Consider the following 47271-nt stretch of genomic DNA (forward strand, 5'->3'; position numbering starts at 1 on the left):
GTGATGCGCCGCGCCGCCCTCTTCCTCGCCGTCCCTGTCCTCGCCCTCGCCGTCGCCGGGTGCGACTCGGTCCTCGACGTCGAGCCGCCGAGCCAGCTCACGAGCACGATCGCCATCGAGGACGCCAACGGCGCCCGCAACGCCCTCCGGGGCGCCTACAGCGCGCTCCAGTCCGGCTCGTACTACGGCGGCGACCTCGTCTTCTTCGGCGACCTCCTCGCCGACAACACGACCCACACGGGGACCTTCACGTCCTTCGCCGAGGCCGACGCCAACACGTTGCTCGCCACCAACGGGTCGGTCGAGGGCTTGTACGAGTCGCTCTACTTCGGGATCGGCATCACGAACCAGATCCTCCAGCGGGTCCCCGCCCTCGACGACCTCGGGGAGACGGAAAAGAACGAGATCCTCGGCGAGGCCCACTTCCTGCGGGCGCTCCACTACCACAACCTCGTCAAGCTCTGGGGCCCCGTTCCCATCGTCACCACGACGCTCTCGAGCGTTGAGGAGGCCTCCCAGGTCACGCGGAGTCCGGTCGACGCCGTCTACGCCCAGGTCCTCTCGGACCTCCAGGAAGCCGAGCGCCTGATCACGGACGCCGACCAGACGAAGCAGGCGTCGCTGGGCGCCGTGAAGGCCCTCCTCGCCCGCGTGCACCTCTACCGCGGCGAGTGGACCCTCGCCGAGCAGCAGGCCGACGAGGTGATCGCGATGGGCTACCGCCTCGCAGACGCCTACGGCGACCTGTTCACGCCGGACGCGGAGACCCCCGAGGCGATCTTCTCGCTCGACTTCAACACCCAAGACTTCAACAACTTCGGGTACTACTTCGAGGTCCGCCGCGAAGTCCGGCCGACGCCCGACCTCTACGACGCCTACGAGAACGAGGACGCGCGCCGGGCGTGGTCCATCGAGCAGAGCTCGACCGGGCGCCTCACGGGGACCAAGTACCCGACGACGACCGGTGAAGAGGACCTTCACGTGCTCCGCCTCGGCGAGGTCCTCCTGATCCGAGCCGAGGCGCTCGCTCGGCAGGGCCGTCTCGCGGACGCGGTCGACGCCTACAACGCGCTCCGCGTCCGCGCCGGCCTCGCCCCCCACGTGCTCGGCGTCGACGTCTCGACGCCGCAGGACGTGCTGGCGGCCATCTGGCACGAGCGCCGCCTCGAACTCGCCTTCGAGGGCGACCGCTGGCCCGACCTCGTCCGGACCGGCCGGGCCACGGACGTCCTCGGCATCCGGGAGTGCCAGGTGCCCTTCCCCATCCCCCAGCGGGAGCTGAACGTGGCTCCGAACCTGGAACAGAACCCGTCCTGCTAGCCCCGGCACGAGCCCTATGCTCCCCCGCTCCACGGCCGTTCTCCTCCTGCTCCTCGCCGCCGGCTGCACGGGCGCCGGGCGCGTCCACGGCGCCGCGCCCGTCTCCCAAGGCAAGCTGTTCATCATCGGCGGGGGCAGCCGCCCGCTCGCGATGGTCGAGCGGATGATCGAGGAGGCCGGACTCCGCGACGACGGGTACGTGGCCATCCTCCCCATGTCCAGCTCCGAGCCGGACAGCGCGGTGATCTGGTCGGGCGAGCAGTTCGCCGAGTTGGGCGTCGAGGTGACTGGGTTCAACTTTCAAGCGGGCGCCCCCCCTCCCCCCACATGGCTCGACTCCCTCCGCCAGGCGCGCTTGATCTACATCTCCGGCGGAGACCAGGCCCGGTTCATGGACGTCGTGTCCGGGACGGCCATCGAAGACGCCATCCGCGAGGCGTACCGATCGGGGAGCCTGATCGGGGGGACGAGCGCCGGGGCCGCCGTGATGAGCGCGCAGATGCTCACCGGCGATCAGCGCAAGCACCCCGAGTACACCTCGACCTACGAGGTGCTCGAGGCCGACAACATCGACCTCGCCCCCGGCCTCGGCCTCCTCACGGGCGCCATCATCGACCAGCACTTCGTCCGACGGAGCCGGTACAACCGCCTCCTCACCGCCGTCACCGAGTTCCCCGAGATCGTCGGGGTGGGCATCGACGAGTCCACGGCGATCCTCGTGGAAGGGGGACGGGCCGAGGTCGTCGGGGAAGCCCAAGTGGTGGTGGTGCAGAACCCCGGCCGCTCGGCCAACGAGCAGGATGGGAAGCTCGGCGCCCACGGCCTCCGCGTGGACGTGTACCTGCCGGGCGAGACGTTCGCGCTCGACGGGCGCTGAGCCCGCCGCCCGTTTGGGGACCGCCGACGGCGGACCTATCGAGCGCCGAGCGTGACCCTCTGATGCCAGACGGCGGCCCCGACGCGCACCCGGACGACGTACAGGCTGGCGGGGAGCCCGCGGAGGTCCAGCGTGACCCGAGCCTCACCGGCAGCGAGAACGCCGAGGTCCCGCCGAAGCACCTCGCGGCCGACGAGGTCGTAGAGGGCGAGCGCCGCGGCTCCCCCCGTCCCGACGTCGAAGCGCAGGGCCGCCCGGCCGGTCGTCGGGTTTGGATGGACGAGGAGGTCGCCCGTCGTCGCTCCCTCCGCACCCGGCTCTGAAGCCGTGGGAGCGGAGGCAAAGTCGAAGGACTCCCCATCGGCAACGACGTGAACGAACGCCCCGACCAGGGCCGGGTTGTTCCGCCGCGCGGGGTAATCGACGAGGTCGACGGAGCGAGCGTCGAGCACGAGCGTGGGCATGGCCCCCTCCATGGTCACCGTGCTCCCCTCCACGGCGAGCGTACTCCCGTCCCCGAGGAGCACGCCGTAGGACGCACGGCTCTGCGCGAGGCCCCACGCCAGCCCGGTGACCTGGTTCTCCCAGTGGCAACGGTCGACGTCGAAGGCGAGGGGCATCACGACCAGACCGCCGGTCAGATTGAGGCCGGGCGCGAGGTCGAGCGCGCCTCGATAGGAGGCGTCGCACCGGCTCTCCGTGTTGAGAATGCTCACTTGGCCAACGGCACGGGCATCGGTGCCAAGCATGAGGGCGGGGACGCCGGCTGCGAGTCGGCCGCGCAGGGCGGCGCCCACGGCAGTCCCCGCGTCGGCCAAGGCGGCGATCTCGCTCAGATCATTCGCGACCCACACCTGCGCCTCGCAGTCGCGGACCGCGTCCGCGAGGCCGGCGTCGCCCTGGCTCCCGGCATCGAGACCGACCGCCAGAACCGGCTGGCCCGAATCAGCCATCGCGGACGCCACAGCTGAAGCGGGGGCGGCATCGGGGCGCGAGACCACGCAGACGAGGGCATCCGGGGGCAGGCGGCTCTGAAGCTGCCCCACGCTCCCCCCAGCGGCGAGCCAGGCGTCTGCGTCACCGCTCCCGTCGAGGACGAGAGGGAAGGCTGGGGCCTCGAACGGGACGGCCGCGTACGACTCTCCCGTCCCGGGCCCTCCGACGACCGTGCCGTTGGAGACCTCCACCCGGTACCCCTCGGTGAGTTGGACGAGTCGAACGTCGGAGAGGGAAAGGGAGTGGGCAGGCTCCACGGTGGCCTCCGTCCGGTCCGTCGGATACAAGAGGGTGACGGCGCCTCCGCCCAGCACCTCGCCTACGCCGTCCGGGGTGACCGCGAGGGCCGTCCCATACGAGAGCCCAATCCCCGTCACCCACCGCCCCTCGTCGGCGTGGTAGCGCGCCAGCATGGCGAGCAAGCGCCCGAGCCGCCCGCGCTCGTCGAAGTGGGTGTCGGCCAGGGTGCCGGGGAGCACCGAGAGGAAGTCGTCGGTGAGAGAGAGGTCCGGCGTCGTGGGCACGAGGAGCGCCTCACGGGAGGAGACGCTGCCGCGCCGAGCGTCGAAGACGACCTCGCTGAGCACGGCCGCCCCGGCGCTCGTCCCCCCGAGGACGCCGCCACGGTCGAAGACGGTCTGGAGCGCCTCCTCGATGAGGGTCCCCTTCCAGCGACTGACGTAGCGCCACTGGTCGCCGCCCGGGAGAAACACGCCGTCGGCGGCGAGGACCGCGTCACGGTTGGCCGGGTCGTTGGCCTCGGCCTCGGACGCGATGGCGAGGTAGGTGACCGTCGCGCCCTCGTCGGCAAGGCGGCCCGTGATGGATGTCCCCGGGTCGCTCGTGTAGTCGAGGACGACAACCCGCTTGCTCGGCGCGTGATCGACGAACCAGGCGTAGGCCCCCGGCGCCTCGCTCCCTCCCCCCACCAGCAAGACCGAGCCCTGCGCTTGAGCCCCCCCTGCCAGCGCGAGAAACGCGAGTGCCAGTCCGTACACGGACCGGGTGCATCGTCTGACAACGGGGGTCATTCGAGCCGGCATCCTGGAGCGTCCGGAGGGGGGCGGCCCCGTTTTGAAAGGACCCCGGAAGGGCCCCTCGTCCGAGCCGAGCAGTTCGCCGAAAGGTACGCTGCCAACCCGGGCCGGGCCCCAGCCCCACGGACGAGGCCTCTTCCGGTGGCGCCACCGCCCCCCGCAGCATGCCGGGAGACGGCGGCGCCACATAGCGGTGCTCCTCCAGACGCTACTTGCCGCGAGGGCCGGGCCTCACCCTTCGGCCCACCTCACGACCTCGCTCGCCACCCGTCAGCGCGCGGTGCACGGCGACAATGGCCTTCTGCTCGTCCGTCAGGAGGGGGTCCGCTCTCTCGCGGAGGGCCTCACGCTCGGCGCGGGCGGCCTCGCGGCGCTCTCGCTGGGCCTCACGGAGGGCGTCGCGGTCGAATTGGCCGTTCTCGTCGAGGTACGGATGGAGGTCGGGCCGGCCTTCGCGGACGCGGTCCAACATCCGCGACTGGAACGTCGCCTTCTGTGCCTCGGTGAGGTCGAGCGCGGCTTCACGGGCCGCCGTCTCGGCGTCGCGCTGCTGCAGGCGCTCGCCGAGACGCTGGGCGGCCTCGGCCGGGAGCGCCGCGACGCTCTGGCGCACGGCCTCGTCACGGAGCGCCTTCGTCCGAGCGACGAACTGGTCCTCGGAAAGGTCGCCGGCACGGAATTGCGTCACGAGGGCCTCGATCCGCTCGCGGGCGTCGGACCGGATGGCACGGAGGGCGTCGCGCTGTTCCTCGGTGAGCTGGACGCGCTCGCCTCGGTCGCCGTACGGTCGGTCGGCGCGCTGGCGGCGACCTCGGGTCGGGCGCTCGCCGTCCGGCCGAGCGCGGCGCTCAGCACGGCGTTGGCCCCGCTCGCCGCGGCCCTCCCGACGCTCGGCCCCGCGCGCCTCGGCGGCCTGCTGGAGTTGGTCGATCTGGGCGTCCGTGAGGATGGACGAGACGTCGGCGGCGGCGGCCCAGAGGTCGGCGCGCTCGGCGTCGGCGTAGCGCTCGGCGAGGTCCTCGAGAGAGGACGTCTGCTCGGCGGTCAGGTCGAGGCCCTGGGTGAGTCGGTCGAGGCGGGCGTCGAGGCCGGCATGCTCGGGCGTCTGCGCGTCGGCCGCGAAGGCGACGCCGAGGCCGATGAGCACGGCGACGCCGAGGCAGTGGAGACGGTCGGGGAGTCGAGTCATGGGGAATGGGGAACGTCGTGGGCCGACACTACGGGCCGCCCGGCCCCTTTCATCTGCCCGACTCGCATCGCCGCACGACCACCGGAGCTCCGGCACAACTCCGCCACATCCGACGCCGGACGGCCGCAGACGGGCGGCCACTCCGCCCTCGGAGCGTCCCTACAGGAACGGCGCGAACTCACCGGCCAGCGACTCCGCGAACGCACGCGACAGGTGCCCGCCGTCCCGGTAGCGGACGAGGTCGCCATCGCGCGGACCGCACGTCCCCCCCGGACACACGACGCCGGAGAGATCGAGGACGTCGACGCCCGGGACCGACCGCGCGGCCGCGGCCTGGGCGTCTACCCGCTCGGCATCGTCGGCGTCGGAGCCGCGAGGTCGACAGTCCGGATCCAAGGCCGTGCCCGGTCTCCACGCTACCTGGGCGAGGCACGCTGGCACGTTGATCTGTGCGGCCGGCGGGTCAACGATGAGAACCGTGCGCCCGGCGAGCTCGACCAGATCCTGGAGCGTCGCGCGCGTGCCCCCGGCCCACACGTCCGGGGCGAGGTCGTAGGCGTTCGACATCGACACGAACACCGCCTCGGGGCGCATCGCCCCGATCGCCTCCATCGCCGACGCTCGCCACACGGCGCACGCGACGTCGTCTCGGCCCAGAACCTCGTTGTAGAGCACGGGCACGTCGGCGACGGGGCAGGCCGAGAGCGTGTAGACGACGAGGCGCCAGCCGGCCGCCTCGGTCGCCGCGCGGAGGGCCGGAAACCACTGGCCCGCGTGGCTGTCGCCGACGAGGACGGCGACCCGCTCCGCCTCGGGGTCGCCGTAGGCGCACTCGACGAGCGTGGCCTCGCCGTAGGGATCGCAGCCGTCGTCGTAGATCTGGGGGAGGTCGGCGCGGACCTCGGCGAACGCCGCCTGCCCCGGCCGCTCGGCCCACCCCGCGCTCGCCCACCACCACCCGAGCGTGAGCGCCGTGAGCGCGACCGTCGCGCCGACCGTCCACCCGAGGCTCCGCCGCGGACGTCCGACGAGCGCCGGCGCGTACCGAATCGGCGACTCGACAAACCGGTACGAGAGCCACGCGGGCACGATCGAGGCGACAGCGGCCAGTATCCGCCCGCCGAGCGTCATCGGCCCCAGGGCGGACTGCGCGAACACGAGCGCGGGCCAGTGCCAGAGGTACCACGAGTACGACAGCGTCCCGATCCACTGGAGCGGACGGGCCGACAGCGCGCGGACGCACGAGGCGTCATCGCGCGTCCCCGCGCGCAGGACGGCGACCGTCGCGAGCGCTGGCAAGAGCGCGGCCACGCCCGGGAACGGCGTCGACGCGTCGAGCAGCACGCCAGCCAGGGCGATGCCCGCGAGTCCGCCCCAGCCCAGAATCTCGGCTCGTGTTCTCGACCCGCCGGCCGGCACGAGCACCGCGAGCGCGCCGACGCCGAACTCCCACGCCCGCGTTGGCGAGAGGTAGAACGCCCACGCCCGCCCGACCGGCGCGTACGTCAGCGCCGTCGACAGGCCGAACGACAGCGCCGTGACCGCGCCCAGCACGAGCCCGAGGCGGCGGAGGCTGGGCGTCCGAGCGCCGCGCCACAGCCCGAGCCCGAGGAGCACGAGGACCGGCCACGCCAAGTAAAACTGCTCCTCGACGCCGAGCGACCACGTGTGGAGCAGCGGGTGCTCGGCCGCGCGCGGCCCGTGGTAGTCGGGCGCCCAGTCCGCGAACCCGACGTTGCTGAGGTAGAGCGCGGCGAGCGGCCAGAGGCGGGCCACGTCGCGCTGCTCCATCGGCGCGTAGAGGACGCCCGCCAGGGCGCCCGTGACGAGCAGGACGACGAGGAGCGCCGGCACGAGACGCCGCGCCCGCCGCGCGTAGAACCGCCACAGGTCGATCCGCCCCTCCCGCCCCGCCTCGTCCACCAGCAGCCACGTGATGAGGTACCCCGAGACGACGAAGAACACGTCGACCCCGACGAACCCACCGTCTAGGCCGGGCACCCCGGCGTGGAAGGCGACCACGAGGAGGACGGCGACGGCCCGGAGCCCCTCGATGTCCGGCCGGAACCGGGGGCGCGGGAGAAGCTGGGGCACGGGGGACGCGGGGGGACGGCCGCCCAAGGTCGCACCGCCCCGCCCGCCTCGGCGTCCCGTTCGGTAGGGTCGTCGGCTGCACTCTTGCACGCACCAGAACCCGCTCGCTGCTCTGGCGAACCGGCTCGTGCCCGTCCAACGCACCGCCCATTTTGTTGTCATCCTGAGCGAACGCGAAGGATCTCGCCGGACTCGGGCGCCCCGTGCCTCGACACACAGGAGGACATGAGTCGAGGGCTGACTCGAACGAGACGTGCCCCGGCGCCCCGGTCGGCTGGGGCGCCGAGGCGGGGCCGGCCAGCGCTCAGGCCGTCCGGACCCAGCGCCAGAGCTCGGCGAGCGACGGCTTCTTTCCGTACATCAGGATCCCGACCCGGTACACGCGCGCCGCCAGCGCGATCATCCCGACGAACGCCACCGCCAGGAGCACGAGCGCCAGGACGACCTGCCACACGGGCACGTCCGTCACCGCCATCCGCACGACCATCAGGATCGGCGACGACAGCGGGAAAAGCGAGAGGAACACGCCGAGCCCGCCGTCGGGGTCGTTCGCCACGAACGACAGGAACAGGAGCGGGATCATGATCGGGAGGATCACGACCGTCTGGAGGCTCTGCGCGTCGGACTCCTGGTCGACCGCGCTGCCGACGGCGGCGAACAGGCTCGAGTAGAGGAGGTAGCCGCCGAGGAAGAACAGGACGAACGCGATGAGGAGGCCGGGGTCGACGATCGATCCGATGGCCTCCGGCCCAAACGGCGCCTCGCCCCCGTCGCCGGCCGCCTCCGGCACGAACGCCACGAGGAGCGGGCCCGCGGCGAGGCTCAGCCCGAACGTGAGCGCGCCCCACGCCAGGAGTTGGCTCAGCCCGACGGCCCCGATTCCGAGCACCTTCCCCATCATCAGCTCGAACGGCCGGACGCTCGACGCGATGACCTCGACGATCCGGTTCGCCTTCTCCTCGATCACGCCGCGCATCACCATCATCCCGAACACGAGGATGGCGAGGTACATCAGCAGGCTGAGCACGTTGGCGACGAGGAACCGGCCGATGGCGGCGTCGGCCTCGTCGCCGTCCTCGGAGACGGTCACCAGGCGGAGCGGGACGTCGGACTCGTAGGCGGCGAGCGCGGCCGGGCTGGCGCCGGCGGCCCCGGCCCGCGCCCGCCGCACGACCTCACGGACGGCCCCGCGGACGCCGTCGCCCGCGTCGAGCCCGCCGCGTGAGAGGTAGCGGACCTCCGCCTCGCCGTCGCCCTCGACGAGGCCCTCCGGCAACACGAGCACGCCGTCGAGGTCGTCGGCCAAGAGCCCCGCGCGGAGGGTGTCGAGCGGGGCGTCGGAGACCTCGACCTCGACGCGACCACCCAGCGCCTCGGCGAGCGGCCCCGCCAGCCCGGCGTCGTCGATGACGGCCACGCGGTCGACGCCGTCGCCCGCCGAGAACGCGATCATCGGCAGCAGAAACACGCCGATGGCCAGAACCGGCACGGCCAGCGTCGCCACGGCGAACCACTTCGACCGGACGCGCCGGAGGTACTCGCTCTTGGCGATGAGGAGGGTCTTGTTCACGTCGTGCGTGGAGCGTGGTCCGTGGGGGCAGGCGGGGCAGGGGACGGTGTCCGACGCCTCACGCGCGGGGTCCTACGAGAGGGACGGGGTAGGCGTGGCGGAGGCGGCCGTCGCCGGAGGGGCCGCGCCGACGGCCTGCCGGAAGATGTCGGAGAGCGGCGGCTCGTGGACCTCAAACCGGTCGACCTCGACGGCGCCGGCGAGGGCGGCCTGGAGCACCTCCCGGGGGGCCGTGGCCTCGCCGAGGCGGACCGACACGAGCCCCTCGCTCCGGTTCAGCACGCGGACCGCGCCCGCCTCGGCGAGCGGGTCGAGCCACGCGCCGTCGCCGTCGAACGCCACCGAGACGGTGTCGCGGCCGTACCGGCGCTTGACCTCGCGGAGCGTGCCCGAAAGCACGACGCGGCCGTTTGCCATCAGGCAGAGGTCGTCGCAGAGGGCCTCGACCGACTCCATCCGGTGGCTCGCGAAGAGGACCGTCCGCCCCGCTTCCCGGAGCTCGCCGATGACCTCGACCAGGAGGTCGGCGTTGATCGGGTCGAGGCCGGAGAACGGCTCGTCGAGGATGACGAGCGTCGGGTCGTGGACGACGGTCGAGATGAACTGGACCTTCTGCTGCTGGCCCTTCGAGAGCTCCTCGGTCTTCTTCCCCGCCCACGCGCCCGCGTCGAACCGGTCGAGCCAGCGGCGGACGGCCGCCTTCGCGGCGGCCTCGGACATCCCCTTGAGCCGGGCGAGGTAGACCAGTTGCTCGCCGACCTCAAGCTTCCGGTACAGCCCGCGCTCCTCGGGGAGGTAGCCCATCCGCGCCTGCGTCGCGGGCCCGACGGACTCGCCGCCGAGCGTGATCGTCCCCTCGTCCGGCGTCGTGATGTAGGTGACCATCCGGATGGTCGAGGTCTTCCCGGCGCCGTTGGGGCCGAGCAGGCCGAACAGCCGCCCCGGCTCGGCCTCGAACGACACGCCGTCGACAGCGACCGTTTGCCCATAGCGTTTGGTCACCTTTTCGAGACGTAGAGCGGAAGTCATTAAGTCGGCGTCGCGGGGGGAACGGTGCGAGAGAGCGTCGGTTACGCACCTCGCCCGCGGAGGTTACTCCGGTCCCCCCGGCGCCGCCCCCCTTTCCCATGCCCCGCCCCCTCTCTCTCCCATTCTTGCCCCTCTCTCTCCCATTCTTGATCGCCCTCGTCGCCCTCGCCGGGTGCGACAGCGAGGACAGCCTGCTCGGCGAGTTCGTCGGCCGCGTCGAGGTCGACGCCGAGGCCCGGGCGGTCGACGGCGAGGCGGTCTACACGGTCGTCGAGACCGCGAGCGGACCGGAGTTCGTGCTCGGCCTGTTCGTGGGCGACCTCTACGAGAGCGACTACGACGCGTACGACTACGTCCTCTTCCGGCGTCCCGGCGACCGCCCCGGGGTCGGCGCCTACGCCATCGCCGACGAGCAGGACCGGTCCGTCGCCGCGACGATCGCGAAGGTCGACGAGGCCGACGACCCGCTCGAGTCGGTCGGCGCCGTCCTCCGCGGCGTCGACGGGACGCTCGCGCTGACCCGGATCGACAGCTACGGCTTCCTGGCCGGCTCGTTCGAGTTCGACGCCGATGGGCTGACGGTGACGTCGCCCACGCGGCGCGTCGGCGGGGCCGCGCAGGGCACGTTCGAGGCCCGCTACGTACCTCCGGCCACGTTCCGCCGCCTCGGGCTCGACCTCGGGATCTGAGCCTCTCCGCCTCGACGCCGAGGCGGGAGGGGCCCGGCGCCCGCGCGGACTCAGATCAGGCCCGCCCGGTCATCGGGAATGGGGAGGACATACTGCGGCTCCAGCGACTCCTGGTGGACGCCGAGTTGGCCGGTCCCGCGGAAGTCGACGAGGACGTGCTCCTCGGTCTGCGACAGGACCTCCCCGACACCGTAGAAGGTCGGGGCCGGGCCGTAGTAGACGAGTTCGCCGCGACGCACCGCCGAGGCCCGCGCGCGCCGGTAGTACGGCGGCACCACGGGCAGCAGCTCCAGCCGGTACGGCGGGCGCGGGTTGGGGAAGGCGGCGGTGGATGAGGCGGGCATCGGGCCAGGGAGCGGTCTCTCCGAACTGTCGGCGACCGCCCGTAGTATAGCGGTGCCCCGCCGGGGTCCCCTCTCCTCTCCCGTCTCCATGGTCTACGACCGCCGCATCCTCGACCGCCAGGTCGGCCGGAACGCCCAGCTCTTTGCCGAGGCCACCGGCGCGCTGCCCTCCGCCGAAGAACGCTTCCCCTACGTCCGCATCCTGGTGTCGCTCATCGAGAACGCGCACCCGGAGTGGAGCCAGGCGCCGCAGAAAGCCGAGCAGGTCGCCGAGCTGGCCGTGGCCCTCAGCAACCGGACGCTTGACGCGAGTGAGGTCGCGGACGTCGTCCGCGTCCGCGACGAGGAGCGTGGCCTCGGCACGACCTAGCGGGCGCCAGCCCTCGCCGCCTCGGAACCGAGGCGGAGGCCCTCGCGGCTAGCGGACGCGGCCGGGGTTGGCCTTGATGAACGCGGCCCAGTCCTTGGGCGCCCCACTGGCGGGGCCCGTCGTCGCGCGGCGGGCGTGGCAGAGGGCGACGGCGAGGGCGTCGCTGGCGTCGAGCGCGCCGGAGTCCTCCAGGCGGAGGATCGCGCGGACCATGAAGGCGACCTGCTCCTTCGCCGCGCGGCCCTTGCCCGTCACGGCCTTCTTCACCTCGGCCGGCGCGTACTGCGCGACCGGGATCTCGCGGTGCATCGCCGCCAGCATCACCGTCGCCTCCACGCGAACCAGCTTCCGCATCGACTGGACGTTCTGGCCGAGGAACGGGACCTCGACGGCCGCCTCGTCGGGCATGTGCTCGTCGGCCAGCTCGAGGATGCGGTCGTAGATCCGCTGCAGCCGGAGCGTGTGGTCCATCGACTCCGGCAGGTCGATGGTGCCGAAGTCGAGCGCGCGCTCGCGGTTGCCCTCGACCTCGACCACGCCGAAGCCGGCGGTCCGCGTGCCGGGGTCGATGCCGAGGACGATCATGGTGGGGCGGGATGGAGATGAGGGATAGAGGGAGGAGGCGCCCCGTATGGCCCCTCCCGGATCCCTTATCCCTCCACTGCGGCGAGCGTTTCCTCGTCCATCTCCAGCGTGGAGAAGACGGCCTGGACGTCCTGGTGGTCGTCGAGTTGGTCGAGGAGGCGGAGGACCTTGGCCGCCTGGTCGGGCTCGAGCTTGGTCGTCGTCGTGGGAAGCTGTCGGAGGTCGGCCTCGTCGGCCTCGATGCCGGCGTCGGCCAGGGCGGCCTGGACGTCGCCGAAGGCCTCGGCCGGCGCCTCGACCGTGAAGTGGTCGCCCTCGCGACGGAGGTCCTCGGCACCCGCGTCGGCGACGAGGAGGAACAGGTCGTCTTCGGTGAGGCCGGCGGCCGGGATCTCGAACACGGCCTTCTGATCGAACAGGAACGCGACGGAGCCCGACGTGCCGAGGTTGCCTCCAGCCTTCGAGAAGAGGCTCCGGAGGTCGGCGACGGTCCGGTTCGTGTTGTCCGTCAGGACGTCGACGTAGATGGCGATCCCGTTGGGCCCGTAGCCCTCGTAGGCGAGCTCCTCGTAGTCGGCCCCCTCGATCTCGCCGGTGCCCCGCTTGATGGCCCGCTCGATGTTGTCCTTCGGCATGTTCTCCGCCTTCGCCTTGTCGACGGCGAGCGCGAGCGGCGCGTTGAGGGCGGGGTCGCCAACGCCCCCGCGGGCGGCGACCATGATGTCACGCGTGATCCGGGCCCACACCTTCGAGCGCTTCGCGTCGGCGGCGCCCTTCTTCCGCTTGATCTTCGACCATTTGTTGTGACCGGCCATCGCTGAATCCTGGGCTGGTTGTCTGTGTGCCCAAGATAGCCTGGCCCGCGATACGCTCCGGCCGCATCCAATCCAGACCGCCGGAATCCCCGACGAATCGCGCCTACCACACGGCGACCAAGACGGTCGGCATCGGGGCGGTCGGCGCGGTGACGACCTGGACAAAGCCGGCGGCCATGAACGCGGTCACGGCGGCGAGGCAGAGGAGAACGGGCTTGAGAGCACGCATGACGGTCAGATCGGAGATGTCTTCCCCTGAGAGAGACCTATGCCGTTCCCGACGGAGTCGCAATACGACGCCCGAAGCGGAACGCCAACGGCTCCTAGCCGGGCTCTAAACATCTGCTGTCTCGCCCCGGGACCCCCTACCTCGCCACAACCTCCAGCGTCTCAAGGACTTCGTCGCCGTCGACGAGGTACAGCTCGCGGCGCGTCGCGACGGCCACGCACGCGTGGTTCGGCACGACGAACACCGGGTCGCCGACGTCCCAGATCGAGCCTCCGGGCGTATCGACCCAGCCGTGCTCCTCGCTCAGCGCCTCGACCACGGCGTGCGGGTGCGCGATCATGGTGCGCGGGCTGTACAGGACGGTCCCGTACGTGTCGAGCCCCGGCCGCCGGTCCGACGTCAGGATCTTCTTGCCGGCGTCCGTGATGATCCGCTCGGTCCCATCGTCGAACCGTTTTCTGGAGAGCGCCGTGGCGACGCAGACGAGCGCGCAGTCCTGGAGCCGCGCCGCGCCCAGCGCGACCTGCATCGCGTCGAAGAAGACGTACGTGCCCGGGCGGATCTCGGTGATGCGGAGCCCGCCGACCTCCCGGTTCGTGAACGCCGTCACGCCGGGCGTCGAGCCGATGGAGAGCTCGGCCGTCGCCGCGTCGAGGTGGCCCGCCTCGGTGAGCCGCCCGGCGACTCCCAGGACCCGGTCGCGCTCCTCGTCCATCACGCGATGGCGAAGGTCGTCGACGGACTCACCGCCGGTGCCCGGTCCGTAGGCGTGGCCGCCGTGCGAGAGGAGCCCGACCAGCCGGAGCCCCTCGGCCCCGTTCACGAACGCGGCCAGCTCCGCGAGCGCGCCGAGGTCGTCCCACTCGACGCCGCAGCGGCCGTAGCCGGTGTCGACCTCGATCAGGACCTCGGCCGTCTGCCCCGCCGCCGTGAAGGTCGCCGACGCCCGGTTCGCACCCTCGACCGAGTCGACCGTGAACGACACGCGCGTGCCGCCGTCGGCGAGCGCCCCCAGTCGCTCCAGCTTCGTCGGCCCGACGACGGGCGTCGCCAGCCGAATGTCGTCGAAGCCGGCCTCGGCAAACGCCTCGGCCTCCTCGACCGTCGCGCAGGTGATCCCGCGCGCCCCACGCTCGGCCTGCATCCGCGCGATCGCGGGCGACTTGTGCGTCTTGACGTGCGGCCGGAGCGCGACGCCCTGGGCCTCCGCCCGCGCCTGCATGGCGTCGAGGTTGGCGTGGAGCCGGGCGTGGTCGACGAGGAGGGCGGGCGTGGGGAGGTCGGAAACGAGCACGCGGTCGGGGGCTGGGGGCTCTCCCCTACCCTCCGACCGCGTGGTCAGATCCTGCCGAGTACGGCCTCAGCCCTTGACGAACCGGATCGTGGCCGGGTAGCGGTACCACTCGCCCGCGTTCGCCTTTGTCGCGCCGATGGCCGTCCCGACGAGCCACCAGATGCCGACCACGAAGATCAGCGCGAACCCGACCAGGACGAACATCAGGATGACCGAGGCGATGGACGCCAGAACGATCGTGAGCTGGAAGTTCAGCGCCTCGCGCGCCTGATCCTCGATGTACGCCGACTCGTCGCGCTTGAGGATGTAGACGAGGAACGGCCCGAGGAGGCTACCGAACGGGAACGCGAGGCCGGCGTAGCCTGCGAGGTGAGCGAGCATGGCCATCGAGCGCTCTTTCGAGTCGGGCTCGTAGCCGTCGAGGTCGACGTCCATCAGCGGGTCGTCGAAGTCGGAATCGTAGGGGCCGGTGTGGGGGATCGTGCTAGGCATAGCGGGCCTCGGTGTGCGGTTGGCCTCCCTACGGACGGCGCGCGGCCGGGGTTACGTCACCGATCGTCACGATTCACCGGAAGGCGCCGACCGTACCGGGCGGTCGTCGCCCGCACGATACGGCACGGCCCGTGCCCACCGCCGGGCCCTTCGTCGGCTCCGGGGTCCCCGCCTCGACGCCGAGGCGGGCGGGGCTACATCTGCTCTGGCGCGGTGACCCCGAGGATCGTCAGCCCGTTCTTGAGGACCGTCCGCGTGGCGCGGGCCAGCTTCAGGCGGGCCGTCGCGAGCTCGGTCTCCTCGCCGACGATCCGGCAGTCGCGGTAGAACGCGTTGAACGCCGTCGCCACGTCGCGGAGGAACGTCGCCAGCTTGTGCGGCGCGCGGGCGTCGGCCGCCGTGCGGACCTCGTCGGGGAACTGGAGGAGCGTCTTGACCAGGGCCTCCTCGCTCTCGTGACTGAGCACACTCAGGTCGGCGTCGCCCGAGGCGTCGAGGCCGGTCTCCTCGGCCTTCCGCTCGATCGACGCGATCCGAGCGTGGGCGTACTGGAGGTAGAACACGGGGTTCTTCTCGCTCGCCTCCTTGGCCAGGTCGAGGTCGAACTCGAGGTGCGTGCCGGGCGCGCGCATGAGGAAGAAGAACCGCGTGACGTCCTCGCCGACCTCGCTCATGAGGTCGTCGAGCGTCTCGTAGGTCGCCTTCCGCGTGCTCATCTTGACCGGCTGCCCGCCGCGGACGAGCGTGACGAACTGGTACACGACGACTTCGATGGCGTCGGCGTCGCCGCCGAGCGCGGTCACGCCGCGGAGCACGTCGGGGTACGTCGCGATGTGGTCGGCGCCGAACACGTCGAGCACGAGGTCGGCGCGGCTGAGCTTGTCGAGGTGGTAGGCGATGTCGGGCAGCCGGTACGTCGGCTCACCGGACGACTTGACGAGGACCGTGTCCTTGCCCTCCTCGTCGCCGTCGCGCGAGTCAGTCTTCCCGAGCGCGGACGTCCTGAACCACACGGCGCCGTCTTCCTCGTAGGCGAGGTCGTTGGCTTTGAGCGTCTCGACGACGTCCCAGACGGGCGCCGGGTCGCCCTCGTACAGAGTGCGCTCGTTGAACGTCGAGTCCATCTCGACGCCGAGCCGTTTGAGCGTCGCCATGATCTCGGCGAACACGGCCTGCTCGGCGGCCTCCTTGAACGGCGCCTCGTCGGGCGCGTCGAGAAGCGCGTCGCCGTGCGCGTCGGCCAGGGCCTGCGCCACGTCGGTGATGTACTCGCCGCGGTAGCCGTCGTCGGGGAACGAGGCCGGCACCTCCAGGCCGTCCTCCAGCGTCTTCGTCGGCCCGCCCGGTCGGACGACGGCCTCGTAGCGAGCGCGGACGCTCTGCCCGAGCACCCGCATCTGGCGGCCGGCGTCGTTGAAGTAGTACTCGCGCGTGACCTTATAGCCCGTCCAGTCGAGCAGGTTGGCGATGGTGTCGCCGAGGACGGCGTTTCGCCCGTGGCCGACCGTCAGCGGGCCGGTGGGGTTGGCCGAGACGTACTCGACGATGGCCGTCTCGCCGTCGTGGTCCGCGACCCGGCCGTAGTCGGCGCCCTGCTCCAACAACTCCGCCAGCCCGGCGGTAAGGTGGGCGCTCGCGAACCGGACGTTCAAAAAGCCCGGCCCGGCGACCTCGACGGCCGCGACGCGCGTGGGGTCGACCTCGATCCGCTCGGCGACGCCCTCGGCGATGGCGCGCGGGCTCCGGCGGAGCGGGCGCGCGAGTTGGAGCGCCACGTTCGTGGCGAGGTCCCCGTGAGACGGGTCGTTCGGCGTCTGGAACTCGACCTCGACCGCCTCGGCGTCGAAGTCGTCGGGGAGATCGGGGAGCGCCGCGAGGGCGGCGCGGACGGCGGCGGCGAGCGTGTCCTCCATGAGGAGTCGGTCGGGATGCGGACCGCCAAGCTACCCCGGGCGTACGCCCGCCCCCGGAGCCTCGCCCGCTGTTCACACATGCGCCTCGCCTCTCTCGTCGCCCTGCTCGCCGGCCTGACCGTCCTCGCGGCCTGCGGCCCCGACCCCGCGCCCGACGCTCCCGAGGCGGGCCCGCTCGAGTCTCCCGCCCCGCCGAGCCCGACGTCTGGCCCGTCGCTCACCGTCGCCGTCGACTCGCTCCTCCGTGACGAGCCCGACCTCAACTACCGCGTCGCCATCGGCTACCCGCAGATCCGCGGGACCTCCGGCGAGCCGATGGCACCGGCGCTCCAGGCCGTCAACGCCGCCATCCGCGACACCGTCGAAGCGCTCGCCGACGACTTCCGGCCCGAGGCCCCACCGCCGGGCGCCGACGCACCGCACTATCCCGTCGAGGTCGATGGGGGCACGCCGCGCTCGTGGATCTCGGACGACGCGTTCAGCGCGCTCGTCGAGGTCTACGCCTACACCGGCGGCGCCCACGGCAACACGTACTTCCTGCCCCTCACCTTCGACCTCACGACCGGCGAGGCCGTCCGCCCCGCCGACCTCTTCGCCGAGGGCACGCCGTGGGCCGACACGCTCGCGGCGCACACCGAGCGCGGCGTCCTGCGCTGGCTCGGCGACCGCGGCGCGCTCTTCGCCGAGGGCCTCGACCCCATCCGCGAGGGCCGCGTCGACCTCACGCTCGACCCCGACTCTCTCGTAGTCCACGTCCCGCCGTATCAACTCTCGGCCTACGCCGCCGGCTCGTTCCACGTCGGCGTGCCGCTGTCGGCGGTCGCGCCGTTCGCGCGGCCGGGCAGCGTGCTGGCGCGCCTGACCGACGGCCCGGCGGTTCAGGCGACCGACCCGTCAACGAGCCGTACCCTCAGAGGCGACTAGTGGCGCCCGGCTCGGCGGGGGCCCCAGAGTCGACAGCCCTCGCCGCCATGGTTCGCCCGCTCCTCCTCGCCGCCCTGCTGGCCGCCTCCGCCAGCGCCCAGGTCGCGCCCGACCGCGACGTCCGGCTCGACGGCCAGTCGATCGTCGGCCGCTGGCACGCCGTCGAGGTCGTCGACGACGCCGACGCTACGGCCGATCTCCGCCGTGGGCTCCTCTCGACGACGCTCGTCGTCAACCCGACGGGCCACGTGATCCTCCGGGGGACGGACCGTCGGGAGGGCCGCGGCGCGCCGTCGGCGTTCTCGGGCCGGATAGAGGGCGACCGCCTCCGCCTCGGCGGCTTGCCGGGCGAGGCCGAGGTAGCCGTCTACGGCTGGCGGCTCCACCTCGTCGACCCCCGCGGCCGCCGGACCGTCTTCGAGCGCGAGCGCTGAGGGGGAAGCGGGAACCGGGGCGTGGGAACCGGCAAACCCGATTGCCGGACGATCTGCCGGTTCCTCTTTCCCTGGTTCCCACGTCCCAGCGGCGAAGCCGCTACGAGTACACCGCGAACTGGTCGCGCTTGGCGTGGAGGTTCAGCGCGATGGCCAGCATCGCCGTGTTCGCCAGCAGCGCCGAGCCGCCGTACGAGATGAACGGCAACGGGATGCCGATGACCGGCATGAGCCCGATCGTCATCCCGACGTTGATCAGGATGTGGACGAGGAAGATCCCCGTCATCCCGGCGATGAACAATCGTGGCAGGGCGAAGCCGGCCTGCACTCCCAGCCCCGCCATGCGGATCAGGAGGAACGCGAACACGAGGAGCACGGCCATCGAGCCGAGGAACCCGAACTCCTCGCCGATCACGCAATAGATGAAGTCGGTCGAATTCTCCGGGATGTAGGCCAGCTGCGTCTGCGTCCCGTTCGTGAACCCCTTGCCGAAGAGTCCGCCTGAACCGATCGCGGCCTTGGCCTGGATCACGTGGAAGCCGGCCCCGTAGCGGAACGCCTCCGGGTCGTCGAACGCCACGAGGCGGTCGACCTGGTGCGGCTCGAGCACGCGGAACAGCCCGAACCACGCCGCGATCGCGATCGCCCCGACGCCGACGAGCATCAGCGCCGACATGGCCTTCGAGCGCGTCCAGAGGAGCATCCCGACGGTCGCGAGGCCCACGAAGATGGCCGCGTAGGCCGGGCTCACGATCACGAGGTAGACGGCCGCCGCCGCGCCGCCCGCCAGCGCCATCCACGGGAGCGGGACGGCCCCGCTCCAGAACATCATGATGGGGATGAGCGCCAGGAAGACGAGGCCCGTCCCGGTGTCGTTCTGCATCACCACGAGGACCGCCGGGATCAGGATCAGCAGGGCGGCCCCGACGAGGTAGGGCACGCTCCCCCGGCGGGCCTCCTTCCGCGACAGGAGCGCCGTCACGGCGAGGACGGTCCCCACCTTCGCGATCTCGGCCACCTGCAGCCCGACGGGCCCGATGTACAGCCAGCTCTTGGCGCCGTTCACCTCGCGGCCGAACGCGAGCGCGGCCCCGAGCAGCCCGAGGCAGACCACGTAGGCCACGGGCGCCGCCTTGACGATGAACCGCGCCGGCAGCAGCAGGATGATCCCCAACACCGCCGCCGAGATGCCGAACCACTGGAGTTGGCGGTTGAAGTTCTGCTGGACCGACTCGAGCAAGAACTCCCGCGCGGGCCCGTGCGTCGCGCTGTAGATCGCCGTCAGCCCGATACCGACCAGGGCCACCCACAGCAGGATGCTGACCCAGTCGAGGTTCTTGTACCAGGGACGCATAGGGAGTTCGGAGTTGAGAGTTGGGAGATCAGCGTTCGGGCAAGCGGGGTGACGACTCGGAACCCCGACCCCCGAACCTTGAACTCGCTAGATGCGGCCGACGGAGCGCTGGGCGCGGACGAACGGGATGAGCGCGTTGCGCTGCGGCGAGACGATCTGGCCGCGGAAGTACTGCTCGATCATGAGGGACGCGATCGGCGCCGCGGTCGTCGACCCGAACCCGGCGTTCTCGACGATCACGCCGACCGCCACCTGGGGGTCGTCGACGGGCGCGTAGGCGATGAACACGGCGTGGTCCTTGCCGCGCGGGTTCTCGGCCGTGCCCGTCTTGCCGGCGACGGTGATCTCGGGGAACTCGCCGGCCGCCGGGATCTGCGCCCGCCGCGCCGTGCCGTTCGCGACCACGGCCTCCATCCCCTCGCGGACGACCTGGAAGTTCCGCGGCTCGATCGGGATCTGCTGCGGGCGGCGGCGGGCCGGCGTCGTCGTGACGCCCGTCTCGGGGTTGGTCTGCTGCATCACGAGGTGCGGCGTCACGAGCGTCCCGCCGTTCCCGATGGCGGCCGTGTAGCGGGCGAGTTGGAGCGGGCTCGTGCCCATGTTGCCCTGCCCGATTCCGAGGTTGACGGTGTAGCCGGGGCCCCAACCGGCCGGGAAAACGCGGTCGTAATACGACGAGTCCGGGATGAGGCCCGTCCCCTGGTTGGGGATGTCGATGGGCGCGAGCTGGCCGAAGCCGAACCGGTGGGCCCACTCGCCCCACATGTCGAGGTTCATCCGGATGCCCTCGGGGTGGGCCTCGTTGACGAACGTGTCGTTCATCAGCCGGAAGAAGAACGTGTTGCAGGACACGCGGATGGCGTCGCGGACGGCGATGTTGCCGTGGCTCCCGCCGTGGCACCGGTAGAGCCGGCCGAGGACGTAGCCGCCGCCGCAGTAGAGCGTCGTGTTCTCGTCGATCATCCCTTCCTGGAGCGCGACGGCGGCCATGAACGGCTTCCACGTCGAGCCCGGCGGGAGCGCCGTCTGGGTCGCCCGGTTGAAGTCGGGCTGCTCGGGGTTGCGGTAGAGGAAGTCGACCTCGGCCTGGGTGAACCCGTCGCGATAGATCGAGAGGTCGAAGTCGGGCGCCGAGACCATCGAGATGACCCCGCCCGTCTTGGCGTCCAGCATCACGGCCCCGCCGCGCTTGTTGACGAACAGGCTCTCGGCGAGGGCCTGGACGCGGGCGTCGACGGCGAGCGTGAGGGCGAAGCCCGATTCGGGCTCGACGTCCTGCTCGCCGCCCTCGTACGCCTCGACCTCCATGCCGTGGACGTTCTTGAGCACGAACTCGCGCCCGACGCGCCCGCGCAGGACCGGCTCGTACTCGGCCTCGATGCCGGACTTGCCGATCCGGTCGCCGAGGCGGTAGCCCTGTTCGCGCATGGCGTCGAGTTCGTCGGAGTTGATCTCGTTGACGAACCCGAGCGCGTGCGTGAGCCGGGCGTCGCCGTGGTAGCGCCGCTGCTGGTCCTCGCGGAAGTTGATCCCCCGGAGGCGGTACTGGTTCTCCTGCAGCCGGGCGAACGTCCAGAACGGGACGTTCTCGAGGAGCACGTCCTCCTGGTACGCCGAGCGCTCGGTGATCTCCGCGTAGCGGGCTTCGAGCTCCTCCAGGGGCCGCCCGGCCAGCTCGGCCACGAGCGGAAGGTCGGCCTCGTCGAAGTAGCGCGGCGCGACGGTCACGCTCACGGTCGTCTCGTTGTCGACGAGAAGGATCCCGTTCCGGTCGAAGATGTAGCCGCGGGCGGGCCGGACGATCTTGGTCTCGATCGCGTTGCCCTCCGCCTCGGTCGCGTACTGCTCCCGGTCGACGATCTGCATCTGCACCAGCCGCGCCCCCAGGAACGCGACGAGCCCGAGAACGAGGACGCTGAAGACGCGGTAGCGGAGGCGCGCGTCGTCGCGGGCGGTCTGGGCGAGTACGGTGGGCATGGGGCGTCCGGGGGCGGAGGGCCGAGGGCGATTCGGAGGGCCCTGGGTCGGGGAGCGTACGAACGCCGGCCCGCGCCGGTTCGTGCAGTCCACGGGGTTCTTCGCGGGCCCTCCGGATGTCACGGGCGCCCTTCCGACGTGCCTCCACCGGGGGCTCGGGAATCGCCCCAGCGCGCCCCCAGCGCCGGATCCGAAGAACACGACCGGCGCCGGGGGGTATGCCCACGCCCGGCCCGAGGCGGACCCGCCCGGCCCGGGCTCCGGCGTGGGGCCATCCGCCGTGCCCCCCGTGACGCCGACCGGTCCTGGCCCGGCCACTCCCTCCCGCCCCGCTCTGCCATGCGCTCCCGCTCCCTCCCGGCCCTGCTGGTCGCCGCGTTCCTGTTCGCGCTCGTGCCCGAGGCCCAGGCCCAGTACTTCGGCCGCAACAAGGTCCGGTACGACGACTTCGACTTCCGCATCCTCGAGACCGAGCACTTCGACCTCTACTACTACGAGGGGATGGAGCAGGCCTCGCGCGACGTGGCCCGGATGGCCGAGCGGTGGTACGACCGGCTCTCCTCGATCCTCGGCCACGAGTTCGACGAACGGAAGTCGATCATCCTCTACGCCGACGACGCTGACTTCCGTCAGACGAACATCGCCAACATCGGCGAGGGCACGCAGGGCGTGACGGAGGGGGCCCGCCAGCGCGTCGTGCTCCCCATGGCCGGGACCTACGCCGAGACCGACCACGTGCTCGGCCACGAGCTCGTCCACCAGTTCCAGTACGACATCTCGCAGCGGAGCGGCCGGTTCGCCCAGTTCATCCGCCTCCCCCTCTTCGTCATCGAGGGGATGGCCGAGTACTACTCGGTCGGGCGGGAGGACGCGCTCACGGCCATGTGGATGCGCGACGCCGTCCTCCGCGACGACTTCCCGACCCTCGACGACCTCCAGCGCTCCGGCGCTTACAACGAGTACCAGTACGGCCAGCCGTTCTGGGCCTACCTCGCCGGCACCTACGGCGACCAGGCCGGCGTCCAGTTTTTCCGCACGGCGCTCGACATGCCGCTCGACTCGGCCGTCGTCGCCGTGACCGGCCTCTCCCCCGACGACTTCTCGGCCCGCTGGCGGGTCGCGCTCGAGGACCAGCTCGCGCCGCCGGCCGCCGGCCGCTCCGTGCCCGGCCCCGACCGGACCGACGAGGAGCTCGAGGCCATCGCCAAGGACCGGCGCGAGCGCGCCGAGGCCATCGCCGAGGGCGACCGCCCCGACCGGCCCCGCTTCCTCGCCTACCCCGACTCGCTCCCCCGTCTCACTGCGCAGCGCCTCCTGGCGCGAGAACGTGAGACCGGCACCATCAACATCGCGCCCCAGCTCTCGCCCGACGGCCGCTACGTGGCCTACCTCAGTGAGCTCGACCTGTTCGGCATCGACCTGTTCTTGGCCGACGCCGAGACGGGCGAGGTCCTGACCAAGCTCGAGAGCGCGACGACCGACCCACACCTTGACGCGCTCCGCTTTATCGAGAGCGCGGGCACGTGGAGCCCCGACGGGACGCAGTTCGCCTACGTCGTGTTCGCGGGCGGCGACAACGAGATCGCCCTCCTCGACGTCGACCGACGCGACGTCGTCCGCCGCCTCGCCGTCGAGGGGATCGGGGCCATCAAGGACCCGGCGTGGAGCCCGGACGGGACGCGCATCGCGTTCGCCGGCGTCCGCGGGGGGATCACCGACCTCTACGTCGTCGAGCTCGCCACGGGCGAGGTGACCCAGCTGACGAACGACCGGTTCGCCGACCTCCAGCCGGCCTGGAGCCCGGACGGCACCCAGATCGCGTTCTCGACCGACCGTGGGGCCGGGACGGACTTCGTCCGCCTCACGTTCTCGCCGATGCAGCTCGCGCTGTACGACGTCGCGGACGGGACGATCGAGACGCTCGGCGTGTTCTCGGGCGTCAAGCACATCAACCCGGCGTGGGCGCCGGACGGCGAGAGCCTCTACTTCATCTCCGACCGGGGCGGGTTCAACGACGTCTACCGCCTCGACGTCGCCACGGGCGAGGCCTACCAGGTGACGAACCTCGCGACGGGCGTCTCGGGCATCGCCGACCTCTCGCCGGCGCTGTCCGTCGCCGAGCAGACCGGCAACCTGGCGTACTCCGTGTTCGAGGGCCAGCGCTACTCGGTCTACCGCACCGAGGCGGCGGATGCAGTCGGCACCCCGGTCGGCGGGACGGCCTCGAACGCCGCGGCCATCCTCCCGCCGGAGGACGCCTACGCCCGGTCCGTCGTCCAGAACTACATCGCCGACGCGACCGGCGGGCTCCCCGAGGCGACCACCTTCCCGACGCGCGGGTACAGCCCAAAGCTCTCGCTCGACTACATCAGCCAGCCCCAGGTCGGCGTGGGCACCGACCCGTACTACAACTCGGGCTTCGGCATCTCGGGCGGCATCTCGTTCCTGTTCTCGGACCAGCTCTCGGACAACGTCCTCGGCCTCGCCGTCGCCGCGCAGGGGACGTTCAAGGACATCGGCGGGCAGGCGCTCTACCTCAACCGCGGCAAGCGGCTGACCTACGGCGCCATCGCCGGCCACATCCCGTACCTCCAGGTGTTCTACGACCGGCCGCCGCTCGAGGAGCCGGACGAGGTGGACCTCATCGGGTTCACGCGCTACTACTACCGGACGTACGTGACGCAGGCCTCCGGGCTCGCGTCGTACCCGCTCAACCAGAGCCAGCGGTTCGAGGCCGAGCTCGGGTACCGCCGCCTCGGCTACGACGTCGAGTACGACGCGTACTACCAGACCGGCTCCGGCTGCTGCGGCATCGAGCGGCGCGAGCTCGACTCGTTCTCGATCGACCCGCTCCACCTCGGGCAGGGCGGCGTCGCCTACGTCGGCGACACGTCGCTCTTCGGGTTCACCTCGCCCATCCGCGGCTCGCGCTACCGCCTCGGCGCCGACCTCACGGCGGGCTCGCTGGTCTTCGGCTCGGTCACGGCCGACGCCCGGACGTACGTCTTTACGCGCCCGCCGGGGTTCCCGCGCCGTACGCCGGTCACGCTGGCCGCCCGCCTCCTCCACTTCGGCCGCTACGGCGCCGACGCCGAGTCCGGCCGGCTCACGCCGATCCTCCTCGGCAACCCGCAACTCGTCCGCGGCTACAACCCGCGCTCGTTCGACTCGAACGAGACGTTCGGCGCGTTCGTCGACCGGATCTACGGCAGCCGCCTCGCGGTCGCCTCGATCGAGGCCCGGCTCCCGCTCCTCGGCGTCCCCCAGCTCGGGCTGATCAACTTCCCGTACCTCCCGACGGAGCTCGTCTTCTTCGGCGACGCCGGGTTCGCGTGGGGCGAGGCCCCCTACTTCGGGATCTCCGGCCCGCCGGTCGGCGGCGAGGACCTAGTCTGCGACGTCGAGGTCACGTGCTACGGCTCGACGTTCGGCGACCAGAAGCCGATCTTCTCGGCCGGCGTCTCGGCCCGCGTGAACCTGCTCGGGGCCATCATCGTCGAGCCGTACTACGCCCTGCCGTTCTCGCGCTGGGAGGTCGAGGGCGACGTGTCGCCGGGCCGCGGCGTGTTCGGCGTCAACCTCTCGCCGGGCTGGTAACGGGTGAAGAGTGACGAGCGAGGGGGGAACGGCGCGCGTTCGTCCCCCCTCTCTCTGTAGCCTCCCCGCATGTACCGCCTCCTCCGCCCGCTCCTGTTCCGCCTCGACGCCGAGGCCGCGCACGGGCTGGGCGTCCAGGCCGCCCGCCTCGGGCAGACGTTCGGCGGGGTCACGCGGGCCCTCTTCCCGCGAGCCGACGAGCGACTCGCGCAGACGGCGTGGGGCCTCCGGTTCGCCTCGCCGGTCGGGCTGGCCGCCGGGTTCGACAAGAACGCCGCGCTCGTCCCCTTCTGGGCCGACCTCGGCCTCGGGTTTGCCGAGGTCGGCTCGGTCAGCGCCCAGCCCTCGGCCGGCAACCCGAAGCCACGCGCGTTCCGGTTGCCCGCCGACCGCGCGCTCGTCAACCGGATGGGGCTCAACAACGACGGCGCGGAGGCGGTCGCCGAGCGCCTCGCCCACACGGAGCGGCCCGAGGGGTTCGTCCTCGGCGTCAACGTGGCGAAGACGCACAGCCCCGACATCCTCGGCGAGGCCGGCGTCGATGACTTCCGCCAGTCGGTCCGCGCCCTCCTCCCCCATGCGGACTACCTCGCGCTCAACGTGTCGTGCCCGAACACGGCCGAGGGCAAGACCTTCGAGACGCCCGAGGCCCTCGACGCGCTCCTCACGGCGGTGATGGCCGAGGTCCAGGCCGCGTCGGACGCGCCACCGACGCTCGTCAAGCTGTCGCCCCCCGCGACCGGCGGCGTCGACGCGGGCGCGGTCGACGAGCTGGTGCGGATCAGCCTCCACTACGGCGTCGCGGGGTTCATCGCTACGAACACGGCCTCCGACCGGACTGGCCTCACGACCGAGGCGAGCCGGCTGGAGGCGATCGGGCGCGGCGGTCTCAGCGGACGGCCGCTGGCGGACCGCGCGACGGCGCTCGTCCGCCACCTCTACGGGGTCACCGACGGGGCGGTCCCGCTCATCGGCGTCGGCGGCATCGACTCGGCCGAGGCGGCCTACGCGCGCATCCGGGCCGGCGCGACGCTGATCCAGGTCTACACCGGCCTCGTGTACGAGGGGCCGGGACTGATCGGGCGGATCCACCGTGGGCTCGTGCGCCTCCTCGACCGCGACGGCCTCGGCACGCTCGCCGAGGCGGTGGGGGCGGACGCCTAGAGGCCGGGAACGTCGACTGGCAGGCGACCCGTCGCCTCGATCCGGCCACGGAGGACGTCCGCGACGGCGGAGGCCGTGCGTGTCGTCTCGTCGTAGGCCACGACCACCCCCGCCTCGGGCGGCGCGAGGGCGGCGGCGTAGGGGCTGCCGAGGACGGCGACCACGACCGGCGTGCCCGTCTCGCGGATCGCCTCGACGGCGCGCTGCTGGGCCGACGTGAGCCGGGGCGGGAGGCGCATCCCCACGCGGAGGTGCATCGCGATGACGGCCACGTCCGCCTCGCGCGCGGCTGAGACGGCCGTGCTCTGCCCACCGCCGGACGACGACACGCGCGCGGCGCGGTCCGGCCCGAGGTCGCGCTCCAGCCGCGTCATCGGCCGGCCGGCGTCGAAGTTGCCCATCTGCACGAGCGCCACGCGCTGGCCGCGTCGGATCGGGAGCGGGCCGGAGCGGACGACCGTGACGGCGGCCCGCGTGAGCGCGTCGGCGAAGCGGGCACCCCTCACCTCGGTGAGCATCCGGTCGAGGCGGGCACGGTCGGGCGGCGGGGCCGTGTGGAGGCCGAGGCGGGCCTTCGCCCGGAGGATCCGTCGGGCGCTCTCGTCCACTCGGGCGCGCGGCAACTCGCCATTTTCGACGGCGTCCACCACATAGCGGATGGCCCGCCGCGGTGACGTCTCGTTGAGCACGACGTCGGCGCCGGCCTTGAGGGGCAGCACGGCCCGGTCGCGCGGCCCATAGCGGTCGCGGACGGCGGCCATGTTCATCGCGTCGGTCGTGACGATCCCGTCGTAGCCGAGGCTGTCGCGGAGCACGTCGGTGAGGGCGACGCGGCTGAACGTGGCGGGCGTGGCCGCATCGTCCAGCGCGCGGGCCCAGAGGTGCGTCGACATGACGAAGCCGGGCTCGGCGTCGAGCGCCACGCGGTACGGCGCGAGCTCCGTTTGCCAGAGGCTCCGCCAGTCGCCCGGGACGGCGGCGAAGGCCACGTGCGTGTCGGTGTCGGTGTTGCCGTGGCCGGGGAAGTGTTTGAGCGTGGCGAGGACGCCGTTCGCCTGCGCGCCGCGCACGTAGGCCGCCGCCAGCTCGCCGACACGCCGCGGGTCCTCCCCGAACGACCGCGTGTTGATGATCGGGTTGAGGGGGTTGTTGTTGACGTCGGCGACCGACGCGAACAGGACGTTGATGCCCTGCGCGCGGGCCTCCAGCGCCGTGACGGCCCCGCCCACCTCGGCGAGGTCGTCGCGGTCGGCGGCACCGTAGGCCATGGCCGCCGGGAGCTCCGTGAAGTTGGACCGCGCCGTCCCCACGCCCCACTCGTAGTCGGCCGAGAAGAAGAGCGGGACGTCGGCGCGACGGCTCAGGCGGTTCGTCACGGCGAGGACCTCGCGCGGCGGCGTCCGTCGGGACACGTGGAACCCGCCGATGCCCATCCGCGCCAGCCCGTCGGGGTCACGGACCGCGCCGAGCTCGACGATGAACAGCTGGGCGACGGTCTCCTCCAGCGACAGCTCCGCGAGGCGGGCGTCGGCCCACGCCTCGGCCTCGGCACGGGAGACGCCCCGCGGTGCCTCGAAGCCGGCGTACGGCGCCAGCAGCGAGTCGACGGCCGACCGGCGGCGGGCCTCCGCGAGTGAGTCGGCCGCGACGACGGCGAGGCTGTCGGCGCGGGCTTCCGCGGCGTCGGCCCGGTCGGTGGAGGCGTCGAGGCCGAGCGCCCCGGACACGCCGGCGATGAGCGCGGCGACGAGGGTGAGGGCGAGGCGCATGGGATGGGGGGACGACGAGGCCGGGTATCTTCGCCGGAGTCGGCGCCGCCGACGGCGGCCCGTGCGGGCCGGCCTCCGCCCAGCGATTTCGAATGATAGACCGCCTCCGAAGCGAGTGGCAAGGCCTCCGCGCCGCCGTCGCCGGCCTCTCCCCCAACGCCCGACGGGCCGCGGTCGTGCTCCTCACGGCCACGGTCCTCGTCCTGTTCCACCTCCAGGTGGGCAGCCGCCGCGTCTATCTCCGCCTCGACAACCCGCTCGGCTTCGCCGACGAGGCGTTCGGCGCGTGGGCGTGGTGGTTCGGGATGCAGGGCGTGCTCGGGTTCGTCGTGCCGGCGTTGATCCTGCTCGTCGGGTTCCGCTGGAGCCCACGCGAGGCCGGGCTCGGGCTGGGCGACTGGAAGCTGGCGAGTGCGCTCGCGCTCGGCTACCTCCCGCTCGTCCTCATCGGCACGTGGGTGCTCTCCGACGGGACGGCGTTTCAGGCGCAGTACCCGCACTTTTTCGGGGCCAAGGAGAGCTGGGGCGTGTTCCTGGCCTACGAGGCGCTCTTCCTGTTCTACTGGATCGGATGGGAGTACCTGTGGCGCGGGTTCGTCCTGTTCGGGACGGCGCCGGCGCTCGGGGCGCCGCTCGCGATCGTGGCACAGACGGTCCCGTTCGCGATCCTCCACGCGCAGAAGCCGCCGGCCGAGGCCTACCTCTCGATCCTGGGCGGGCTCGCGCTCGGCGCGCTCGTGTGGCGCTGCCGGAGCTTCTGGATCGCCGTCCCGATCCACGCCGCGCAGATGCTGGCGCTCGACTTTTTTGCGACGCTCCGCTTCCGGACCGGTGCCGACGGCGTCGGCCTCGGGGCGCTCATGGACGCACTGGGCGGTCTGGGGTGACTTGGGGCCAGGGACTGGGCGTCCTATCCTGCCCTCGATCCCACCTCGCCGTCATGCGCTTGCTCCTCCTCGTGTTGGCCGCCACCGCCAGCGCACAGCCCGCCCTCGTCGCCGAGGCCTCCGTCGACAAGGACGTCTACGAATACGGCGAGCCAATCGTCTTCCGCTACTCTCTCCTGAACGTGGGGACCGAGGAGACGGTGATCCTGACCTCGGGGTCGTGCCGGGCTGCATTCGCCTTCGAAGGCGTCCCGCTCGACGAAGCCTGCACGCTCGACTCGGTGTCGTCGGTGCTCAAACCCGACGGCGGCTACATCTGGGAGTGGACCCTCGACCCGGCCGATCTCGGACTCCCCGTCGCGGACGGGACGCAGACGATGACCGGATACATCGCCGGGTACTGCGGAGCCGAGGGGAAACCGTGTCCCGACAGCACCACGGTCTCCGTCTCGTTCGAGGCCCCAGCCTACCTCGGGGGCCGACTCTCCGTCCGGTACGAGGAGGCGAACGCAGACTCCGTCGCCGCGCTACGCACGGCCTACGACGGCGTCGTCGTCGATGAGTCCACACGCCCGGACGGGTCGCGCTCCGAAGAATGGCGGATCTCGGGCGTCCAACTCGACGAGGCCGCCGCCGCGCTCGACGCGAACGGCGCCGTTATCTCGGCGGAGGCCGTCCGCTGGGTCCCGACTTCTGAGCGATTCGAGGTGGCCACCGCTCCCCGGCCGACGAACGCTCTCCTTACGCCACCGACCCCGAACCCGACGTCGGACCTCGCCACCTTCAGCCTCCGCCTCCAAGCCACCGAGGCGGTCACGGTCGACGTCCTCGACGCGCTGGGGCGCCGGGTGGCCGTGCTCCACGACGGACCCCTCTTGAGCGGCGTCGACCACACCTTCGGGGTCGAGGGCGCCGCGCTGCCGGCCGGCGTCTACGTCGTCCGCGTCGTCGGCGAGACGGTTCGCCAGTCGCGGCGAGTGACCGTCGCCCGCTAGAGGCCGAGACGGACCGTCGCCATGTGCATCAGCGCCGAGCCGAACGGCTCGACGACGGCCGTGTAGTCGACGCGGAGGTCGAGCTCGCCGACGCGCTGCTCGATGCCGAACCCGGCCGAGGGGCGGAGCTCGCCGGCCTCGCCCGCGCCGATCCGGTCCAGCCCGAGCCGCGCGGCGAACCCGTCCGTCAGCCAGTATTCGCCGCCGACGCGCCCCTGCACGTCGGCGAGGGTGACTTCGAGGGTGGTGGTGGACTGCGACACGTCGGTCACGATCACGTCGACGCCGTCGAACCGGCGGGCCTCAGCGGGCTGGACGAACAGCTCGCCCTCGGCGGCGACGGTCAGGCGGGGGCGCCCCTCGCCACGGTCGCCGGCCGCGTAGGCCAGGCCGCCACGGACGCGCACGGGGAAGTAGTCGGTCGCCGAGGCCGAGGCCGACCCGGTCGAGCTCCACTCGTAGCGCGCGAAGAGGTCGTCGACCACGACGCCGGCCGAGACCCGGTCGGTGAGTTGGGCCGTCGTCCCGAGCGAGATGCCGATGGCAGTCGGCGCGCGCGTGCCCTCGAACAGCTGGTTGCGATAAAGCCGGAGGCCGACGCCGGCCGACACACGGCTCGAGAACTGGGTCCCGAACGCGGCGAAAAAGGCGTACTCGTCGGCCCGGAGCGTGCCGTCCTCGTTCTGGCCGCTCGTCGGGTAGCCGCTCGCGTCGCGCCCGTCGATGCCGTCGATGCCGCCGTGGATCACACCGCCGGCGAACCCGGAGGCCGGCTGGAGCGGCGCCGCCACCTGAACGCCCTCCCATGACCGGCCGAACGCCAGGCGCCCGGCCGTCAGCTCGACCCCCTGGGCCGCCGTGAACGGCGCGAGCGCCGGGTTGAGGTAGGGGCTCGCGTAGCCCGACCGGTCGGCGACCTGGGACGGGACGGCGAGCGACCGCGCGCCCATCCCCATGCGGAAGAACGCGCCCGGCGCCTGGGCCATCGCCGGCGCCGCGGCGAGGAGCAGCGCGAGCGCCCACCCCGCCCGCCTCGGCGCCGAAGCGGAGGACCGGGAGGCGGCCGACCGCCAACCGCCGACCGGCTTCTGCTCAGTTCCCCATTCCTGATGTCCCATTTCTCCCCTCATTGGATCACCAGGATGCGCCCCGAGAACCGCTCGCCCGCGGCCTCGACGGTGTAGATGTAGGCCCCGTTCGCCACGCGGAGGCCGCTGTCGGACTGGCCGTCCCAGAACACCTCGTTCGGCCCCGCCGGCCGGCCCGGCGCCTCGAGCGTCCGGACGAGGTTCATCCCGACATCGAAGATCCGGATCTGGACGTCGGACGACGACGCGAGGTCGAGGCGGACGCGGAGATCGCCGTTGCGGGGGTTGAACGGGTTGGGGTAGGCGTAGACGTCGACCGGCCGGGCGTCGTCGCCCTCGGCCTGCGGTTGGACGTTGGCGCGGAACAGCTCCCAGGTCTGGGCGCCGTCCGTGCTCCGGAGGAGGCCGTCGGGCGTGCCGACCCAGACCGCCTCGGGCGTCGTGGCGACGGCCCGCGTCGTCGGCCCGGAGAGCGGGAGGGGCCGGCCGTCGGGCTGGCGGAACGTGCGGACGACGCGCCACGTCGCGCCGTCGTCGTCCGAGACGTAGAGGCCGTCGCCGCTCGTCACGTAGGCACGGGCGTCGTCGAAGGCCAGGTCCTCCGCGACGACGCCGAGGAGGACCGTTTCGAAGATGGCGAAGCCGTCCTCATCGTCTCCCCTCCAGACCACGACACCGGGTTCTTCCTCGCCCTGCGTGAACGGGTTGCCGGAGCTCCGGCAGATGGCCCAGACCTCGTCGCGGCCGTCGGCGACGCGCCGCGTCTCGAGCGCGAACACCTGGTTGCCGGGCAGCGCCCCGCCCAGGATCGCGTCCGTGTAGCGGACCCACGCCAGGTCGTCGGCGCCTTCGAGGCGGACTGACCGGTTGAGCCCACCGTTCGTCCCGACCCACACCGTCCCGGCCTCGTCGACCACCACGGAGAGGGCGATGTAGTTCTCCGAGAACTGGGAGAACACCGGCTGGTCCTCGTCGCCGTCGACGAACCCGACGGGGATCCGGACGTCGGGGTTGTAGAGGAAGTCGTACTCGACGCGCGGGTCGAGGACGAAGAGCGAGTCCGGCGGGAGGACGACGCGCGTCCACGTGGCGCCGGCGTCGGTGCTGCGGCGGAGGCCGGCGAGGAGGTTGGCCGAGTAGATCGTGTCGGCGTCCGCCGTGAGCGCGACGTCGATGGGCGCGGCGCCCTGCGAGATCGTGGACGGGATGGCCGGGAGCGTCGAGACGCCGTAGGTCACGGTCGTGTCCCGGCTCTGGTCGAGCGGTGGGAAGCGGTAGACGTAGGACGCGCCGCGGTCGGTCGAGACGGCGAAGCCGGCGGCCGTCGCGGGCGGCGCGTCGGCGTCGGCCGTGACGTCGTTGAACCCGAGGCCGGCCACCACGACGCCGTCGCGGGCGTCGAGCGCGAACATGCGGGCGTCGATGGCCGTCGCGGGGTCGAAGGCGGCGGCGCGGCCGGGGATCGTGACCGTCCCGTTCGGGGCGACCTCGACCAGGATCGGGCCGGCGCGGAGCGTGCTGCCGTCGGCGTCGAGGACGGCCACGCCGTTGCGGGCGCCCGTCGGGAGGAGCGTGGCCGTGCCGGAGCCGGTCTCGACCGTCTGAGCCTGCCCGCCGGCGGCGACCGCCAGCAGGACGAGGGCGAGGAAGGCGCGCGTCATCGGACCGTGAAGGTGTAGAGCGCCGGCTCGCTCTCCGCCCCGTACTTGTCGACGGCCACGATCGCCAGCTCGTACGTCCCCGGCTCGAAGTCGGACGTGACCGTGACGCTCGCCGAGTACCGTCCGTCGTCGGCGGTCTGGTCGGCCGCGCCGCCCGCCGGGCCGTCGTCGAAGAGCCGGCCGATCGTGACGCCGCTCTCCGGGTCGACGGCGACGACCGCCGCGATGTTGGCCCGGCCGTCGGGGTCGGTGACCGTCGCGACGAGCGGGACCCGGGCCGTGTTCGTCCCGCTCGGACGCGAGACCGGGCTCGGCGTGTTGGCCGTGACCGACGGCGGGCCGAGGTTCGTCGCCACGAAGCGGAAGACGGCCGCCGCCTGGTCGCCGGCCCGCCCGTCGGCGCCCTCCGTCGCCACGCGGACGCTGTACTCGCCGATGGCCCCGCGTGGGAGGTCGAACGGCGCGTCGACACGGAAGTCGCCGGGCTGGACCTCCGCCTCGGTCTGGGTCACGAGGGAGTCGGTCTCGGCGTAGCGGACGAGGACGAGCATCCGGACCGTCCCCTCGCCACCGAGCGTGCCCGTCACGGCGAGCGGGACCGTCGCGGTCGGGGCGTCGGTATCGAGGGAGACGTCGACCGGCGAGACGTCGACCGTGCCGAGCGTCGGGCGGGCGACCTCGCTGGCGAATCCGGGCGCGGCGTCGCACCCCCAGAGGGCGACGGCGAGCAGGGCCACGGCGGGCCGAAGGGCTACGGGCATCAGGGAAGAAAGCGGCGGCGTAGCGGTCCGGCGGGTCGCGTGGGGGGCTGGTTGGGGGCGCGGAGCGCGAACCTAGCGACAGTTGAAGGGCGCGCGGCGCATCCTGGAGCGCAGGGCGGCGGATTCGCCCTTTCTGCGCCGCCCCCGCCTCGGCCCCGAGGCGGGCCTAGCCGACGAACTGGATCGGCTGGATCGAGAAGCAGAGGAAGAAGATCACGATGCAGAGGTAGGCCAGCGCCTTCCGCCTCGGCGTCAGCGGCTCCCGCACGAGCACGGGCGGGTGGTCGACGCGGATCACGAACAGGATCATCCCGACCCAGAACAGCCACCCGGTCCACCCCACCGACAGCGCCAGCCCGGGCACGACGACGACGAGGAACGCCGTCGCCGCGGTCAGGAACGCGACCGCCGACGCCGTCAGCAGCCACTCGCCCCGGAACAACCACGCGAGCGCGGCGGCGTAGATCAGGGCGACGGCGGCCCACAGCACGAGCGGCCCCGTCCCCGGCGCGAGGTCCGTCACCAGCCCGACGCCGCCGGACAGCAGGAGGACCATCGTCGTCACGCGCGCCACGATCTGGTGGACGCGGGGCCCCCACAGGGCGTAGACCACGTGCCCGCCGTCGAGCTGCCCGACGGGGAGCAGGTTGAGCGCCGTAAAGAAGAGGCCGAGCCAGCCCGCCAGCAGCACGGGGTAGTGCATGATCTCGTGGCCCGGCACGCGCGTCCAGCCGAGGCTCCCGAGCAGGTGGAACAGCGGCGTGTCGCCGAATACGAGCGCCGTCGAGTTCGGCTCCGGGACGAACTCCGGGAAGCGGCCGAACGAGCGGAGGTACGTCACCACGTCCTCGTGCCCGGCGACGCTGAAGAGGTAGTCGGGCCCGGGCAGCGTGAGGACGGCCACGAGCAGGACGAGGACGGCCGCCACGAACCCCGCGAGGGGGCCGGCCGCGCCGATGTCGAAGAGCTGGCGGGTGCGACGGAGCGGCTCCTTGATCCGGATGACGGCACCGAACGTGCCCAGCGTGCTCGGGAGCGGGACCGGGATGAAGTACGGGAGCGAGACGCGCGTCTGGCGCCACCGCGCCGCGAGGTAGTGCCCGAACTCGTGGACCGTCAGGAAGCCGAGGAACGGGACCGCGTACAGGAACCCGTCCTGCAGGAACGCCCGGCTCGTGAGGAGCGCCAGCAGCGCGCCGATCCCGTTGCCAGCGACCTCGACCACCGGGTCCCACCGCTCGCTCCGCCCCACGAGGAGGGCGCCGCACCACACAGACGAAAGGAACGTGGCGACGAACAGGCCGACGTGGAGCCCGACCCGGTCCTCATCGGGCGCGGACGGCGGCTCGTAGTCGGTGAGGACGCTCGGGGCGTCGGGCGGCTCGGCACCGCGGCTCGGGACGGCAGGGGGACGGGGCTCCACGGGTCGGGGCTGGGGGCGGCGGCGTACGCGGCGGCCCCGGGGGAGTTCAGTGAATCGACGGCGAGCGCGCCCCGCCCCCTCGCCGGCTCCGCCCGCCTCGGCGCCGCGCTCGACCGCAGGGACACCATGCACGGTGTCCCCACCGCGGACACATGCGGAGGCGGCCTCCCCTACCTCGATGCCGAGGTGGAGGAAGCTAGCGGAGGCCCACGACGCCGGCCTCGATCCGGTCGCAGGCCGTCATGAGCGTGTCGAGATCCGTGGCGTACGAGATCCGCACGCCGGCGTCATTGCCGAACGCCTCGCCCGGCACGAGGGCCACGTCGCGGGCCTCCAGGAGGTAGGTGCAGAAGTCGACGCTGCCGGCGATCTCGGCGCCGTCGGGCGTCTGGCGGCCGTAGAGCGCCGAGACGTCGGGAAACAGGTAGAACGCGCCTTCGGGCGTCGGGCACGTCACGCCGTCGATGGCGCGGAGCCGCTCCAGCACGGCGTCGCGCCGCTGGCGGAACGCGCCGACCATTTCCTCCAGCACCTCCGGCCCCATCTCGAAGGCCGCCAGCGAGGCGTACTGCGTGATCGACGACGGCCCGCTCGTGAGCTGGCTCTGGATCTTGGCGACGGCCCCGCTCCACCACGCCGGCGCGGCGAGGTAGCCCAGCCGCCAGCCCGTCATGGCGAATGCCTTCGAGAACCCGTTGACGGTGCACGTCCGCTCGGCCATCCCGTCGAGCGCAGCGAACGACGCGAAGTCGGCGTCGAAGAGCACGTGCTCGTAGATCTCGTCGGAGATGATGGCGACGTGCGGGTGCTCGCGGAGGACGGCGGCCAGCCCCTCGAGCTCGTCGGGCGTGTAGACGGCGCCGGTCGGGTTCGACGGGCTGTTGAGGATGAGCACGCGCGTCTGCTCCGTGATGGCGTCGGCCAGCTGGTCGGGCGTCAGCTTGTAGTCGGCCTCGGACGTGGCGAGGACCGAGACGGGCGTGGCGCCGGCGAGCCGGGCCATCTCGGGGTAGCTCACCCAATACGGCGCGGGGATCACGACCTCGTCGCCGGGCTGGCAGATCGCGAGGACCGCCTGCGCGACCGACTGCTTGGCCCCGTTCGAGCACACGACCTGGGCGGCCTGGACGTCGAGCCCGTTCTCGGTCTGGAGCTTCTTCGCAATCGCCTCGCGGAGCTCGGGGATGCCGGGGTTCGGCGTGTAGCTGAAGCGCTCGTCGCGGAGCGCCTGGTGCGCGGCCTCGACGATGGGCGCGGGCGTCGGGAAGTCGGGCTCGCCGGCCGAGAGGGCGATGACGTCGCGCCCCTCGCGACGGAGCGCGGCGGCCCGCCCCGAAATCGCGAGCGTGGCCGACGGCTGCATCGCGGCGACGCGCGGGCTGAGGGTGTCGAGAGCGGGGGCCGGGGTGGTCATGGCGACGCGGAGGGGACGCCGGAAGGTAGATCGGCCCGAACCGAGGGCGCGCGGCCCTCCCGGTGCGGAAGCGCTCCCGACGCCTAAAAAATCGAGGCCGCCGCCGAGCCACACTCTCCACTCCGCCCCCGAGGCGGGCCGGGTCAGTCCGCCTCGACGTCCCGCTCGCGGAGCCCGGCCAGTGCCTCCACCACGACGGGCGGCACGAACGACGACACGTCGCCTCCCCAGCGGTGGATCTCGCGGACGATCGACGCCGCGACGAACGTGTGGTCCTCGGCCGGCATCAGGAACACAGTCTGGAGCTCCGGGTGGAGCCGTCGGTTGGCGAGCGCCATCCGGAACTCGTAGTCGAAGTCGCTCACCTGGCGGAGTCCGCGGACGAGCGCGACGGCGCCGGTCGCGCGGGCGTGGTCCACGAGGAGCCCCTCGAAGGCCGTGACGGTCACGCGGTCGTGGGCGTCGAGGTCCGCCACGCAGGCCTGGACGAGCCCCACGCGGTCCTCGATCGAGAAGAGCGTCTGCTTCGAGGCGTTGACGGCGACCGTGACCTCGATCCGGTCGAACACCTTCAGCGCGCGCTCGAGCACGTCGAGGTGGCCGTACGTGACGGGGTCGAAGGTGCCGGGGTAGAGGGCGAGTTTGGACACGGGGCGGGAAGGCAGGAGGCCCGAAAAGATCGTGCGGCCGTTCGACGCCCGCTCACGCGCCCGCGCCAAACACGCTCACGACGGTCCGGCCGTAGGCGCGCGAGAAGACGAGGCCGTCCGCCTCGGCGAAGTCGTGGCGCGCGTCGTGCTCCAAGGCGAACAGGCCGCCCGGCGCGAGGAGCGGGCGGACGAGGCCCGGCAGCGTTGGGATCTCGCTCAGGTCGTAGGGCGGGTCGGCGAGGACCAGGTCGAACCGCGTGGCCGTGTCCACCGCAGCACCGAGGTGGGCGAGGGCGTCGGCGCGGAGGGTCCGGACGCGGTCGGCGACGCCGAGTTGGCGGGCGTTTCCCCGCGCCACGGCGAGCGTCGGGCCGTGGCGTTCGACGAGCGTGGCGTGCGCCGCGCCGCGGCTGACGGCCTCCAGCCCGAGGGCGCCGCTCCCGGCGAAGAGGTCGAGCACGCGGGCGTCCCGGAGCTCCATCCGCGAGCCGAGCGCGCTGAAGAGGGCCTCGCGCACGCGGTCCGTCGTCGGCCGCGTCCGGTCGCCCTTCGGCGCGTCGATCGGGCGCCGCGCGAGCGCTCCGCCGGTGATCCTCATGAGGACAGAGGGAGAGATAGGGGATCCAGAACGCGGACTCCGTTCCTCCCGCGCCCCCTCACCCCGACGGCCCCATCCCGCATCCCTCCCCTACAGCGCCGCGCCGAGGACGGGGGCGAAGGCGGCCAGTTCGCCGGGCTCGGCGTCGGGACGGCGACCGAACGCCGCGAACGGGTCGAGCCAGACCGACGGCTGGCCGACGAACTCGGCCGTGAGGTCGAGCCGGTCGTCCGTCGCGTCGTCGCCGTAGACGAGGAGCGCGTCGAGGGTCGGCGCGTCGAGGCCGGCCTGCTGGAGCGCCGCGAGCGCGAAGTAGGCCGTGTCGGCGGGCGCCGTGCTCGGGCCGTGCGTGCCGAACAGGAACGCGCCGTCGCGGACCACCGCGACCTCGGTGTGCCCGTGGAAGGCCCCGATGACGAGCGCCGCGCCGGGCGCCGACGCGACGGCCGCCGCGGCCCGCGTCGTGTCGGCCACGTCGTAGCCGCCGACGCCGAGCGCGTCGGACAGGAACGAGAGCCGGGCGTGGACGGGCTCGGCCACGTGGACCACGTGGATCCACTCGCGGTCCCCGCCGGGCGTCGACTCGACCCGGACGGTCCGGGCACGGACGCGGACGGCCTGCGTGGGCGCGAGATCGGCGAGGAGCGCCGTCTCCTGGCGGAGCTGGCCGTCGCGATCGTCGGCGTCGAGCCCGACCGGGAGCCGTGAGAAGAACGACGTCGTGGCCGTCGGGTGGGCCGCGACGACGAGGGTGTCGGCGGCCGTCCCGCCCAGTCCCTCGACGAGCGCTTCGGCGACGGCCTCGAGCGCCTCGGGGTCCCCCGTCCGGAAGACGGCGGCCTCGGCGTCGAGGTCGAAGTCGGCGGCGCCGAGGCGGCGGAGGCGGGGGCCGTCGGGGCCCAGCGTGACCTCGGCGTACCGGAGCGTCCGCCCACTCAGGCCGGCGAGGGCACGGGCGGCCATGGCGCTACTCCCAGGAGGCCGCGTTCCGAAGCGCCGGGTTCGGGGTGCGCGAGCCGATCGAGTCGGCCTCCATGTCCGGATCGCCGAGCCAGTAGACCTCGACGCCCGACGTGTCCTCGACGATCTCGTAGTTGAACCGGTTGCCCGTGCGCGGCGAGTAGACGAGCGAGTCGATGTTGAGCGGGCGGAGCCGCTCCTCGTCGGTCGCGATCTGGGCGTTGAACGCCGAGTCGGTCCGGACGAAGAGGACGAGCGAGTCGAGCGTCGAGGGGTAGCCGTCGAGCGAGTCGCGGTAGGCGATGAGCGCGGTCCGGACGTCCGACATCCGCTCGCGGGTCAGCTCCGTCTCCTGCTCGGCCGCGGCCGCCCGCTGCGCCGGAACCACCGTGACGTAGAACAGGACGACGACGAGGCCGACGATGAGGAGCCCGAGGAGGGCGCGGATCGCGAGGTCAGAGCCGCTGGCGCCAGTGGTGGCCATTGGGGACGCTTGGTGAGTCGAGAGAGGGGTGAGGCCGGCGCCGGCCGGCCCGACAGGATACCCCCGGGGCTCGTGCCTTGGCAACGGGGGGCCCTCCGGAGACCCCGTCGGCGCGGCTAGGTTGCCACGCCCCAGGCCGCTCCCGGATCCGCCCCGCCGCCCATGACCCGCCTCAGCGTCAACTTCAACAAGGCCGCCCTCATGCGGAACGCCCGCACGGGCAGCACCGGCGCCGGGCGCCCGAACGTCGGCCGGCTGGCCCGCGTCGCCGTCGGTGCCGGGGCCGTCGGCGCGACGCTCCACCCGCGGCCCGACGGCCGCCACGCGCTCGCCGCCGACGTCGAGACCCTGCGGGCGCTGATGGGCCGCGGCGCGCCCCTCGACGGCGCGGAGCTCAACGTCGAGGGCAACCCGTTCGAAGGACCGGCCCGCCACGGCGACTACGATTTCCCCGGGTTCATGGAGATCCTCCGCGCCGCGCGGCCCACGCAGGCCACGCTCGTCCCCGACGCGGCCGGGCAGCGGACGAGCGACCACGGCTGGGACTTCGCCCGCGACGGCGCCCGCCTCGGGCCGCTCGTGGAGGAGCTCCGCGGGCTCGGCTGCCGCGTGAGCCTGTTCGTCGACCCCGACCCCGAGGCGGTCCGCGCCGCCGCCGACGTCGGGGCCGACCGCGTCGAGCTCTACACCGGGCCCTACGCCTGGGCCCACACCGCGGGCGACGCGTCGGCCCTGCTCGACCGGCACCGCGCCGCGGCCGAGGCCGCCGCCGAGGCTGGCCTGACCGTCAACGCCGGGCACGACCTCGACCTGGAGAACCTCGGCCCGTACCTCCGCGCCGTGCCGGGCGTCGCCGAGGTCTCGATCGGGCAGGCCCTCCTCGCCGACGCGCTCCTGATGGGGCTCGAGGGCGCCGTCCGGGCCTACCTCAAGGTCCTCGCCGAGGCCGGCGAGTAGGGCCCCGCGTCTCGGGCTGGGTCTCACATTGGGAAGAGACTCCTAACGGCGACTCCGCGGGGCGCCAGAAGGCGTCTCACGGGCGGTTTCCACCGGATCGGGCGGGAACGGGCACGTTCCATTTTGAGACTGGAGGACGCGGGACGCGGGGTCAGGGCATGGGTATGGCGATCCGAGAGGGTCCAGACCGCGCTCCCATGCAGCAGACGATCCTCGCCCTCGCCGCGATCCTCTCCTTCGCCTACCTCGCCCTCGGCCGCCAGCGTCACGACAACGACGTCGAGCGCCGGGCGATGGAGGTCGAGGCCGAGCTCGCCGCGACCGACGTCGCGCAGGCTCAGATGGGCGCCATGGAGCGCCTCGCCTTCGACGAGGACGACACCGGCCAGACGGGCGTCCGGACCGTCCCCTCCTCGGCCCCGATCGGACCCGACGCGGGGGAGACGGACCCGTCGAGCTACGACGACGTCGACGACTGGGACGGGCACGACGGCACAGTCTCGGTGCCGGTCGGTCGGGACTCGCTCCGGTTCAGGCTCCGCGTGAGCGTCCGATACGTCCAGAACCTCCAGCCCGAATCGCCCGCGGCTGCCCCGACGCTCACCAAGGAGCTGTTCGTGCGGGCCGATGAGATCCCGCCCGCCGCGACCGACCGGACCCCAGCGCAGGCCCACCTCCGCCGCGTCGTGACGCCGGCGAGCGTCGCCACCTACATCCACCAGGGCTCATGACCTTCGTCATCGACAACCTCATCGCGATCGTGGTGGGGTCCGTCCTCCTCGGCGGGCTTCTCGTCCTCCAGCAGCGGCAGCAGCATGCCGCCATCGAGGCGACCCAGCGGTACCGAGCGCAAGCGTTCGCGTCCGAGATGACGTCGAGCGTCGAGCGCGAGATCGAGAACGCGAGGAGCCGGGCCGAAACCGACCGGTTCTTCGCGGTCGGCGCCGGCGGCCAGGTCGGGCCCGACACGTACCGCTTCCGCCTCCGCCGCGACGCGACGGGCGAGTACACCGAGGCCTTCGAGTTCCCGACGGCATCGAACCCCGACGCCCTCAGCGCCTCCGGGACGATGGTCGTCGCGTACCGCGCGACCCCGACGGGCGACTCGGCCCGCGTGGATGGCGTCGTCCGCCCCCTCCTCGAGATCACGCGCTACGAGTACCGTCGCGGCGTGGGCGCCGTCGAGACCGGGACCTACGGTCGCGTGCTCGACTTCGACGTGACCGCGCTCGCCGACGCCGACGGTGGCATGATCGCCGAGGCCGAGGTCCTCGACCCCGTTCCGCCGCGGGTCTCGCTGACGATCGTGTTCGCGCCCGAGACCGCCGGCGCCCGCGCGTCCGACCAGGCGGCGGCCCCGGCCTACTCCCTCCGCTACGCCCGGACGATCCGGATCCCTGGCGCCACCGCGCTACCGGGGGGCTTCCCGGTCGACATGGACACGGAGGGCGGCATCCCCGACGACATCCCAGCCGCCGCACCGCCCCGCTAAGGCCGCACGGGGCTCCGATGCCGAGCCCGTCGACCCCGCCGCCCCCCGTCCCGCTCACTACGTCTCACGAATCGTCTAACGCCTCTCCCCGGGCGCCCCCGACGTCTCCCAGACCCCTACTCTTATGGGCCGCTTACTCCTCCTCACCGTCATGGCCGCCGCGATCGGCGGCTCTGTCCTCACCCTCGGTACCCGATCGACGCTCCTCGAGTCGTCGAGGCGGCACGCGGAGGGACAGTCGGACGTCATCGCCCGCGAGATCGCCGAGGCCGGCCAGAGCGTTGCGCTCCGCGAGATGATCCGCGCCGGCGGCGGCTTCGCCGACCCCACGGCCAACCTCGGCGACGAGATGCCCTACGACGGGGGCCGGTTCAAGATCGACTACTCGCCGGGCGCCACAGACCAGGAGGCGCGGATCCGGATTACGGGGATCTACGGCGGGGCCGTCCACACCATCGAGAGCTCGTACCGCCTCGACCCGATGGACGCGCCGGGCCCGCTCTGGCTCGACGTCCCGTACGCCACGGCCTCGGTCGCGGCCCAGGCCTCCATCTCGGGCGCGGCGAGCAGCCATCCGGTCAACTTCGACCGGCGGCTCCACGACGAGCTCGGGCTCGGGGAGTTCCTCCCGCTCGACGAGCTCGAAGCGTCGCTCGGCGCCAGCATCGCCCGCGCCGGCACGGCGCTGGCCGTCCCTGACGCCGCGGCGTGGAGCGGCGACGGGGGCCTCCTCGACGACCTCAACGTGGACGACGCCGAGGGCCTCTACCAGGTCGCCATCGGTGCCATGACCACCGGCGACGTGACGCTCACGGGCGACCGGACCGAGGCTGGCACTGTCACCTGGGGCTCGGCCTCCGACGGCACCACGATCACGCACGTCGACGGCGACCTCACGATCACCGGGACCGTCCGCGGCCACGGGGCCCTCGTGGTCAGCGGCGCGCTCAACGTCGAGGACAACGGGCCGGGCTCCGGCGACGACGGCCGGCTCTTCTGGGACGGCATCGTCATCGTCCGCGACACGACGAGCCTCCTCCCCGTCCGCCTCGACGGCCGGGTGGAGATCAACGGGATGCTCATCGTGGCGCACCAGGCGTTCCCGCCGGGCGGCCACCTCGACGTCACGATCAACCGGGCCCGGGACGGGATGTCGGCCGCGCAGCCGTGGGGCGACCTCTCCGGTCAGGTCTCGCCCTGGCGGGGCCGCCGCGGTCCCAACCCGATCTACCCGTTCCACCAGCACACCCACGCCTTCGACATCACGCCGACGGCGACGCCCCGCGGCGACCACGTCCACTTCCTGACGAACGGCGCGGCCGGCGTCCATGAGACCGAGACGACGTTCCGGTCCTTCATGAACAGCCTCGGCGCGCAGCCGGTCTACCTCGAGTTCGCCAACGCCGCCAAGCACGGGTACTCGCGGTACCACCTCGACGTCGGCGGCGAGCCGGGCACGGACGGGCGCGTCACGGGGACCGTCCAGAACGGCTTCGGCGCGTTCGCACGGGCCGACGACCCGCACCGGACCCAGGTCTTCCCGGCCAACCAGCTCCGGACGCTCGACGTCGACGTCGCCAGCCTCCGCGCCCTCCGCCGGGCCTTCGACTCGGACCCGGCCTGCGCGACCCTCTGGCCCCTCTGCATCGGGCAGAGCTGGGACCGCGGCGAGGCCCTCGCCGTCCGCGTCCGGCGGGCCTCCGACAACGCCCGGCTCTACGAGTCGTCCATGTACTGGCACATGCGCCAGGACGAGGAGGACAAGCACGAGGCCGAGGAAGCGGCCTGGCGCGCCAAGATCCAGGCCGGCGAGGCGTTCGGCACGAGCCTCTCCATCGGGAAGCGCGTCTCGATCACGTTCGACGTCGACGAGATCGACGAGCTCTCCGGGAAGCTGGGCTTCGAAGGCGACCGCGTGGTCCTCGTGGCCACCACGTCGGCGCACCACACGGCGGCCGAGACCCGCGCCGGCAAGACGGTCGACGACGGGGGGTACGACCCGAACGAGCACGACCCGAACGAGAAGGTGGTCATGTGCCACTGGAAGGGACTCCCGTTCGCGAGCGAGCCCAAGCACAACCATGACGTGAAGTGGAAGGACGTGCCCAAGAAGCTCCTCGACAACCACACCTTGGGATCCTGCCCCCCCGGCTCCGGCGGCTCCGGCGGCTCCGGCGGCTCCGGCGGCTCCGGCGGCTCCGGCGGCTCCGGCGGAAGCTCGTAAGCCCACGGGTCAACGGGCCATCGCTGGTCGGTAAAGCGCGCGGGGGAGACGGTCGATACCCGTCTCCCCCGCGCTGTTTCGGCCATGGTGCCTGCCCCTCTCCCGTTTCGCCTCGCCCCGCGGAGGGCCGTCGCGAACCTCCTGTTCGGGATGATCTGGGCCGAGGTCCTCGTCGTCGTGCTCGACGTCTGGCTCCACCTCGGCGGCGGCGTCGCCTCCCCCGACCTCGCCGGGTGGTTCGACGCGGCCAGCGAGCGGGGCGTCGGATCGTGGCTGTCGGTCACGCAGACGGTCCTCCTGGCCCTGACGCTCTGGGCGGTCGTGGCCGTCGTCCGCCAGTCGGGCGCAGCGCGGGCGCGCGTGGTGGGCTGGGTCGTGCTCGCGGCCTTCATGTCCTACCTCGCGCTCGACGACGGGACGCGGCTCCACGAGCGCGTGGGCGCGGCGTTCGAGGACTCGGCGGCGAGCAAGCGCGGGATCGGCGCGGCGTTCCCGAGCTACTACTGGCAGCTCGTGCTCGGCCCGGCGTTTGCCGGGATGGGCCTGTTCATGGCTGTCTTCCTCTGGCGCGAGTTCCGGGAAAGCGGGCTGTGGAAATACGTGGGCGGCGCCTTCGCCCTCCTCGCGACGGCCGTCGCGCTCGACTTCGTGGACGGGCTCGCCGACGGGCACCCGCTCGACCTCTACGGCCAGCTCGGCTCGCTGGCGGCCGTCGAGGCCCGCGCCGCGGCGTGGTTCGAGCTTCCCGGCCCCGCCGCGGTCCTCCACCTCTCGCGGATCGTGGAGGAGAGCCTCGAGATGGCCGCGATGACGCTCCTCTGGGTCGCGTTCCTGACCCACCTGACGCGCCTCGCACCGGGCGTCCTCCTCACGTGGGCCCCGGAGGAACCGGCCCGCTCGCGCGTCCTCCGCGCCGACCTCGCCCCCGAGCTGAAGCCGGGTGAGGCCGAGCCGTCCGCGAGGCCGAAGCCCGCCGCCGTGTGAGGCGAGCCGAACGGGACCCGCCGTCGCGCGTTCGCGAGGCCCCGCCCCCGCCCCTCATGGACCCCGACGCCCCGCTCGACCCCGCCGAGTTCGACACCGACCTCGACCCTGCCGGCCTCGACGCCGACGCCCCCGAGGCGGACGACGCCGACGGCGGGCCCACGCTCGGCACGCCCGAGGAGGCCGCCGAGGCCTACGGCGTCCCACGCCCCGAGGCGCCCGCGCGGAGCGCGGCCCACCAGAGCGGCTACGTCGCCATCGTCGGCGCGCCCAACGTGGGCAAGTCGACGCTCCTCAACCGGTGGCTCGGGACCAAGCTCTCGATCGTGTCGCCGCGCCCGAGCACCACGCGGAACCGCGTGCTCGGCATCCTCACGGCCGAGCCCGGCGAGCGCGAGGCGCACCCGGCCGGGTTCCAGCTCGTGCTCCTCGACACGCCCGGCGTCGTCCGCCCGAAGTACCGACTCCACCAGCACATGATGCGCGACGTCGACCGCTCGCTCGGCGACGCCGACGTCACGGTCTTCCTGGCCGACGCCACGCGCGACCGGCTCTCGCACGACGACCACCAAGCGGCCGAGCGCGTCCAGACCGCCCGAGGCCCGGTCCTCCTCGCGCTCAACAAGACCGATAAGCTGGGGCTCGTCGACGAGGCGCTCCCGCTCGTGGCGCTCTACACCGAGGCGCTCGGCCGCGAGCCCGACGCCGTCGTCCCGATCTCGGCGCAGGAGGGCACGAACACGGCCGCGCTCCTCGACCTCGTGCTGGAGCGGATCCCCGAGGGCCCGCCGTACTACCCGGCCGACCAGCTCTCGGAGCACCCGGAGCGGTTCTTCATCTCGGAGATCGTGCGCGAGGCCGTGTTCCACCAGTTCCGCGACGAGGTCCCGTACGCGACGCAGGTCGTCGTCGTGACCTACGAGGAGCGGCCCGGGCGGAAGGACTTCGTGGCCTGCGACATCGTGGTCGAGCGGGACACGCAGAAGGCCATCCTCATCGGGAAGGGCGGGAAGGCGCTCAAGCGGCTCGGGCAGGCGGCGCGCGAGGAGATGGAGGCGTTCCTCGGCCGCGGCGTGTTCCTCCAGCTCTATGTCAAGACGCGGGCCGACTGGCGCGACCGCGAGGGCCACCTCCGCGAGTACGGCTTCGGACGCTGAGCCGGCCGGTAGGTCTGCCCCCCCGCGGGGAGGTATCGGAATGGGAACCGCGCCGGCAGCGACGCCCCGGCGGCGGTCCCACGGTGGGACGACCGGGCGTACGGGCCTTTCCAGGGGAGGGTTGAGGTTCCAGATTGAGACAGTGCTTCGGCGTCGGGGCGCTTGGCACGATTTGCGGGAGGGCACGCCCAGCCCCCAGATCGCCCGATGCCCCAAACGCTCCTCGCCCTTGGCGCCATCCTCGCGTTCGCCTACTTCGCGTTCTCTCAGCACCAGGCGACCGCCGACGTCGAGAAGAGCGTCGTCTCCGCCGAGTACGAGCACGCCGCCGCCGAGGTGGGCCAGAGCCGCCTCGCGGCGGTGACCGCCTACCCCTTCGACGAGGTCGACCTCCACCGGGAGGGCGTCCGGATCTCGCCGAGCGGCCTCTCGACCGTCGGCCGGGACGACGGCGAGACCGCCGAGGCCCACTTCGACGACGTCGACGACTTCCACGCGGCGCCCGCGCGGCCCGTCGACGTCCTCTGGGTCGGGCAGCCCCTCGCCTTCACGGACTCGGTGAGCGTCCGCTACGTCGACCCCGCGACCCTCGCCCCCGTCGCCGGCCCCTCGCTCGCGAAGGAGGTCACGGTCTTCGTCCGCGCCGTGCCCGTGGGGTGGATCGGGACGCCGCCCATCGTCGCCGAGCTCCGGCAGATCGTCACCCCGACCCGCTGACCTATGGCCTTCTTGCTCGACCACCTCGCCGCGGCCATCGTCGGCGCGATCCTCTTGGTGAGCCTCATCGCCATCCAGATCCGCGGCCGCCAGTCCGCCGTCGAGGCGACGGTCCGTCACCAGGTCGAGTCCCACACGACTCAGTTCCTCCACACGCTCCAGCGGGACCTCGAGAACGCCCGGACCAGCCGCCAGGCCCGCGCCGCCCTCGGCTCGTACCAGACCGACCACCTCGGCGGCCCGACCGAGCGGGCCTTCGGGGTTCACGGGACCCCTACCCAGACCGACTGGATCGAATTCGTGACGGTCGGGGACCCGACCGCCGGGTTCTCGTCTCCCCTCGTCGCGGTCGCCTACCGGATGGAGCCGACCGGCACGCAGACGGTGGTGAATGGGACGGCCCGTGACCTCTACCGCGTCGTCCGGTACGAGGCCACCTCGGCGGGCACCTGGGCCCCCCGGGGCGGCAGTTCGGACACCGTCATCGGCTTCCGCGTCCGCGCCCTCGACGCGAACGGGCAGCCCGTCGTCGACGGCCGACTGCGGGACCTGCCAGGCCGGGTCGAGATCGAGGTCCTCGCGGCGACGGCCGCCCCCGAGCAGCGCTCGAGCGACCAGGCCGCGACGACGCCCGTCGGCGTCAGCCGCCAGGGCGCGACCGTCCGCATCGCCGCGGCGGGGGCCTCTGCCGGCGCCCTCCCGCCGCCGCAGGGCGGCGCGCCCGGCATCCCGCGCCCGCCGGGGACCCACCCGCCGC

Annotated in this window: 42 protein-coding genes; 18 read left to right on the top strand and 24 right to left on the bottom strand. The window is 72.6% G+C overall.

What is annotated here, in order from left to right; genetic code table 11:
• The coding region (locus tag BSZ37_RS19245; protein WP_218830576.1) for a RagB/SusD family nutrient uptake outer membrane protein at window positions 1-1320 on the top strand (1320 nt) is incomplete at its 5' end.
• Window positions 1321-1336: 16 nt separating this feature from the next.
• Entirely contained in the window at window positions 1337-2197 is an 861-nt protein-coding gene (locus BSZ37_RS19250) for a cyanophycinase (RefSeq protein WP_095512102.1), read from the top strand.
• Window positions 2198-2232: 35 nt separating this feature from the next.
• Here the strand turns inward: BSZ37_RS19250 and BSZ37_RS19255 are convergent, their stop codons facing one another.
• The 5 genes from BSZ37_RS19255 to BSZ37_RS19275 all read right to left on the bottom strand — a co-directional run bounded on the left by BSZ37_RS19255 (window position 2233) and on the right by BSZ37_RS19275 (window position 10112).
• Complete coding sequence (locus BSZ37_RS19255; RefSeq protein WP_179299768.1) at window positions 2233-4191, bottom strand: cyanophycinase; 1959 nt, start codon at window positions 4189-4191, stop codon at window positions 2233-2235.
• A gap of 247 nt (window positions 4192-4438) precedes the next feature.
• Window positions 4439-5419: a coiled-coil domain-containing protein gene (locus tag BSZ37_RS19260; RefSeq protein ID WP_095512104.1), complete on the bottom strand. Its 981-nt coding sequence runs from the start codon at window positions 5417-5419 to the stop codon at window positions 4439-4441.
• A gap of 159 nt (window positions 5420-5578) precedes the next feature.
• A complete protein-coding gene (locus BSZ37_RS19265) occupies window positions 5579-7513 on the bottom strand; it encodes an acyltransferase family protein (RefSeq protein ID WP_179299769.1) in 1935 nt (644 codons plus the stop codon).
• A gap of 304 nt (window positions 7514-7817) precedes the next feature.
• Entirely contained in the window at window positions 7818-9083 is a 1266-nt protein-coding gene (locus tag BSZ37_RS19270) for an ABC transporter permease (protein ID WP_095512106.1), read from the bottom strand.
• Between the two features lie 72 nt (window positions 9084-9155).
• A complete protein-coding gene (locus BSZ37_RS19275) occupies window positions 9156-10112 on the bottom strand; it encodes an ABC transporter ATP-binding protein (protein WP_095512107.1) in 957 nt (318 codons plus the stop codon).
• 125 nt (window positions 10113-10237) lie between these two features.
• Between BSZ37_RS19275 and BSZ37_RS19280 the strand changes: the two genes are divergently transcribed.
• Window positions 10238-10801 (top strand): hypothetical protein, encoded by a 564-nt coding sequence (locus BSZ37_RS19280; RefSeq protein WP_143537742.1) that lies wholly within the window; start codon window positions 10238-10240, stop codon window positions 10799-10801.
• Between the two features lie 50 nt (window positions 10802-10851).
• Here BSZ37_RS19280 and BSZ37_RS19285 read toward each other — a convergent pair whose 3' ends face one another.
• Window positions 10852-11145, bottom strand: coding sequence for a hypothetical protein (locus BSZ37_RS19285; RefSeq protein ID WP_095512109.1), 294 nt, complete (start codon window positions 11143-11145; stop codon window positions 10852-10854).
• 88 nt (window positions 11146-11233) lie between these two features.
• On the opposite strand from BSZ37_RS19285, the gene BSZ37_RS19290 reads away from it, so the two are divergent.
• On the top strand, window positions 11234-11515 hold the full coding sequence (locus BSZ37_RS19290; RefSeq protein WP_095512110.1) for a DUF4290 domain-containing protein: 282 nt from the start codon (window positions 11234-11236) through the stop codon (window positions 11513-11515).
• Window positions 11516-11563: 48 nt separating this feature from the next.
• Here the strand turns inward: BSZ37_RS19290 and ruvC are convergent, their stop codons facing one another.
• The 6 genes from ruvC to argS all read right to left on the bottom strand — a co-directional run bounded on the left by ruvC (window position 11564) and on the right by argS (window position 16843).
• Window positions 11564-12100 (bottom strand): crossover junction endodeoxyribonuclease RuvC, encoded by a 537-nt coding sequence (gene ruvC, locus BSZ37_RS19295; protein ID WP_095512111.1) that lies wholly within the window; start codon window positions 12098-12100, stop codon window positions 11564-11566.
• 65 nt (window positions 12101-12165) lie between these two features.
• Complete coding sequence (locus tag BSZ37_RS19300; protein ID WP_095512112.1) at window positions 12166-12915, bottom strand: YebC/PmpR family DNA-binding transcriptional regulator; 750 nt, start codon at window positions 12913-12915, stop codon at window positions 12166-12168.
• Window positions 12916-13018: 103 nt separating this feature from the next.
• Window positions 13019-13144 carry a hypothetical protein gene (locus BSZ37_RS22715; protein ID WP_281253040.1) on the bottom strand — a complete coding sequence of 42 codons (126 nt, stop codon included), beginning with the start codon at window positions 13142-13144 and terminating at the stop codon, window positions 13019-13021.
• A gap of 136 nt (window positions 13145-13280) precedes the next feature.
• Window positions 13281-14438, bottom strand: a complete 1158-nt coding sequence (locus tag BSZ37_RS19305) for an alanine racemase (RefSeq protein WP_095512113.1) — start codon at window positions 14436-14438, stop codon at window positions 13281-13283.
• A gap of 66 nt (window positions 14439-14504) precedes the next feature.
• Window positions 14505-14930, bottom strand: a complete 426-nt coding sequence (locus BSZ37_RS19310) for a DUF4870 domain-containing protein (RefSeq protein ID WP_218830577.1) — start codon at window positions 14928-14930, stop codon at window positions 14505-14507.
• Window positions 14931-15124: 194 nt separating this feature from the next.
• The gene (argS, locus tag BSZ37_RS19315) at window positions 15125-16843 is read right to left on the bottom strand and encodes an arginine--tRNA ligase (RefSeq protein ID WP_095512114.1); all 1719 of its coding nucleotides are present in this window, start codon (window positions 16841-16843) and stop codon (window positions 15125-15127) included.
• 78 nt (window positions 16844-16921) lie between these two features.
• Here argS and BSZ37_RS21665 point away from each other — a divergent pair, with 78 nt between their 5' ends.
• Window positions 16922-17767 carry a DUF3298 and DUF4163 domain-containing protein gene (locus tag BSZ37_RS21665; protein WP_179299770.1) on the top strand — a complete coding sequence of 282 codons (846 nt, stop codon included), beginning with the start codon at window positions 16922-16924 and terminating at the stop codon, window positions 17765-17767.
• Between the two features lie 47 nt (window positions 17768-17814).
• The gene (locus BSZ37_RS19320) at window positions 17815-18201 is read left to right on the top strand and encodes a hypothetical protein (RefSeq protein WP_143537744.1); all 387 of its coding nucleotides are present in this window, start codon (window positions 17815-17817) and stop codon (window positions 18199-18201) included.
• Window positions 18202-18301: 100 nt separating this feature from the next.
• Here the strand turns inward: BSZ37_RS19320 and BSZ37_RS19325 are convergent, their stop codons facing one another.
• Together BSZ37_RS19325 and mrdA are read right to left on the bottom strand one after the other, a co-directional pair.
• Window positions 18302-19555: an FtsW/RodA/SpoVE family cell cycle protein gene (locus BSZ37_RS19325; RefSeq protein WP_095512116.1), complete on the bottom strand. Its 1254-nt coding sequence runs from the start codon at window positions 19553-19555 to the stop codon at window positions 18302-18304.
• A gap of 87 nt (window positions 19556-19642) precedes the next feature.
• A complete protein-coding gene (gene mrdA, locus BSZ37_RS19330) occupies window positions 19643-21532 on the bottom strand; it encodes a penicillin-binding protein 2 (RefSeq protein WP_095512117.1) in 1890 nt (629 codons plus the stop codon).
• A gap of 339 nt (window positions 21533-21871) precedes the next feature.
• Between mrdA and BSZ37_RS19335 the strand changes: the two genes are divergently transcribed.
• Together BSZ37_RS19335 and BSZ37_RS19340 are read left to right on the top strand one after the other, a co-directional pair.
• Complete coding sequence (locus BSZ37_RS19335; RefSeq protein ID WP_095512118.1) at window positions 21872-25129, top strand: PD40 domain-containing protein; 3258 nt, start codon at window positions 21872-21874, stop codon at window positions 25127-25129.
• Between the two features lie 69 nt (window positions 25130-25198).
• Complete coding sequence (locus tag BSZ37_RS19340; RefSeq protein WP_095512119.1) at window positions 25199-26293, top strand: quinone-dependent dihydroorotate dehydrogenase; 1095 nt, start codon at window positions 25199-25201, stop codon at window positions 26291-26293.
• Here BSZ37_RS19340 and BSZ37_RS19345 read toward each other — a convergent pair.
• Window positions 26290-28062 (bottom strand): glycoside hydrolase family 3 protein, encoded by a 1773-nt coding sequence (locus BSZ37_RS19345; RefSeq protein ID WP_095512120.1) that lies wholly within the window; start codon window positions 28060-28062, stop codon window positions 26290-26292. The two genes, BSZ37_RS19340 and BSZ37_RS19345, sit on opposite strands and share 4 nt — an antisense overlap.
• 92 nt (window positions 28063-28154) lie before the next feature.
• On the opposite strand from BSZ37_RS19345, the gene BSZ37_RS19350 reads away from it, so the two are divergent.
• Together BSZ37_RS19350 and BSZ37_RS19355 are read left to right on the top strand one after the other, a co-directional pair.
• Window positions 28155-28949: a CPBP family intramembrane glutamic endopeptidase gene (locus BSZ37_RS19350; protein WP_095512121.1), complete on the top strand. Its 795-nt coding sequence runs from the start codon at window positions 28155-28157 to the stop codon at window positions 28947-28949.
• Between the two features lie 53 nt (window positions 28950-29002).
• Window positions 29003-29944, top strand: coding sequence for a T9SS type A sorting domain-containing protein (locus tag BSZ37_RS19355; RefSeq protein WP_095512122.1), 942 nt, complete (start codon window positions 29003-29005; stop codon window positions 29942-29944).
• Here BSZ37_RS19355 and BSZ37_RS19360 read toward each other — a convergent pair.
• The 9 genes from BSZ37_RS19360 to BSZ37_RS19395 all read right to left on the bottom strand — a co-directional run bounded on the left by BSZ37_RS19360 (window position 29941) and on the right by BSZ37_RS19395 (window position 38983).
• The gene (locus tag BSZ37_RS19360; protein ID WP_143537745.1) at window positions 29941-31062 is read right to left on the bottom strand and encodes a PorV/PorQ family protein; all 1122 of its coding nucleotides are present in this window, start codon (window positions 31060-31062) and stop codon (window positions 29941-29943) included. The two genes, BSZ37_RS19355 and BSZ37_RS19360, sit on opposite strands and share 4 nt — an antisense overlap.
• A gap of 8 nt (window positions 31063-31070) precedes the next feature.
• Complete coding sequence (locus BSZ37_RS19365) at window positions 31071-32693, bottom strand: FlgD immunoglobulin-like domain containing protein (RefSeq protein ID WP_143537746.1); 1623 nt, start codon at window positions 32691-32693, stop codon at window positions 31071-31073.
• Window positions 32690-33454, bottom strand: coding sequence for a hypothetical protein (locus BSZ37_RS21670; protein WP_143537747.1), 765 nt, complete (start codon window positions 33452-33454; stop codon window positions 32690-32692). The genes BSZ37_RS19365 and BSZ37_RS21670 overlap by 4 nt, the downstream gene beginning before the upstream one ends.
• 166 nt (window positions 33455-33620) lie before the next feature.
• Complete coding sequence (locus BSZ37_RS19370) at window positions 33621-34877, bottom strand: site-2 protease family protein (protein ID WP_143537748.1); 1257 nt, start codon at window positions 34875-34877, stop codon at window positions 33621-33623.
• Between the two features lie 196 nt (window positions 34878-35073).
• Window positions 35074-36291: a pyridoxal phosphate-dependent aminotransferase gene (locus tag BSZ37_RS19375; protein WP_095512126.1), complete on the bottom strand. Its 1218-nt coding sequence runs from the start codon at window positions 36289-36291 to the stop codon at window positions 35074-35076.
• A gap of 143 nt (window positions 36292-36434) precedes the next feature.
• Window positions 36435-36941, bottom strand: coding sequence for a pantetheine-phosphate adenylyltransferase (gene coaD, locus BSZ37_RS19380; RefSeq protein WP_095512127.1), 507 nt, complete (start codon window positions 36939-36941; stop codon window positions 36435-36437).
• 52 nt (window positions 36942-36993) lie between these two features.
• Complete coding sequence (locus tag BSZ37_RS19385; RefSeq protein WP_095512128.1) at window positions 36994-37539, bottom strand: RsmD family RNA methyltransferase; 546 nt, start codon at window positions 37537-37539, stop codon at window positions 36994-36996.
• Between the two features lie 90 nt (window positions 37540-37629).
• Complete coding sequence (locus BSZ37_RS19390; RefSeq protein WP_095512129.1) at window positions 37630-38502, bottom strand: hypothetical protein; 873 nt, start codon at window positions 38500-38502, stop codon at window positions 37630-37632.
• Between the two features lie 4 nt (window positions 38503-38506).
• Window positions 38507-38983 carry a hypothetical protein gene (locus BSZ37_RS19395; RefSeq protein ID WP_095512130.1) on the bottom strand — a complete coding sequence of 159 codons (477 nt, stop codon included), beginning with the start codon at window positions 38981-38983 and terminating at the stop codon, window positions 38507-38509.
• Window positions 38984-39145: 162 nt separating this feature from the next.
• On the opposite strand from BSZ37_RS19395, the gene BSZ37_RS19400 reads away from it, so the two are divergent.
• The 8 genes from BSZ37_RS19400 to BSZ37_RS19435 form a co-directional block, all read left to right on the top strand.
• Window positions 39146-39940, top strand: coding sequence for a pyridoxine 5'-phosphate synthase (locus tag BSZ37_RS19400; protein WP_095512131.1), 795 nt, complete (start codon window positions 39146-39148; stop codon window positions 39938-39940).
• A 197-nt stretch (window positions 39941-40137) separates the two neighbouring features.
• A complete protein-coding gene (locus tag BSZ37_RS19405) occupies window positions 40138-40671 on the top strand; it encodes a hypothetical protein (protein WP_095512132.1) in 534 nt (177 codons plus the stop codon).
• Complete coding sequence (locus BSZ37_RS19410) at window positions 40668-41432, top strand: hypothetical protein (protein ID WP_095512133.1); 765 nt, start codon at window positions 40668-40670, stop codon at window positions 41430-41432. The genes BSZ37_RS19405 and BSZ37_RS19410 overlap by 4 nt, the downstream gene beginning before the upstream one ends.
• Before the next feature lie 124 nt (window positions 41433-41556).
• Complete coding sequence (locus BSZ37_RS21675; protein ID WP_143537749.1) at window positions 41557-43656, top strand: hypothetical protein; 2100 nt, start codon at window positions 41557-41559, stop codon at window positions 43654-43656.
• An 84-nt stretch (window positions 43657-43740) separates the two neighbouring features.
• Window positions 43741-44640, top strand: a complete 900-nt coding sequence (locus BSZ37_RS19420; protein ID WP_095512134.1) for a hypothetical protein — start codon at window positions 43741-43743, stop codon at window positions 44638-44640.
• A gap of 56 nt (window positions 44641-44696) precedes the next feature.
• Window positions 44697-45797: a GTPase Era gene (gene era / locus BSZ37_RS19425; protein WP_095512135.1), complete on the top strand. Its 1101-nt coding sequence runs from the start codon at window positions 44697-44699 to the stop codon at window positions 45795-45797.
• 207 nt (window positions 45798-46004) lie between these two features.
• On the top strand, window positions 46005-46514 hold the full coding sequence (locus BSZ37_RS19430) for a hypothetical protein (RefSeq protein ID WP_095512136.1): 510 nt from the start codon (window positions 46005-46007) through the stop codon (window positions 46512-46514).
• A gap of 3 nt (window positions 46515-46517) precedes the next feature.
• On the top strand, window positions 46518-47271 hold a 754-nt coding region (locus BSZ37_RS19435), incomplete at its 3' end, for a hypothetical protein (protein WP_179299771.1).

Origin of the sequence: Rubrivirga marina (assembly GCF_002283365.1) — a bacterium.
Classification (GTDB): Bacteria; Bacteroidota; Rhodothermia; order Rhodothermales; family Rubricoccaceae; genus Rubrivirga; species Rubrivirga marina.

Excerpts from the sequence above, each read along its gene's own strand:
- BSZ37_RS21665 (WP_179299770.1), top strand. The coding sequence starts at position 16,922 with ATGCGCCTCGCCTCTCTCGTCGCCCTGCTCGCCGGCCTGACCGTCCTC.
- mrdA (WP_095512117.1), bottom strand. The coding sequence starts at position 21,532 with ATGCCCACCGTACTCGCCCAGACCGCCCGCGACGACGCGCGCCTCCGC.
- BSZ37_RS19355 (WP_095512122.1), top strand. The coding sequence starts at position 29,003 with ATGCGCTTGCTCCTCCTCGTGTTGGCCGCCACCGCCAGCGCACAGCCC.
- BSZ37_RS19300 (WP_095512112.1), bottom strand. The coding sequence starts at position 12,915 with ATGGCCGGTCACAACAAATGGTCGAAGATCAAGCGGAAGAAGGGCGCC.
- BSZ37_RS22715 (WP_281253040.1), bottom strand. The coding sequence starts at position 13,144 with ATGCGTGCTCTCAAGCCCGTTCTCCTCTGCCTCGCCGCCGTGACCGCG.
- era (WP_095512135.1), top strand. The coding sequence starts at position 44,697 with ATGGACCCCGACGCCCCGCTCGACCCCGCCGAGTTCGACACCGACCTC.
- BSZ37_RS19325 (WP_095512116.1), bottom strand. The coding sequence starts at position 19,555 with ATGCGTCCCTGGTACAAGAACCTCGACTGGGTCAGCATCCTGCTGTGG.
- BSZ37_RS21670 (WP_143537747.1), bottom strand. The coding sequence starts at position 33,454 with ATGCCCGTAGCCCTTCGGCCCGCCGTGGCCCTGCTCGCCGTCGCCCTC.
- BSZ37_RS19410 (WP_095512133.1), top strand. The coding sequence starts at position 40,668 with ATGACCTTCGTCATCGACAACCTCATCGCGATCGTGGTGGGGTCCGTC.
- BSZ37_RS19360 (WP_143537745.1), bottom strand. The coding sequence starts at position 31,062 with ATGGGACATCAGGAATGGGGAACTGAGCAGAAGCCGGTCGGCGGTTGG.
- ruvC (WP_095512111.1), bottom strand. The coding sequence starts at position 12,100 with ATGATCGTCCTCGGCATCGACCCCGGCACGCGGACCGCCGGCTTCGGC.
- BSZ37_RS19345 (WP_095512120.1), bottom strand. The coding sequence starts at position 28,062 with ATGCGCCTCGCCCTCACCCTCGTCGCCGCGCTCATCGCCGGCGTGTCC.
- BSZ37_RS19350 (WP_095512121.1), top strand. The coding sequence starts at position 28,155 with ATGATAGACCGCCTCCGAAGCGAGTGGCAAGGCCTCCGCGCCGCCGTC.
- BSZ37_RS19430 (WP_095512136.1), top strand. The coding sequence starts at position 46,005 with ATGCCCCAAACGCTCCTCGCCCTTGGCGCCATCCTCGCGTTCGCCTAC.
- BSZ37_RS19420 (WP_095512134.1), top strand. The coding sequence starts at position 43,741 with ATGGTGCCTGCCCCTCTCCCGTTTCGCCTCGCCCCGCGGAGGGCCGTC.
- BSZ37_RS19405 (WP_095512132.1), top strand. The coding sequence starts at position 40,138 with ATGCAGCAGACGATCCTCGCCCTCGCCGCGATCCTCTCCTTCGCCTAC.
- BSZ37_RS19250 (WP_095512102.1), top strand. The coding sequence starts at position 1,337 with ATGCTCCCCCGCTCCACGGCCGTTCTCCTCCTGCTCCTCGCCGCCGGC.
- BSZ37_RS19320 (WP_143537744.1), top strand. The coding sequence starts at position 17,815 with ATGGTTCGCCCGCTCCTCCTCGCCGCCCTGCTGGCCGCCTCCGCCAGC.
- BSZ37_RS19285 (WP_095512109.1), bottom strand. The coding sequence starts at position 11,145 with ATGCCCGCCTCATCCACCGCCGCCTTCCCCAACCCGCGCCCGCCGTAC.
- BSZ37_RS19385 (WP_095512128.1), bottom strand. The coding sequence starts at position 37,539 with ATGAGGATCACCGGCGGAGCGCTCGCGCGGCGCCCGATCGACGCGCCG.
- BSZ37_RS19310 (WP_218830577.1), bottom strand. The coding sequence starts at position 14,930 with ATGCCTAGCACGATCCCCCACACCGGCCCCTACGATTCCGACTTCGAC.
- BSZ37_RS19335 (WP_095512118.1), top strand. The coding sequence starts at position 21,872 with ATGCGCTCCCGCTCCCTCCCGGCCCTGCTGGTCGCCGCGTTCCTGTTC.
- BSZ37_RS19390 (WP_095512129.1), bottom strand. The coding sequence starts at position 38,502 with ATGGCCGCCCGTGCCCTCGCCGGCCTGAGTGGGCGGACGCTCCGGTAC.
- BSZ37_RS21675 (WP_143537749.1), top strand. The coding sequence starts at position 41,557 with ATGGGCCGCTTACTCCTCCTCACCGTCATGGCCGCCGCGATCGGCGGC.
- BSZ37_RS19400 (WP_095512131.1), top strand. The coding sequence starts at position 39,146 with ATGACCCGCCTCAGCGTCAACTTCAACAAGGCCGCCCTCATGCGGAAC.
- argS (WP_095512114.1), bottom strand. The coding sequence starts at position 16,843 with ATGGAGGACACGCTCGCCGCCGCCGTCCGCGCCGCCCTCGCGGCGCTC.
- BSZ37_RS19375 (WP_095512126.1), bottom strand. The coding sequence starts at position 36,291 with ATGACCACCCCGGCCCCCGCTCTCGACACCCTCAGCCCGCGCGTCGCC.
- BSZ37_RS19260 (WP_095512104.1), bottom strand. The coding sequence starts at position 5,419 with ATGACTCGACTCCCCGACCGTCTCCACTGCCTCGGCGTCGCCGTGCTC.
- BSZ37_RS19340 (WP_095512119.1), top strand. The coding sequence starts at position 25,199 with ATGTACCGCCTCCTCCGCCCGCTCCTGTTCCGCCTCGACGCCGAGGCC.
- BSZ37_RS19395 (WP_095512130.1), bottom strand. The coding sequence starts at position 38,983 with ATGGCCACCACTGGCGCCAGCGGCTCTGACCTCGCGATCCGCGCCCTC.
- BSZ37_RS19290 (WP_095512110.1), top strand. The coding sequence starts at position 11,234 with ATGGTCTACGACCGCCGCATCCTCGACCGCCAGGTCGGCCGGAACGCC.
- BSZ37_RS19365 (WP_143537746.1), bottom strand. The coding sequence starts at position 32,693 with ATGACGCGCGCCTTCCTCGCCCTCGTCCTGCTGGCGGTCGCCGCCGGC.
- BSZ37_RS19275 (WP_095512107.1), bottom strand. The coding sequence starts at position 10,112 with ATGACTTCCGCTCTACGTCTCGAAAAGGTGACCAAACGCTATGGGCAA.